At 42.4% G+C, this 45,811-nt stretch carries 43 protein-coding genes, 1 pseudogene and 1 riboswitch (1 of these 45 only partly in view); of the genes and pseudogenes, 12 read left to right on the forward strand and 32 right to left on the reverse strand.

The features are described from left to right. Nucleotides 1-731 carry the start of a PglL family O-oligosaccharyltransferase gene (locus tag B3014_RS04385; protein WP_289244709.1) on the reverse strand. Its footprint begins 988 nt before the window's first position, so the window shows 731 of its 1,719 coding nt (coding positions 1-731); it begins with the start codon at nucleotides 729-731; its stop codon lies off the left edge, out of view. 33 nt (nucleotides 732-764) lie between these two features. Further along, a complete protein-coding gene (locus B3014_RS04390) occupies nucleotides 765-2,357 on the reverse strand; it encodes a tetratricopeptide repeat protein (protein WP_289244708.1) in 1,593 nt (530 codons plus the stop codon). A gap of 145 nt (nucleotides 2,358-2,502) precedes the next feature. Between B3014_RS04390 and B3014_RS04395 the strand changes: the two genes are divergently transcribed. From B3014_RS04395 to B3014_RS04420, 6 genes are all read left to right on the forward strand, one after another. Next, nucleotides 2,503-3,522 carry a metal-dependent hydrolase gene (locus B3014_RS04395; RefSeq protein ID WP_289244707.1) on the forward strand — a complete coding sequence of 340 codons (1,020 nt, stop codon included), beginning with the start codon at nucleotides 2,503-2,505 and terminating at the stop codon, nucleotides 3,520-3,522. Nucleotides 3,523-3,588: 66 nt separating this feature from the next. Beyond that, complete coding sequence (locus tag B3014_RS04400) at nucleotides 3,589-5,205, forward strand: protein adenylyltransferase SelO (RefSeq protein ID WP_289244706.1); 1,617 nt, start codon at nucleotides 3,589-3,591, stop codon at nucleotides 5,203-5,205. Nucleotides 5,206-5,226: 21 nt separating this feature from the next. Continuing rightward, complete coding sequence (locus B3014_RS04405; protein ID WP_289244705.1) at nucleotides 5,227-6,351, forward strand: PQQ-dependent sugar dehydrogenase; 1,125 nt, start codon at nucleotides 5,227-5,229, stop codon at nucleotides 6,349-6,351. 83 nt (nucleotides 6,352-6,434) lie between these two features. Next, on the forward strand, nucleotides 6,435-6,953 hold the full coding sequence (locus B3014_RS04410; RefSeq protein WP_289244704.1) for a sigma-70 family RNA polymerase sigma factor: 519 nt from the start codon (nucleotides 6,435-6,437) through the stop codon (nucleotides 6,951-6,953). Between the two features lies 1 nt (nucleotide 6,954). Then, nucleotides 6,955-7,938, forward strand: a complete 984-nt coding sequence (locus B3014_RS04415) for a FecR domain-containing protein (protein WP_289244703.1) — start codon at nucleotides 6,955-6,957, stop codon at nucleotides 7,936-7,938. A 76-nt stretch (nucleotides 7,939-8,014) separates the two neighbouring features. Continuing rightward, nucleotides 8,015-10,456, forward strand: a complete 2,442-nt coding sequence (locus B3014_RS04420) for a TonB-dependent receptor (protein WP_289244702.1) — start codon at nucleotides 8,015-8,017, stop codon at nucleotides 10,454-10,456. A gap of 49 nt (nucleotides 10,457-10,505) precedes the next feature. Here B3014_RS04420 and B3014_RS04425 read toward each other — a convergent pair whose 3' ends face one another. From B3014_RS04425 to B3014_RS04520, 20 genes and pseudogenes are all read right to left on the reverse strand, one after another. Further along, entirely contained in the window at nucleotides 10,506-12,167 is a 1,662-nt protein-coding gene (locus tag B3014_RS04425) for a formylmethanofuran dehydrogenase subunit A (protein WP_289244701.1), read from the reverse strand. Between the two features lie 6 nt (nucleotides 12,168-12,173). Continuing rightward, nucleotides 12,174-13,181 carry a CobW family GTP-binding protein gene (locus B3014_RS04430; protein ID WP_289244700.1) on the reverse strand — a complete coding sequence of 336 codons (1,008 nt, stop codon included), beginning with the start codon at nucleotides 13,179-13,181 and terminating at the stop codon, nucleotides 12,174-12,176. Beyond that, nucleotides 13,171-14,535, reverse strand: coding sequence for a DUF3526 domain-containing protein (locus B3014_RS04435; protein WP_289244699.1), 1,365 nt, complete (start codon nucleotides 14,533-14,535; stop codon nucleotides 13,171-13,173). Before B3014_RS04435 ends, B3014_RS04430 begins: the two co-directional genes overlap by 11 nt. Beyond that, nucleotides 14,532-15,944 (reverse strand): ABC transporter permease, encoded by a 1,413-nt coding sequence (locus B3014_RS04440; RefSeq protein WP_289244698.1) that lies wholly within the window; start codon nucleotides 15,942-15,944, stop codon nucleotides 14,532-14,534. The genes B3014_RS04435 and B3014_RS04440 overlap by 4 nt, the downstream gene beginning before the upstream one ends. Before the next feature lie 11 nt (nucleotides 15,945-15,955). After that, on the reverse strand, nucleotides 15,956-17,926 hold the full coding sequence (locus B3014_RS04445; protein ID WP_289244697.1) for a TonB-dependent receptor: 1,971 nt from the start codon (nucleotides 17,924-17,926) through the stop codon (nucleotides 15,956-15,958). A gap of 10 nt (nucleotides 17,927-17,936) precedes the next feature. Then, on the reverse strand, nucleotides 17,937-18,638 hold the full coding sequence (locus B3014_RS04450; RefSeq protein ID WP_289244696.1) for an ABC transporter ATP-binding protein: 702 nt from the start codon (nucleotides 18,636-18,638) through the stop codon (nucleotides 17,937-17,939). Nucleotides 18,639-18,741: 103 nt separating this feature from the next. Continuing rightward, a complete protein-coding gene (locus B3014_RS04455; protein ID WP_289244695.1) occupies nucleotides 18,742-19,194 on the reverse strand; it encodes a Fur family transcriptional regulator in 453 nt (150 codons plus the stop codon). Nucleotides 19,195-19,321: 127 nt separating this feature from the next. Next, nucleotides 19,322-19,978 (reverse strand): DUF1826 domain-containing protein, encoded by a 657-nt coding sequence (locus tag B3014_RS04460; RefSeq protein WP_289244694.1) that lies wholly within the window; start codon nucleotides 19,976-19,978, stop codon nucleotides 19,322-19,324. Continuing rightward, the gene (gene zigA / locus B3014_RS04465) at nucleotides 19,975-21,183 is read right to left on the reverse strand and encodes a zinc metallochaperone GTPase ZigA (protein WP_289244693.1); all 1,209 of its coding nucleotides are present in this window, start codon (nucleotides 21,181-21,183) and stop codon (nucleotides 19,975-19,977) included. The genes B3014_RS04460 and zigA overlap by 4 nt, the downstream gene beginning before the upstream one ends. Further along, entirely contained in the window at nucleotides 21,167-21,571 is a 405-nt protein-coding gene (locus B3014_RS04470) for a TraR/DksA C4-type zinc finger protein (RefSeq protein ID WP_289244692.1), read from the reverse strand. The genes zigA and B3014_RS04470 overlap by 17 nt, the downstream gene beginning before the upstream one ends. Further along, nucleotides 21,564-21,941: a MerC domain-containing protein gene (locus tag B3014_RS04475; RefSeq protein WP_289244691.1), complete on the reverse strand. Its 378-nt coding sequence runs from the start codon at nucleotides 21,939-21,941 to the stop codon at nucleotides 21,564-21,566. The genes B3014_RS04470 and B3014_RS04475 overlap by 8 nt, the downstream gene beginning before the upstream one ends. 114 nt (nucleotides 21,942-22,055) lie before the next feature. After that, nucleotides 22,056-22,526, reverse strand: coding sequence for a transcription elongation factor GreB (greB, locus tag B3014_RS04480; RefSeq protein ID WP_289244690.1), 471 nt, complete (start codon nucleotides 22,524-22,526; stop codon nucleotides 22,056-22,058). Nucleotides 22,527-22,612: 86 nt separating this feature from the next. Further along, the gene (locus tag B3014_RS04485) at nucleotides 22,613-23,059 is read right to left on the reverse strand and encodes a hypothetical protein (RefSeq protein ID WP_349675868.1); all 447 of its coding nucleotides are present in this window, start codon (nucleotides 23,057-23,059) and stop codon (nucleotides 22,613-22,615) included. Then, nucleotides 22,954-23,553, reverse strand: a complete 600-nt coding sequence (locus tag B3014_RS04490) for a lactate/malate family dehydrogenase (protein WP_289244689.1) — start codon at nucleotides 23,551-23,553, stop codon at nucleotides 22,954-22,956. The genes B3014_RS04485 and B3014_RS04490 overlap by 106 nt, the downstream gene beginning before the upstream one ends. Nucleotides 23,554-23,586: 33 nt before the next feature. Further along, nucleotides 23,587-23,898: a tautomerase family protein gene (locus tag B3014_RS04495; protein ID WP_289244688.1), complete on the reverse strand. Its 312-nt coding sequence runs from the start codon at nucleotides 23,896-23,898 to the stop codon at nucleotides 23,587-23,589. Between the two features lie 191 nt (nucleotides 23,899-24,089). Continuing rightward, nucleotides 24,090-24,877 (reverse strand): annotated as a pseudogene (locus tag B3014_RS15080) (SDR family NAD(P)-dependent oxidoreductase). Nucleotides 24,878-24,983: 106 nt separating this feature from the next. Beyond that, nucleotides 24,984-26,414, reverse strand: coding sequence for a sensor domain-containing diguanylate cyclase (locus B3014_RS04505; protein WP_289244687.1), 1,431 nt, complete (start codon nucleotides 26,412-26,414; stop codon nucleotides 24,984-24,986). 207 nt (nucleotides 26,415-26,621) lie between these two features. Next, nucleotides 26,622-27,137 carry a superoxide dismutase [Cu-Zn] SodC gene (gene sodC, locus B3014_RS04510; RefSeq protein ID WP_289244686.1) on the reverse strand — a complete coding sequence of 172 codons (516 nt, stop codon included), beginning with the start codon at nucleotides 27,135-27,137 and terminating at the stop codon, nucleotides 26,622-26,624. A gap of 86 nt (nucleotides 27,138-27,223) precedes the next feature. Further along, nucleotides 27,224-29,935: an autotransporter outer membrane beta-barrel domain-containing protein gene (locus B3014_RS04515; RefSeq protein WP_289244685.1), complete on the reverse strand. Its 2,712-nt coding sequence runs from the start codon at nucleotides 29,933-29,935 to the stop codon at nucleotides 27,224-27,226. A gap of 627 nt (nucleotides 29,936-30,562) precedes the next feature. Further along, on the reverse strand, nucleotides 30,563-31,147 hold the full coding sequence (locus B3014_RS04520) for a CGNR zinc finger domain-containing protein (protein ID WP_289244684.1): 585 nt from the start codon (nucleotides 31,145-31,147) through the stop codon (nucleotides 30,563-30,565). A gap of 139 nt (nucleotides 31,148-31,286) precedes the next feature. Here B3014_RS04520 and B3014_RS04525 point away from each other — a divergent pair, with 139 nt between their 5' ends. Continuing rightward, nucleotides 31,287-31,424 carry an alpha/beta fold hydrolase gene (locus B3014_RS04525; RefSeq protein WP_289244683.1) on the forward strand — a complete coding sequence of 46 codons (138 nt, stop codon included), beginning with the start codon at nucleotides 31,287-31,289 and terminating at the stop codon, nucleotides 31,422-31,424. A gap of 12 nt (nucleotides 31,425-31,436) precedes the next feature. Then, nucleotides 31,437-32,162, forward strand: coding sequence for an alpha/beta fold hydrolase (locus B3014_RS04530; RefSeq protein ID WP_289244789.1), 726 nt, complete (start codon nucleotides 31,437-31,439; stop codon nucleotides 32,160-32,162). Between the two features lie 65 nt (nucleotides 32,163-32,227). On the opposite strand, the gene cysC is transcribed toward B3014_RS04530, so the two are convergent. Then, a complete protein-coding gene (gene cysC / locus B3014_RS04535) occupies nucleotides 32,228-32,953 on the reverse strand; it encodes an adenylyl-sulfate kinase (RefSeq protein ID WP_289244682.1) in 726 nt (241 codons plus the stop codon). Between the two features lie 355 nt (nucleotides 32,954-33,308). Here cysC and B3014_RS04540 point away from each other — a divergent pair, with 355 nt between their 5' ends. Beyond that, nucleotides 33,309-33,866 (forward strand): type 1 glutamine amidotransferase domain-containing protein, encoded by a 558-nt coding sequence (locus B3014_RS04540; protein WP_289244681.1) that lies wholly within the window; start codon nucleotides 33,309-33,311, stop codon nucleotides 33,864-33,866. 74 nt (nucleotides 33,867-33,940) lie between these two features. On the opposite strand, the gene B3014_RS04545 is transcribed toward B3014_RS04540, so the two are convergent. The 4 genes from B3014_RS04545 to B3014_RS04560 form a co-directional block, all read right to left on the reverse strand. Beyond that, entirely contained in the window at nucleotides 33,941-34,603 is a 663-nt protein-coding gene (locus B3014_RS04545; RefSeq protein WP_289286912.1) for a VPLPA-CTERM sorting domain-containing protein, read from the reverse strand. Nucleotides 34,604-34,620: 17 nt separating this feature from the next. Further along, a riboswitch (cyclic di-GMP riboswitch) is annotated at nucleotides 34,621-34,703 on the reverse strand. A gap of 204 nt (nucleotides 34,704-34,907) precedes the next feature. Further along, on the reverse strand, nucleotides 34,908-36,755 hold the full coding sequence (locus B3014_RS04550; RefSeq protein ID WP_289244679.1) for a lytic transglycosylase domain-containing protein: 1,848 nt from the start codon (nucleotides 36,753-36,755) through the stop codon (nucleotides 34,908-34,910). Nucleotides 36,756-36,975: 220 nt separating this feature from the next. After that, nucleotides 36,976-38,196, reverse strand: coding sequence for a peptide antibiotic transporter SbmA (gene sbmA, locus B3014_RS04555; RefSeq protein ID WP_289244678.1), 1,221 nt, complete (start codon nucleotides 38,194-38,196; stop codon nucleotides 36,976-36,978). 162 nt (nucleotides 38,197-38,358) lie between these two features. After that, a complete protein-coding gene (locus B3014_RS04560; RefSeq protein ID WP_289244677.1) occupies nucleotides 38,359-39,114 on the reverse strand; it encodes a hypothetical protein in 756 nt (251 codons plus the stop codon). Nucleotides 39,115-39,514: 400 nt separating this feature from the next. Here B3014_RS04560 and B3014_RS04565 point away from each other — a divergent pair, with 400 nt between their 5' ends. The 3 genes from B3014_RS04565 to B3014_RS04575 all read left to right on the forward strand — a co-directional run bounded on the left by B3014_RS04565 (nucleotide 39,515) and on the right by B3014_RS04575 (nucleotide 42,200). Continuing rightward, complete coding sequence (locus B3014_RS04565; protein WP_289244676.1) at nucleotides 39,515-40,471, forward strand: hypothetical protein; 957 nt, start codon at nucleotides 39,515-39,517, stop codon at nucleotides 40,469-40,471. Between the two features lie 45 nt (nucleotides 40,472-40,516). After that, a complete protein-coding gene (locus B3014_RS04570) occupies nucleotides 40,517-41,386 on the forward strand; it encodes an HD domain-containing protein (protein WP_289244675.1) in 870 nt (289 codons plus the stop codon). A gap of 64 nt (nucleotides 41,387-41,450) precedes the next feature. Continuing rightward, complete coding sequence (locus B3014_RS04575; RefSeq protein WP_289244674.1) at nucleotides 41,451-42,200, forward strand: hypothetical protein; 750 nt, start codon at nucleotides 41,451-41,453, stop codon at nucleotides 42,198-42,200. 48 nt (nucleotides 42,201-42,248) lie between these two features. Here B3014_RS04575 and B3014_RS04580 read toward each other — a convergent pair whose 3' ends face one another. From B3014_RS04580 to B3014_RS04600, 5 genes are all read right to left on the reverse strand, one after another. Then, nucleotides 42,249-42,686: a hypothetical protein gene (locus B3014_RS04580; RefSeq protein ID WP_289286913.1), complete on the reverse strand. Its 438-nt coding sequence runs from the start codon at nucleotides 42,684-42,686 to the stop codon at nucleotides 42,249-42,251. 116 nt (nucleotides 42,687-42,802) lie between these two features. Further along, entirely contained in the window at nucleotides 42,803-43,828 is a 1,026-nt protein-coding gene (locus B3014_RS04585) for a sodium:calcium antiporter (RefSeq protein WP_289244672.1), read from the reverse strand. A 277-nt stretch (nucleotides 43,829-44,105) separates the two neighbouring features. Further along, on the reverse strand, nucleotides 44,106-44,666 hold the full coding sequence (locus tag B3014_RS04590) for a WG repeat-containing protein (protein ID WP_289244671.1): 561 nt from the start codon (nucleotides 44,664-44,666) through the stop codon (nucleotides 44,106-44,108). Between the two features lie 112 nt (nucleotides 44,667-44,778). After that, nucleotides 44,779-45,276, reverse strand: coding sequence for a hypothetical protein (locus tag B3014_RS04595; protein ID WP_289244670.1), 498 nt, complete (start codon nucleotides 45,274-45,276; stop codon nucleotides 44,779-44,781). 129 nt (nucleotides 45,277-45,405) lie between these two features. After that, the gene (locus B3014_RS04600; protein WP_289244669.1) at nucleotides 45,406-45,678 is read right to left on the reverse strand and encodes a hypothetical protein; all 273 of its coding nucleotides are present in this window, start codon (nucleotides 45,676-45,678) and stop codon (nucleotides 45,406-45,408) included. Between the last annotated feature and the right edge of the window lie 133 nt (nucleotides 45,679-45,811).

The raw sequence follows: 45,811 nt of genomic DNA on the forward strand, positions 1-45,811 counted from the left end.
TTATTTTTCCTTAGTGTTTTTGCCAATCCTATAGTGAGGAAAATCAGCCCCAATGCTAAAGAAAGTAACCCAAGTCTAGAGCCCGATGATACTAAGACATAGGTACTCAATGTCATAGATACATAGAGAAATGCTTGGATTGTTTTTTTTGTATTTTCTAGTGATATAAACAGTAGATAAATAGCAATTAATAATGTTGTAGCTAGATAGCTAGCTGTAACATTCACCTGCTGGAAAATCGTCGTAGGCAATAAAGTTTTGGTACTTGTTATCGAGTTTTCGTCACTAGCTTGCAAGGGGTGCATTTGAACTATCCCATACAGAGAAATGAACAAACCCGATAGAACAATAAAAAACAGCACACGCTCAATAGACAAGCTTTTGAACTGAAACAAACCAAACAGAAAAATAACGCCTGCAAGGATGTATAAAATTCTGAATAACCAAGTCACAGGCTCAACCACACCCGCTATGACAGCCGATAATAAAATGCCGGCTGGCAACATCAATAGATAAAGGTAATTTTTGGGTAGAGTAATCGTGTCACTACTGGCGATATGCCAGAGCATATAACCAATAACCAATGTTGCAGCAAACCAAACCGAAATATTAAACGGTAAATCAAAACCCGTACCACCAATACTCGATGTAATGTAAAACGGCGAAATAACAAATAATAAAAACAGCAGACCTTCAAGAATTCTGCTGGGCGATAAAGATTGGTTTTGCATTGTGCAATATCCTTTTGGCTTTATTTATTCAATTCACATTGGCTTCAAATCAAACGCAATACAAATACGTTCCTCATCTGAGCTGAATGGAATGGTGCGATGGAAGCAGGATGAGGGAAACATCACCAAGTCACCTACTTCTGGAGCAATAGTCTTTGTGGGAAAGTTGTCGTGTTTTTTTGGGTAATCGTCACCATGCGTGCTTAGCTCAATACTACCTTCATGTTCGTGCTGCTTATTTTTTGGTAATGACAAATATAGCGAACCACTGACCCAACCTTCCTCATGAATATGGGAAGTCAGGTGACCGCCACTTTTCATTTTCACATACCAGGAGCTGGCGAACTCGGTAGTTTTAGGGAACCCTTTCACAAACTGGCAGTTTTCACCTGCAAATGTTTGACGATACCGTTCCACTGCCTGAGCGACATATTCAGCCAGTTGTCGGAAGGAGGCTTCAGGGCGTTTAAATAAATTCCCAGAAGATTGCACACCGTTGTAGAGTCTTCCCTGCGACTTTTCATCCACATCGCAGGTATGAATATCTTGTAAAAGCTGATTTAAAAACACAGTATTGTTTTTTATCTCAGGTATTTCAGTATGAAACACAAAGTCCAGTGGATTTTTACAGAAGTTGTAATCATTCTCGGTGCCAAAGTTTTCAGCATAATGACCAGCCAGCGTGGCTAAAAATGGCGAGTTATCTTTACTGCGTTTTAATGCATCAAGGCCGTTTTTAAACTCCTCAAACTGCCCTGTTTTATATAGACAGTATAAAGAACGCTCCTGCCAGTCAGCATATTGTGAGCGTTGAAAATGTTCCAAGGCACCCTGCAAATCACCACTATCATAAAGGTAAACCGCCAAACTATAGTTTGCCATCGGTAAATCAGGATTGAGTTCTAAAGCCCGTTTATAGGCAGCAACGGATTCTTCATAGCGGCCTTGATCGCGTAACACTTCACCCACACTACGATGCACATCTGCATAATTCGGGTTGAGTTCTAATGCTTTGTTATACGCAGTAATGGCTTCACCTAATTTGCCTTGGTTTTTGTAGGCTGTGCCTAGGTTGAAGTAAATCTGAGCATCCGAATGAATGGCCAGTGCCCGCTTGTATGTGTCGATAGCTTCAACCAACATGCCCTGCTCTTGTAAAACAACCCCCAAGTTCACTATGGCTTCATAAAAGCCTGGTTCCAGATCGATGGCTTTTTGATAATTCTGACTTGCTTGGGGATATTGTTTTAAGGCTTGATGAGCAATGCCCATATTATAATAAGCGTCGACCAAACCAGGTTTGATACTAACGGCTTTTTTATAACTTTGAATGGCTTCTTCATGACGATTCATATTGGTCAGCAGCGCTGCCACATTAAAATGCATCTCAGCAATACTTGGATCAATTTTTATCGCTTTGCGAAAAGCGTCGACAGCCTCTTTAGTTTTACTTTGTCCCGCAAGCGCATTGCCATAGAGGTTATGTAAAACAAACGCATTGGGATACTGCTTTAACAATTTCTTCGACATGGATTCTGCTGTGGCTAGCTGACCAGCGTTTAATGCATTCACAATGGGTTGAATTTCTGCTTGAGAGACTGGTCTTAAGGGGGCGTTTTTTTTCATGTTGAGCTCAGGGTCTTGAATTCAGCGGTTAGAGATATCATTTAAAGCAGTTGAATGTAGCGTAGGGAATTTCTTCCCGCAACACTTGATTATGCATCAAATCACACAGTCATTGACTCATTTACTTTAAGGTTAAAGAAATCAGATGGATACAGTAACACAAGCTTTACTCGGTGGCGCCGTAGGATATATGGTCGCGGGTAAAAAAGCCCCACGAAAAGCGGTGTTATGGGGAGCAGCGATAGCTGTATTACCTGATTTAGATATTTTCATTCCTCATGAAACCGATTTAGCGTCCATGACTTTACACCGTAGCTGGACACATTCCTGGTTTGTACAGACAGCTATTGCCCCTTTACTAGCCATGTTATTCCATCGTTTCGACCGGAATAAAACGTTTAGCTACCTTACATGGTTTCTCCTTACCTGGTTAGCTTTGACAACTCATTCCGCTCTTGATGGCCTCACCGTCTATGGCACACAGTTATTCTGGCCGCTCATGCCAAGCCCGGTCTCTGGCGGCAGCGTGTTTATTATCGATCCAGCCTATTCTATCCCCCTACTAACAGGTATTTTGGCGGTGTTACTCTCCCCTGATAAAACATTTAGTCAAAAACTGATGCATTATGCCTTTGGCTTTAGTTGCTTATATCTGACGTGGGGAGTATTTGCTCAGCAGTGGGTGGAACACGAAGCTGAAACGGCTTTCAAAGAACAAGGTATCGAGATTGACCACATGCAAGTTTCAGCGACGGCGTTTAACACGCTTTTGTGGCGAGTGGTTGCCGTCAATGATGCTCATTACTACGAAGGGTTTCATTCTTTATTAGAAGGGAATCAGCCCATCATTTTAAAGACATACCCACGTGGTGCCGAACTCATCGATAAGGTAGATCATTATCCAAGCTATAAACGCATAAACTGGTTCACTCGTGGTTTATTCAAGCTTGAGTTGCAAGATAATCATGTAATTGCTTCCGATCTACGTATGGGTATGGAGCCAAGTTATTTTTTCCGCTTTCAAATTGCAGAAAAAAAAGAGCAACGGTTTATACCGGTTACACCAGAACGATTTCCAAGCCAAAGTCATCGACGGGATAGCGTACGTTGGGTGTGGCAACGTATCTGGAATCCGGCTGTAGAATTTAATCCACAACTGAATTAGGTAAACACCTATTAACAATATTTTTAACAGGTTTTCTGTATCGGTTAATTTTGATGTAATGGTGTCATGACACAGACAACTGAAACCAACTTTACTAATGGTCTGCTGAACTGGCAGTTTGATAATCAATTTGTTCAGCGTTTACCCGCCGATCCAGAAACAAAAAATTTCCGGCGACAAGTGTTAGGTGCCTGTTATTCCTATGTCACACCAAGGACAGCCACATCCCCTACGCTGCTGGCTTATTCAACTGAGATGGCTCAGGAACTTGGCTTGACTGATGAGGATTGTCAAAGTGGGTTATTTACAAACGTCTTTGTAGGCAATCTGAAACTCAGAGGCATGCAGCCTCATGCCCAGTGTTATGGTGGTCACCAATTTGGTAATTGGGCTGGTCAACTGGGTGATGGTCGAGCTATCAATCTTGGTGAAATCATCGGTGAGTCGGGTCAACGTTGGAGCTTACAACTTAAAGGCTCTGGTGAAACCCCTTACTCACGCTCTGCTGATGGTCTTGCTGTGTTACGTTCTTCGGTGCGAGAGTTTTTATGTAGTGAAACCATGTACCATCTTGGCGTGCCGACCACTCGTGCATTAAGTCTGATAACGACTGGTGACGAAGTCATTCGGGATATGTTTTACGATGGACGTCCACAAAGCGAACCCGGTGCCGTTGTGTGCCGGGTTGCCCCATCGTTTCTACGTCTCGGCAGTTACGAAATCTTCAGTGCCCAAGGCGATATTAAAACATTAAAAACATTGGTTGATTACACCATTGAGTCTTTTTTCCCTCACTTAGCTGCACCAGGTAAGCAAACCTATTTAGACTGGTTCCAAGAAGTGTGTGAACGTACAGCCGATATGGTGGTGGACTGGATGCGAGTCGGTTTTGTGCATGGTGTGTTTAATACCGATAATACCTCTGTTCTTGGTCTCACCATTGACTATGGTCCATATGGTTGGATTGATGACTACGATCCTAACTGGACCCCAAACACCACTGATGCTACCGGCAAACGTTATCGCTTTGGTGCTCAGCCACAAATTGCTCAGTGGAACCTATTACAAATGGCCAACGCTATCTATCCTTTAATAGAGGATGCTGAAGCCTTGAGAAACATTCTCAACGACTATGTCACGCTCTACACGGATAAATGGCAACAAATGCGGGCAGATAAATTGGGCTTAGCTGCGTTTAACGCAGCTGATGAAGAGTTACATCAGGAACTGAATCGTATCATGCAGCTCACCGAAACCGATATGACCCTATTCTATCGGCATTTAGCTGATGTCCGCATCGAAGATAAAGACAAAACAGATGATGAGATTCTTTCGCCCATCATGGTGTCTTTTTACTCTCCTGATGTACTGACTCAAGCAGATAAAAAAGATATCGCACAGTGGCTACGAACTTATCTCAGCCGTGTTGATGAAGACGGTATCAGCGATGACAAGCGACAGAGCAAAATGAATGCGATCAACCCGAAATATGTGTTGCGTAATTATTTGTCACAGCTGGCCATTGATAAGGCTGAGCAAGGCGATCCCAGTCTCATAAACGAACTATTAGATGTGATGCGCCATCCCTATGATGAGCAACCTCAATATGAACAGTACGCTGCTAAACGCCCTGACTGGGCCAGGAACAAACCCGGCTGTTCAATGCTCTCATGTAGTTCATAGTCCATTAATAAGGAAATGACCGTGAAACTCGCCAAGACACTCTCCGCGTTTGCCCTTGTTTTCAGTAGCCAGTTTATTGCTGCAGATATCACTCGGGATAAAGACCTGACCATCGAAAAGTTAACAACAGATATTTCTCTTGGTTGGGGAATGGATTATCTGAATAACAAAACCCTACTTATTACCAGTCGCGAGGGTCAGTTATTTCAATACGATTTTGAGACACACCAAAAAACGGAAATCCAAGGCTTACCTGAGGATATTTTGGTAGAGGGTCAGGGCGGTCTGTTTGATGTTAAACACGCGCCAGACTACGATAAAACAGGCTGGATTTATTTCAGTTATGCCAAAGACATTGATGGTGAGGGAGCAACTACACTTGCCAGAGCTAAATTGGATAATAACAAGCTGATCGACTGGCAAGAATTATTGGTGACTCAATCTCGTACAGGTAACGACGTCCATTATGGTGGTCGTATTACTTTTGATGGCCAAGGTCATATTTTCCTGTCTGTGGGTGATCGTGGTGAGCGTCCAAACGGGCAAAATTTAATGACTCATGCCGGCAGCATTTTACGACTGAATATGGATGGCACTGCAGCATCCGATAATCCATTTATTAATCAAGACAAGGCTCTGCCTGAAATTTGGAGCTATGGTCACCGTAACCCTCAAGGTTTGTTTTATAACCAACAAACTCAACAACTGTGGGAAATTGAACATGGACCACGCGGTGGTGATGAGATCAATTTAATCGAAGCCGGTAAAAACTACGGATGGCCAGAAATTTCTTACGGCAAAGAATACTGGGCCCCGCTTTCCGTCGGTCATGGCACACATCAGGATGGTATGGAACAACCAGTGAAAACCTATTTTCCATCTATCGCCCCAAGTAGCCTTATTCAATATCAGGGCACGTTGTTTCCTGAATGGCAAGGTAAACTTATTTCAGGCGCACTCAGTTTACAACATTTAAATATTGTCAGCCTTAATGAGAACAACGAAGCCGTTGACGAGCAACGTTTATTAGACACGCTCTCCAGCAGAGTTCGTAACGTCATTGAAGCACCCGATGGCGCTTTAATCATTAGTACTGATGCTGGCGCTGTATATCGAATTTCACCTGCAGTATCCACAAAACACTAAAACGCATGAAAACATTTCCTGTTTGACAGTCATCGCGCCTTATTAAATAATGATAATAATTCACATTTACATTAAGGCTAATTTTGAGCAATCTCACCTATCAACAAGATAAGGATGTCACCGCTTTATACACAGAACATAAAAGCTGGTTACATCGTTGGTTAAAAAACAAGCTGCAATGTGATGATCTGGCTCTTGATTTAGTGCAATCCACTTTTGTCAGGTTGATTCTCAAACCTGAGAAAATGACAGATTTGAAACAACCTCGTGCATATTTAACTACCATCGCACATGGTCTGCTGAATGATTACTGGCGCCGACAGCGAGTCGAACAAACTTATCTTGAAGCACTGGCTTTATATCCGGAAGAGTTCAGTCCGTCAGAAGAACATCGGGCCATTACAATAGATACATTACTGGAATTAATCGCCTTACTGGATAGTATGAAAAAGCCAGTCCGCGATACTTTTATTTTGTCTCAGTTAGAAGGTTGCACTTACCGACAAATCGCTGAAAAACTGGCCGTGTCTGAACGAACAATCAAAACCTATATGGCAGAGGCCATGTTCCAGTGCTTACGCCTTAAAAGCGCCAAACCGTAAAATGCGCCCAGAAAGTCAGCTCTTGCTTGAAGATAAGGTATTACAGCAAGCCTCTCAGTGGTTTGCGATTTTACAGGGTGAAAATGTCAGTGCCGAAGAACAACAAAACTGGCGTGATTGGTTATCCCTCGATCCTGCCCATCAACTTGCTTGGGAACAGATAGAAGCGATTCAGACCGGTTTTAATCAGGCAGCAAACTCATCCACATCTCATTACGTTCTAAGGCGGACAACTGCCAAGTCAGGAACCTCTAGAACAACGTCTATTTTTAGTATCGCTATTCTTGTCATCGTCTCATTGATCACGCTGTCTGTTTTTACACTTTATCCTGTAACAAGCGATAAAACACAGTACGCAACAGCCATTGGGGAAACACGTCAGATTACACTTGCCGATGGCACTCAACTTTGGCTTAACACCAATAGTAAAGTGGAAACACAGTTCAGTGTTGATTTACGTCAAATCAATTTGCTGCAAGGTGAAGTATTCATTAGTAGTGGCCCCGATACGGCCTACCAACACCGGCCCCTGGTGGTTGATACAGAAGATGGTCGGCTCACTGCATTGGGAACGCGCTTTAACGTGCAATATGACAATCAAAAAACCACTTTGAGTGTCTTTGAAGGTGCTGTAAAAACAGAGCCCAACCATCAAACGACATCGACCATTACGCCCGCAGGCAAACAAACCCTATTTAATCAACAAACCATACTCAAAGATACATTACCTGTGGATCCAATCAAGGAAGCTTGGACCAAAGGCATTTTACTAGCCAATGACATGCCTTTATGTGAATTTATTGCTGAAATAAATCGTTATCAAGAGCCGGTGATTATCTGTCCAGACGAACTCAGTAGCTTCCGACTCATGGGCAGTTATCCCGTCGACAATATACCTAGAGTATTAACAGCGGTTGAAACGTCTCTGCCCGTTCATATCTGGCAGGTCAACAAAAAAGTATGGCGTATCGATAAAAGACATTAACTTTTTACGATTTACTTCCCTTTTCCTTCTGCTATCCGGCATAGCTAGTAAAGACACTAAAGCAGATGAGGAAAAAATGAGAAATCAACAAAGAACTAAAGCACTATTGAACAAACGGCGTAAAACTCGCCAACTATTATTAAGTTCTATTGTACTGAGTAGTAGTTTGCTCTATCAGCCCCTTACCGTTTATGCCAACAATATCCAACAGCATTATGAAATTCAACAAGGAAATTTAGCCACTGTATTAACCCAGTTTGCCAGCCGTTCAGGCATTTTACTCTCAGCAGATGCCACCCTGACGACTGGAAAATATAGCTCAGGCTTATCTGGTGATTTCAATACAGAACAAGGCTTAGAAATGATTCTGGCCGGCACGGGATTAACGTATATCAAATCTGCCGATAATAGCTATTATTTACAAAAAATCCCGTCGCCAAAGCAACAACAAAATGTCACGCTAGAGAATCATTCTCAATCAGTGGAGTTAGATGCCTTAATGGTCATGGGCACACCACAATTTCGTTATGACAGTCGTGAAGTAAAAACAGGAGTTCGCACAGCTAAAGATATCACCGAAGTGGCTCGCAGTGTCGATATTATTCCAGAACAATTACTTTTGGATTCACAAGCACGTGAAATGGAAGATGTCTATAAGCTGGCACCTAATGTGGTCAACTCCGATGGTTATGGTGGCACACGAGAAGACTATCTGATTAGAGGCTTCAGACGGCCTGCTGATATTTATCGTAATGGTGTTCGACTAAAAACAGGCCGTCGTATTGATCCTGCTACAGTCGATAATATTCAAATTATCAAGGGCCCAGTCGCTGATATCGGCCAAATGATGCCCGGTGGCCTCGTTAACATTATCACTAAAAAACCCCAGTTAGAGAATGAACATCATCTTTCTACCAGCTTTGATGAGCATGGTCAGCGCCGTGCAGTGTTTGACTCTACAGGGGCAATTGCTAACAGCGATAACCTGGCATACCGCGTCACCGGTTCATGGGAAGACAGTGAGACTTTTCGTGACAACTCAGATATCGACAGACGATTTTTATCCACCTCGCTTTCCTGGTTTGGTGATCAAGGCCAATATATCAATGTAAATTATGAATACAGCAAAGAAAAACGATCATTTGACCGTGGCGTTATTACGGTTCCGCTGGCCAATGGCAAACGAACCATTGCGGATGTGTCAAGTGATACCAGTTATGATGCCGGCTTCAGCTTTAATGAAGTGGAATCCAATCTCATAGAAATTGATACCGTTTTTCCTATCAAACAAAGCGGCTGGAATATCGAATCCAAACTGTTTTATAACAGTGAAAAGGCCGATGACACCCATGTTGAAGTCAGAGGTGCAGCAACGGATGGAACGATAACTCGCCGTGTTCAGGGTAATGAAGATCGTGAATTGAATACCTTATTTGCTCGCTTACAAGCTCGTGGCGAGTTTGACTTAGTTTTGCCAATGACACTGGTGACTGGTGTTGAATATCACGAACAGGATGAGGAATGGATCAACTTTGTCGGTAGCGATCAAACTGGTGGCACCGTCACCAATCCAAACAGTTATAGCTTAATCAATGATATTACGACAGCAAGTCGAGATGATCGTGATGTGAATATGAAGTCATATGGCCCCTTTGCTCAACTTGATATGAAACCATCTGATGACATCACCATCACCCTAGGCTTACGCGAAGAATTTTATTCGGCAGACTTTGAACGTCGCATACTCAGTTCCGGTGCCGTCATCACAGCGGATACCCCCCGTGATAGCAAATTCACCAAAAGTGCCGGAATTGTCTGGAATGTTATTCCAGAAGTCTCTTTATATACCTCTTATGCTGATACGTTCATGGCGCAAAATATTTATACCGGTCAACAGCAACAAACTGAGTTGTCACCACAGCAAGGCCGCCAATATGAAGCCGGAGTGAAATGGTCAACGTTTGATGACAGACTACTACTGACGATGGCATATTTTGATATAAAACAAGACAATGTCTATGAAAGTGTCAATGGTGAAGCCGAATTAACCGGAGGCATTGAGACCAATGGTGTCGAATTAAGCCTTGCTGGTAGCCCCGTCCGTGGCTGGAATATCCGGGCATCACTTGGCTTACTGGATGCTGAGATCGTCAGTGAAGACACTGACACCAATGGTAACCGCCCTAGAAATGTACCAGAGCATACCGCCAATCTATGGACGAGTTATGAGTTCCAGGGAGCCGATCATCCTCTGAGTGGTTTTGGCATGGGGGGTGGTATTACTCATGTGGGTAATCGCTATGGTGATAGTGAGCACAGCTTCGACTTGGGCGACTACACATTGGTTGATGCAGGGATTTGGTATTACTTCCCAGCTATTGGCAATTCAACGCTCAGAGTGGATTTAGGTGTGAAGAATATCACCGATGAAGAGTATTACACCGCTTCTGGTGGTGATTACCGCATCTCTGTCGGTGCACCAAGAACGGTATTTGCTGGCTTGCGTTTAGACTTCTAAAGACAAAAATCAAAGGGCATGGCATCACACCATGCCCTTTTTATTCAGCTTAGACTGAATATTGGCCTGATAACTGAGTCGCTAAATAATCTCTGTGCTGCTCTTCCATAAAGGCATCAGTGATACCGTAATGACTGAGTTTCATCGTGTAAAAACGATCAAAATAATCTTGCACCGTCTGTTCAATTTCCTGATTAAAACCAACAGAAGCGGTGACAGTACTGCCATTAGTGCGTTGTGTTACACGACCATCATTCAGTACAAGCTCACCATTTTTAAATACTTTTTCAGCATGGCGGAACATAATCGATTTGTCGTCTTGTTCACGATAAACAGCAATGTCAGCTCTTGACCCTGATTGTAACGTCCCTCTGTCATTCTGCCCAAGTAAACGGGCAGGCGCCGCTCGGGTCATAATCGCTATCTCATACAAACTGAATTCTTTTTTCAGATCTTTTAATAAGGTCATTTCAGTAATTTCAGGATGCAGATTTTCCAAACAAGCCATGCGATACTCATAACTCATTAATAAATGTAATAAGTCTGGATAACGGGTAAATGGCGCACCATTTGGATGATCAGTAGTAAAAAATAATCGCCAAGGATCTTCTGATAGTAAAAATATCTCCAGGCCAATCGCCCACTGCAAGCCATTCACAAAGCTGGTTTGTTTGTATTGATAAGGCACGATACCACCACTGCCCTCATTCTCTGCATGCCAGACGTGCCATTTATTGGGACTGGCATCGCCACGACGAGCAAACTGTGCCATGACGTCACCTGATAAGGTCACCGTTTGACCAAATAGCACCTGCCCGACATCCATCGTAATATTCGGATAACGATTAAATGCTGCCATCAACTGAGCTGCAGCGGAAGAAAAACCAAACTTACCTTCATTGCCATAGCCATAAAACTGCACATGCGCTAAATGCATTGGCAATCCCTGCGCCGCTTCCATCGTATCGACAATCGTCTGGATATTGCCCGGCGTTCCCAAGTTATTACAATGAACATGAACGGGATGAGGTACGCCAGTCTGTACAGCAGCTGTCTGCAAGGTTTGTAATAACTGACGTGACGAAATGCCGTAATCACTTAAAACATCATCTAAATCAAAGGTTTCTGCACCCTCTTTAAATGCTTGTGATCCACCAGCGTTAATCACTTTTAAGCCTAGGGCTTTTGTTTTATGAAGCGTCCAGGCCACATAATCATTAATTTGTGACTGGCCCGCACCAGCACGGATTAAATTCACCAATAAATCATCACTACCGAGGATGGCCAAAGCCGCCGTATCAATAATAGGAATATCAGCAAATTCGGCATGCACTTGTGGTGCATTAACAGGCAACATCGCTGGTTCAACAACCATGCTATAGCCCATTTCAGTGTATTTATAACCAGTTTCGAACGAAGACCAGCGCGCATTAGAGAAGGGGGTGACAGCTTGTCGCATCAAATGATTACGATGCTGCTCTGGCAGCAATAATCGAGCGGTGTTGACGTTACCTCCAGCAATATGACTGTGTATATCAATGCCACCGGCCATCACAATGTCACCCTTCACATCATAGATGCTGGCTTTCTGCTGTTGATCTAAGTCTGGTGTGTCACAAATTCTGTCCTCTTTGAACCAGATATCACGAATCTCGCCATTCCAATTCTGAACAGGGTCAAAGGCACGGGCGTTTTTGATACAAGAATACATAAAACCTCACTGACGCTTGATAACACAGTCTGATAAAGCAGCTTGGACGGCCACTGGTGACAATGGTGTCGTACTAATAAATTCGATCAGGCTTTCCTTCACTGGCACGGGGTTCTGGCTAAAATTAAGTTCGGTGTCAACCTGATTGATAAAAAGTGTGCCCATCTCGGTACTGACAACCGCTTTGAGTCGTTCAACTTCCGATTCACGGCATAACTGTAATAAAGCCGACTCATCAAATTGATACGTATTATCGAAACGAAAACCAAGGCTTTGCCAACCATCGTCTTGATGTTCATAAACATCAAGGCCACTTTCAGCCTGTTTTTGACTACTTTTCTGGTCCTGTCTGGGCTCAGGCACCTTTTGCCAAACAGCACGTTTGAATGAAGAAGGCCTATCCAGAAATGAGAGTGATAGCTCGCCCCACTCTGTATGATGCGTAGGTGTGCTATGAGACTCGAACTGATGGAGAAAATTCTGCATCGATACTAAGTCTGCTTGTTGCTGATCATCATACTTATTCACGACAATCAGATCGGCCACTTCTAATTGCTGCAAAAATATCTCATGAGTGATGTAACGCTCATCACTAAAATGACGAGCATCGACTAAGGTAATGGTCGCCGCTAAATCAATCCAGTCTCGATATTGCCTGCTTGTGAGGATATCCAATACTTCTTTAGGATGACCGAGGCCACTAGGTTCAATCAATAACCTATCTGGCTGCACTTCCCGTAGGATCTGATTTAACGCTACGGTGACAGGTAAGCCTGCCGTGCAGCACATGCATCCGCCCGGTACTTCTTTGATGATTAAGCCATCAGATTCGGAAGAATCTGACGATAGCAACGCTTTATCCAGCCCCACCTCGCCAAACTCATTCACCAGAACGGCCCACCTCTCAGTTTCTGGCTTTTTCTTGAGTAAGGACATAATCGCCGTTGTTTTCCCTACTCCCAAAAAACCGGTGATGATATTTGTCGGAATTGGCTGCACGGTGTCAGCGTTCATGAAAAGCGCTTACCTTGCGCCACAGTAACACCCCAAACACCAAACTCAGTAACAACAGTTTCAAAGAGCCCTGCCAGATAAATGCAGCATTATCAGGCTGGTAATTAAAACTGGGGATATCAGCAAAATCTGTTTTTTCAAAAGCGGTATCGAAGAAATAAAATGACCAGAAGAAATCACGTAATGACTGTTGATACTCTGCAACTTGCTGATTGAAATCAACATTCGCCAACATATCGCTATTCGCCAAGCGATTAAAACTGTATTGCATTGTCATTACTGGGGAAAACCATGAAAAAGCCTGGCCTTGCTGGTGACTGGCTAACTGACTCTGGTAACGTTTTTCGACTAGATCACTAACCACGACATCACTCATCTGCTGCTGGCCGTAATACCAACGCCAGTCAAATTCATCACCCAACGGGGCGGTAGGCGTCCATTGTGGAAACTTCGCGAGATAAGCCTCAAAGTCAGCTTTCTTATCTTTATCCCAGCTATCATTCATATATTGACGCTGCTCAAACACGATCGCTGCATCTTTCCCAGCTTCTTGTTGTTGAATTTGATAGAGATAAGCCACGCCCGGCACAATAAATGTAAACACCAGCCAAATACTAATGAGTGACAGATAATTGAAACTGGCTTCTTTATTCAAAAATACAATCCAGCCACAAATCAGCCACCAACACAGTTGATACAAAACAACTTGTAGTAAGACTGCCAACCAACTGCTATCTATTGTGACCGATGTCATCCATGTGGCTAACACCAATAAAGTCATATTGACGGTCAATACCATCAAAGCGGGTACAGCCATCTTTCTGAAAATTAACTGTGTACCCTTCGATACCTGAGCCACTAACATTGGCCAGCGACCGCTACTTTTTTCATCGGCCAATAGATTAATAGTCATTGCACCAATCAATAGTGGCATCAGGTATAACCATAAAAAGGATAAATCAAATTGACCAAAACGCTGAGCGTCAGTATTGCCAAGCGCGTTAGCATTCACCTGACTCTGTAGACCTAACAATCTGACACGTAAATGATTGGCAGACTCATCACGTTCCCCCCGAAACAAGGCTGACCATGCCTGCGGTAGCTGAGCAACAGGATGAAATAAGTAATAGCCCATATAGCCAAGCTGTAATTGTTGTTTATCAAACTGCTCTTGATAGTGCTCAATCTCATTCTGATAAAAAGTTTCAGCCAACTGATAATGCTCTAATTCACGCTCATAGGTGACCTGACTTAGACTAATGGCAACAACGCCTGCAACAAGATAGGTCAACAGCAACCATTTATTTAGCCTGTTCGCCCAAAACAGTTTCATTTCAATAGCAAACAGATTCATAGACTCACCTTCGGTCTGGTAAGAGTAATGGCCGCCAACAAACACAGGAACCAAACCATAATAACGGCAACAGAAGCGGCCATGGTTGGCCATTCTTGTTTTAACTTCGTCGCTTGATAATCAAACTTGGCCAGTTCAGACCAATGTGACTGAGATATACGTGTCTCACGGTCCTTAGCCAGATCGACTTCATGGATATGGATATCATTCAAAGACTGAATTAATTGATAACGGTAGGCTTCAGCTGCTTGTTCGAACTCTCTGATATGCTCATAACTGGTACCACTGAGTTGGTTGGATAGTCGACTCGTTACCAGGTAAGGCGATATTAGGGACAAACCAGAAACCCAGGCATTTTGTTTGGCTATCTGAGCTAAAAGCTGCTCATATTGCTGCTCAAAGACTTCACTGGTTATTCTCTCACCTTCCTGCATCAACAATCCCTTCCAATTCACAGGCAAGTCTTCAACACGATCAACGCCATACACTTGTAGTGTTTTCTCTCGGAAATCATTGAAATACGGATCATCAGGATCGTGAGAGTCCCCGACTTTGGCAACAGCTTGTGTTGTTTGAATATCAAACACTGCTTTATCCGGTAAAGGATAACGCCACTCTGCTACCGCATAAGCCAGCTTTGGTAACACCACTACCATCACCAGCCACAGTAATAGAGATGAGGATAGGCTCTGATTATTCCCTTGTGCTAAGGTCGATACCAATAAAATCAGACCGATCCATATCATGCAATACAGAAAATACAGTGCAAATAACATGGAAAAGCGTGCATAAACATCGCCACTTGCCTCGCCCAGCACCAAAAACAATGCGGCCACAGAAAAGACCAGTGCCAGAAAAAGTAGTGAAATAAATAAGAACGCTAATGCTTTGCCGACAATCAGTTGACGAAAACTGACGCCAAGCGCAATTACCTGTCGTAATGTGCCCTGCTGACGCTCACCACTGATACTTTTATAAGCTAACGCAATCAGCACTAAAGGCCAGACGACCAATATCAGTGTTGCGCCGGATAAATAACCCAACTGCATATAGCTATGGCTACTTAAATATTGCTTAAACTGACTGCTGTTTTGTCGATGTGCTTCTAAAAACAACATATTACCCACAAATGGGTTTACACCAGCATCAATGAAACTTAATGGTGAGATAACACGAAACACCATGGCACCATAATGTGCAGCTCGGTGCGGGTGACGGTCCGGCTGAGCTTCCCACTTGGCATCATTGGTTTCCTGCCACTGTTTTTGTACGGCAATAAAATCTTGCTGCTGTTGCCAGTGGCTAAAAGCCACTAGCACAGTCAACATAAGCATCAGGGGTAATAAAATTTTCAGCGTTTTATGACGCCATTGCTCCACTAATTCGTGACGCGCTATCGTAAAAAGCATGTCCACACCCATTAAAAGCGATACAGGACAGAAACAGAGGCATTGATACCGTCACCAGGAGAATAAATAATGTCTGAACCATTCTGAGAATTATCATAGACATATTCATAATATTCGTTGAACAAATTATTCACTTGCAGATTAATCGTTCCCCAGCCAGCGTCGTAGTCAACACTGGTATTAACCAGGTTAAACTTACCGTACTTGCCCCCATCATTGGCTTCATTTACATAAGCACTAGCCTGAGCATCATAATGCACTCGCCAAGTAACGGCTGGGGTCACTTGATAACTCACTCCCATTGAGGCAGTGTAAGAAGGAATACTACGTAATTCATTCCCCTTATTCTCACCTTCTGTACGAATCTCAGAATCCGCAGTAGTAAAATTACCCCAAAGCGTGACGAGGTCAGTTACTCCCCAATTAAAGCCAAAGTCCAGACCTTTTCGCATGGTTTCACCAACATTTTGTGAGGTATTGTCAATGGTGACATATTCATCACTGGCTTTCTGCTGCCAATACGATAAACGTAATTCCAGACTATCGAGTGCCAACCACTTAGTGCCCACTTCCCAGCCATCATTCAACGAAACATCACGCTCCGAGCGATCACCTGCGGTATAGGCTGCTGCACTCGTTGGCGTTTGGAAACTTCTGCCATAGTTTGCAAATACGGTAACGCTGTCTGATGGGTAAAAGAACAAGTTTAATTTTGGCTGCATTATGTTGCCAAAATCATAAATATCTCTCTTCGTACCGGCAAATTTACCATCACCAGTAAATCTGTCTGCTCGAATCGCCACATTCCAGGCAAACCAATCTAATGGTGTATTGGCTAGCTCTAAATAACTACCATAGTTGATAAAATCGAACTCATAATCTCTGAGTACATTTGAGTTATCACGTTGCCGAGCGTTATTAACTGTGCCAAATCGTTGCTCGATGACCTTCTGTTTCTCTACATTCACACCCCAGTTCAATGTCCAATCAGGGTTTAACTGCCAATTAAGCGAAGAGATAACGCCATAATGATCTTGATCATCATAACGATTTTGTAAGGAGTTACCTGCAGTAAATCTGACCCAACGCTCTCTTTCATAATGATTAAAGTAGGACTTTAAGGACCAGTCCACACTATCGGAAAAAGCATGGTCAAAGTGCAAACTATAGGATTGTGTGTTTTTATCACCACCATCTTGTCTGGCATAGCTTGCTGAGCGAGTTGGGTGTTTTCTAGCCTCTTCTTGCGTTAAGTAGCCTGGGGCATCGGCATCATAGTCTGAGGCACGAACAATCAAGCCTAAGGAGGTATCATCTGAAAAATCATAAAACCAGCGACCTGAGACAGAATATTTATCCAGCTCAAAATTATCACGATAACCATCAGATTGACGGTAACCAAAGAAATAATTATGTCTCAACTTACCGGTTTGTTCTCCCGCATAGGCTTGTACTTCACGCGCGTTATAACTGCCTGCAGTAACTTGTACTTCACGCCCTAAATCTGAACGTGTTTCGATGTTGTAATTACCAGCAACATTCAACAAACCATAACGTGGATCACTGGTGCCTTTGAAGACGGTGATATTACTGATATCTCCAGGAAATAACTGATCCATTTCACTGTAACCATTATGTAAATTGGTAGGGATACCATCAATCAGTAACTTAGCGTGTGGTGATGAACCTTCAGCAGCAAATCCACGTATACCGATATCGGTATTAATAATGCCTTGGTTATAACGAGCAAAATAAACGCCGGGGACTTTGGTGAATAATTCCATCGTGTTATTGATATGACTTTGAGCCAACTCCTCACGTGAAATACTATCGACAGATCCTGCTAAATTCGTATCGCTATAATCTGGCGCATCCCCAACCACAATCATGGGAGAAATTGTTGCCGATGAGCTCTCATCAGCCAAGACTCCGACAGGAAATAATGCTGATAAGACAAGGCTGGTTATAAGGTTTTTTTTCACATTAAGACCTTTAAGCTGAAAATTGGTTGAAATAGTGTTCTGTTAGATCGGGTAACGTCAGTTGTTCGTTTTTTATGAATTGTTTTAACTGCCCCTGACTCATAATGCCGATGTGATCAGATAGCTGATGTGCACAGAGCAAGTCATGCGTCACAATCAATACCGCTGTGCCACGTTCTTTAATGGTGTTAACCACATCGATAAACTCTTGTGTCGCGACAGGATCAAGGCCTGAAGTAGGTTCATCCATCAACACCAGTTTGGCGTGCTTGAGTAAAGCAAAGGCAATAGCCACTTTTTGACGCATGCCCTTAGAGAAGCTGCCAACTTTGCGATCAAGTTGATGTTCTGTGATGCCAGTTCTGATTAAAACATCTTTAATCTCACCATCACTGACACGCATTTTGGCGAGTTCAGCAAGATAGGCGATATTTTCTATTGCAGTAAAACTAGGATAGAGATGCACATTTTCTGGGATATACATCATCTGTTCGCGGCAAGCCGATCGCTGGTGATACATATCCAGTCCATCTAAAACAGCACTACCAGAATCAGGTTTAATAAAACCCAGTAACATATTGATTGTAGTTGTTTTTCCTGCGCCATTTGCTCCAAGAAGACATAGAATTTCACCTGAAACGACAGTAAAATTTAAATCATTAACCGCATGATTTTTTCCATAAAACTTGTTTAAATTACTGACTTCTAGCATGTCTAATTCGGTTCCTCGAGGCAGTTTTTAATGAGAATCAATCGTAAAATAGTGATGTATCATATCATTATGTACACCAAATAAAACCCAGTCTTGCTGGGTTTTATTTGGTTTGGCAGTTTTCACACAAGCCGTGAAGTTCTAACTGTGGGCTATTAAGCTGAAAATGATTCTGTTGAATGCTTTTTTCCAAGGCTTCTATCAGCTTGGTATCAATACCCACTTCACTCACGGATTGGCAATTGTCACAAATCAAAAACTGCGGTGTTTCGTGTTTGTGATTACACGTGATATGTGAGCAGGCCAAAAACTTATTCGTTGAAGCCAACTTATGCACTAAGCCTTGCTCAATAAGAAATTCCAGCATTCTGTACACTGACATAGCTGGTATTTTTTCACCCATTTTGCGTTGATACAAATCAGCAAGTTCATAGGCTGACTGTGGCTGAGCGTTTTCAAGTAAAAGCTCCAGTACCAACTTGCGCTTAGGAGTCAGCTTGCCTCCATGCTCAATACAACTTTTTTCGGCTTGATTAATTGCTTTTTTTGTATCCATATCGTCACTTTGGAGAGTAGGCTCATCACTCACTATTATCATTAAAGAACGACTAATGATAACGGAATTTTAACAGTTAACCCATTCACTCAATAATGCACCATATAAAATCAGCCGTATTCCTAGCTCAGGCAAAGTCTATACCGAGCAGTAAGCGAGGTGATAATGCCGTAGCCGATGGCGATCGATGCACCAGTGCTGGCAATGATGAGTTCGGCCATGCCTGACCTTTCATCAATAAAACATCACCAGGAGAAGCCTGTTGAATCGCATCTTCATTCATATATATGCCTGACGTTTCATCTGGCTGACCATTGGCACCAGCACCCAGCTTGGTTCTGTCAACATTATCTTCAGTTAACCACTGCGTGGTATTTCCTGCATAAGTGGATACCAAACGACACATCAATTTATCAACATGAAAGCGTGGACACATTGTTTTATTCAATAACTCCAGTCGCAAGCCTACATGACTCAAATCAAATAAGTCTGCAAAGATTTCCGCTATGGAGGCGATATCATTTTCTAAGGCCGTGTATGTCTGCTGCTTTAAAGAGCCTCTCAGCCATTCATGAACTTCAGAGGGTTTAAGTACTGCTCGGAATGCAAAGCTGGTGTGGGTGTTGAGTAAAGCGGACACATCTTCTGTTATGGCCGCATTCAGTTGTCTCTGCCAAACAATCAGATTCACGAATTGATCATAAATATCTGCTAAATCAACAGCATCTGATGCATACTTGATGTGATTAATTGATTCAGTTTTTTTGATAGCTAATGCTGTCATTGTGATTGCCATGAAGGAAAAGGATCAGCTAATGTCTGCCATAGAGCTTTGCCTGCGAGCAGTTCCTCATCTGTTAATAAACAGGCATCAAGCTGCTCTTTAACTTGTGACTCATTCAGGTTCTGGCCAATAAAAACTAGTTCCTGACGCATGTCACCAAATGGTTCTTGCCAATGTTCCATGATGACTTCTCTAGACTCTTCATCTTCAGGCCAGCGATCTTCTGGCACGGCTTTCCAAAACATGCCCGCGAAACCATGATGAGCGATACCACCAGCCTGACTCCAATGACCAGCAAATTGTGGTCGGCTGGCTAACCAGAAATAGCCTTTAGAGCGAATTAACTTACCGTCTGGCCAATCCTGATGTAGAAAATCATAAAACTTCTCAGGATGAAATGGCTTACGTGCGACATATGAAAAACTACTGATGCCATATTCTTCGGTTTCAGGCACGTGCTCACCCCTGGCTTCTTTTAACCAGCCAGGTGCTTGTGAGGCTTTCTCAAAATCAAACTTATGCGTAGCCAAGACTTTGTCCAGCGACACTTTTCCTTGCTCTAAGGGAATGATGTCTGCTTGCGTATTCAGACTTCTCAATATGGAAGTCAACTCTTCCAGATCCTCTTTTTTGCATAAGTCAGTCTTGCTAACAAGAATGACATCACAAAACTCCACCTGCTCAATCAGCAGATCGGCCACACTTCGCATGTCTTCCTCACCGAGGTGTTCACCTTTATCTTGGAGAAGTTCAGCTTCACGAAAATCTTTCAAAAAGTTGATAGCATCAACCACCGTGACCATGGTATCCAGACGAGCTATGGTAGAAAGACTCTCACCCTCTTCATCCGCAAACGTGAATGTTTCTGCGACAGGTAAGGGCTCTGAGATACCAGTTGATTCAATCACGAGATAATCAAAACGGCCTTCATCTGCCAGACGTTTGACTTCAATTAACAAATCTTCACGTAAAGTGCAGCAAATGCAGCCGTTACTCATCTCCACCAGCTTTTCTTCAGCACGATTGAAATCAACTTCATTGTTAAGCTGTTGTGCATCAATATTGATTTCACTCATATCATTCACAATAACCGCCACTTTTCTACCTTCACGATTATTCAGAATGTGGTTGAGTACGGTCGTTTTACCTGCCCCTAAAAAACCCGATAAAACAGTGACCGGCAGTCGATTATCGTTTGTCTTCATAACGTCGTTCTCTTTTTTCATTTATGTTCTTAATATCCGTGCTGTATTCCGCTGTGGGTCTAATCAGTAAGCGTTCTATACCAATAGGATCACCGCTTTCCAGACAATAGCCATACTCTCCTTGACGTATTCGCTGCCGGGCTTTATCAATTTTAGGAATAAGCTGACGTTTACGGTCTGCCAGTCTTAATGCTATCTGCGCCTCTTCTTCGAGTGTGGCTCTATCAGACACATCGCTGACTCTGCCATAGTTGATGTCTTGCTTTGACGCTTCAATTTCGTCTAGTGTCTCTTGTCGTAATTGAAGCAATCTGGCATCAAAGAAAGCTAATTGTTCTTCATTCATATAGTCATCTTCTGACATGGCCATTAATGCTTTCTCATCCATTGCTAGGCTCCATCATCTGCACGTTTTTTGTAGTTAATTGGCGATTCCAGAAGTGCCCACTCATAATGAAAAGTGCTGCCGGAACGGTGATCCAAAACTCATAATGTTCTGGTAAGAAAAATGTTGAAACTAAGGCGCTAATGCCCAAGCTCACTAAGATCATGGGTAAATAACTACCGTGTTGTATGTATGAAAAAGGCAAACTCAACAGCGCTAAAATGATGACGGGGATCAACAACAATAAATGCACCCACGGTGATTCAAATGAGCTGCTTGCAGCGCCAAAGAAAGCCAAACTGATGATTATCGGTGTCGCTAAGCAGTGCACCAGACAAAGCCCTGAACAGGCGATAGCGATATTATCTTTCATCTCAACCTCACAATTAATGATATATCGTATCATATTGCCAATGATTGAATGATGCAAGAAAAAACAAAAACCTGAAATAACGGATACTAGATGCAGATAAAAAAACAGCAGATATTAGGAATAACGGATAGCCAAGACAAAGTAGACTTTTTTCTGACCTGCGACCTCTATCACGACTTCATCATCCAGCGTTTTACCCAATAACTGACGAGCTAATGGCGAGTCGATACTGATATAACCTTTTGAGGCATCAATCTCATCGGGCCCGACAATGCGATATTCTTTTTCATCACCGGCCTCTGTCTCGACCGTTACCCAGGCGGCAAAAAAAATCTGTGACTGATTATCCGGTGCTTCATCCACGACTTTTAAATCAGGCAGCCTTTTTTGCAGGTAACGAATACGGCGATCGATCTCACGTAATTCTTTTTTACGATAGATATATTCTGCATTTTCAGAGCGGTCCCCTTCTGCTGCTGCGGCAGACAATGCCTTAACCACATCACGACGCCGAGCCCAACGTTCCGTGAGTTCTTGATTAAGCAAAGCATAACCTTCTGCAGTGACATAGGGAGAGGAAGCCATATTTGGTCTCGAATTAAAAACAGCGGATTCTATCAATATTTAGCATGCTCAATCAGCCTAGAGTGACTCGCTTGTAATATCCAGCATCAATAACCTAAAAGGTTAACCACGTCTTTTACACTTTCGACTGAGTGCTGCAGTTTCATTTTTTCTTTATCAGCCAAATTGAGTTCAACAATGGACTCTACTCCATTTTTACCTAAGATAGCAGGTAGCCCGATAAATAAATCGTTATAGCCATACTCCCCATGGGTTAACACTGCACTGGGAATCAATCTTCGCTGATCACGAAGTATTGATTCCACTGTTAATGCTGTCGCTGCGGCCGGCGCGTAATAACTGCTATAACCGAGTAAACTCACAATCTCACCTCCACCATGGGCAGTTCTGTGAATGATCTGCTCCAGCCGGTCTTCATGAATTAATTCTAAAACGGGTATACCTGAAATCGTGTGTGAGTGGGTAATGGCACCATTGCATCCCCATGCCCGCCGATAACCATGCCATTGACATCTTTCACACTGACACCTAATTCCATTGCGATAAAGGTTTTGTAGCGTGTGGTATCTAAAGCACCAGCCTGTCCAATAATTCGGTCACTAGGAAATCCGGTGATCTGTTTCACGACATGACACATCGCTTCAATCGGATTGGTCACCATAATCACAATAGCGTCAGGAGCGAGGTTTTTAATATGTGCTGAAGCCTGCTCAATGACAGCTTGATTAATTTTGATGAGTTCGTCACGACCTGGATATTTGCCCGTCTGCGGATTTTTGCGACGGGGCACACCTGCTGACACCACAACAACATCGGCATCAGCAATAATGTCAGGATTATCACTCCCTAAGATAGAGCAATCAAACCCCGCTGCAGGCCCTGCTTGCATTAAATCTAAAGCTTTTCCTTCTGCCAGACTCTCATTGATATCAAATAAAACAATATCGCCTAATTCTTTCTGAGCCAACCATTGCGCCGTGGTCGATCCCACATTGCCGGCACCATACAGTGCAATTTTATGTTTCACAGTAATACCTTATTAAATATGGATATGTTCCATTTACACATTAAGCTTATACTTCAGATCCTTGGCTTCATCGCCTGTCATTCCTCTGAATCCCCACTGATAAGGCGCCTGCTCATGAATGGTAATTTCGATATCATTAGGCGAAATGGCCAGTTGTCCTTCTATTTCACAAAATAAAGACTTGATGAGTTGTTTCTGCGTGTCTGGTTTCCGTCCTGACATCATATGTATTTCGATGACGGTATAGTCATCACTCCTGCCGCCGGGATAAAAGAAATCCTCTTTATCCATCGGAATAAAGCGATGTGCTCGTTTATCCTCAGGCAAACCAAGTACCGATTGCATACAAGAATGGATAACATCCGACAGCTACATCTTGATTGGATTCAGCTTTTCTTTGATACCATAAATCACAATCACTTAATCTCTCCTTAATTGATAACCTAGCTATTCAATCATGCATTGGCGGGCTTGAGAATCAGTTCAGTTTGATGCATTTTTATACTGGTTTATGTGCTTGTTGCATCCAAAACAAGCTAAGTCAGATTCAAACCACCATCACATAACACGATTTCGCCGGTCAGGTAGGTGCTGCAAATAATCATAGCCGCTATATGCGCAATATCTTCTGGGCTGGCACCTCGCTGCATAGGCGACTTCTCTTTCCATAATGACTGTGCATCCAGCCAAGACGCTGTCATGGGTGTATCGACTAAACCAGGGGCAATAGCATTCACTCGAATAGCCGGAGATAAATTTAGCGCGAGCAGTTTTGTCATGTGATTTAATGCCGCTTTTGACGCAGCATACGGAATCGACGCCCCTTTTGGTCTGACGCCTGCGTGAGAACTAATATTAACAATACAGCTAGGACAAGCTTCAGAAGCTGAAGCCCTCAAGGCAGACTCTGCTTCGGCGATTAACACCAAGGTACAATAACATTCACTTCGTATAAATCACGCCAAATATCGGCATCCGCTTGTTTCAGATCTTTATGCGGAATCATGGCATTGATACCGGCATTATTGACCAAGATATCTAAACGACCGAATTCGGCAAGCACTGCCTCAACTAGGCCTTTTGTTTGGTGCTGGTCAGCCAGATCAGCTTGAAAATAAGAGGCTTTCTTTAGCTGACTGGCGAATAATTTCCCCTCGTCAACTGAATTTTTAGAGTGTATAGCCACGGTGTAACCTTCATCAGCCAAACGTTGAGCAATCGCTCTGCCTATACCGGATGTTGAACCAGTCACTAATGCCACGCGAGCACTATTTTTATTCGTCATTACTTTCCCATGAGCAGGTGCTGTGAACAGCAGAGTCATTAAAAATGATGACTATCACATAATAAGACAGTCTTTAAAACGTGACTGAAAAGGCCTCTTTTCAATTGTGTTTTTTAGTTTATTGAATTAAGACTCTATCACTGTTTCAACTGTGATTATTCTCTTCAAACACGACAAATTGATTTTTTCCAGCCAATTTAGCCTTATACATCGCGATATCAGCAGTTTTAATCATTTGTTTGGCATCAAGACTATTCCCCTGGCTGATAACCACACCAATGCTGGCTGAGATGGCAAGGGTCACATCACCAATAAATAACTCTTTCTGAATTAACGCCAGAATATCCTCAGCCACATTGATGGCATCTGATTTACTTTGTAACTGTGTGAGGGTCACGATAAATTCATCACCACCCAAACGAGAAACAGTATCAATCCCTTCTCTTACACAAGACAACAAGCGTTTACCGATTTCATATAACAATTGATCCCCGACATCATGTCCCTGTGTATCATTAACCTCTTTAAACCCATCAAGATCAATAAACAATAATGCTGTGTAGCTGTCATAGCGTGATGAAGCCAGAATCGCCTGTTCAAGCCGGTCCATACCTAACAACCGATTAGGTAAGTTAGTGACTGAATCATAATGAGCCAATTTCCGTAACTCATCCCGGTTATTTTCAAGCTGCTGGGCAGCCAGCCTGGTGTGCCTGATGTATTTATTCATGAAGGTAGAAAATACAATCAGGATAATAATCACACACAAAACGATGACACCCGTAATAGGCAATATCTCAGTGATATACTGCTTTCCTGGCTGGTGAGGCTTCCATGTAGCATGGCCAATAACATTCCCATCGATATCTTTAATATCTTTAGCGATATAGTTTTTTTTCAATGAGCTATTGGTGGCTTGGATAGTGAGGTCATGTAGATGAAACTGTTTATCCCATTTTGTCAGGAGAGCCTGATCTAACTTGCGAGTCATCATTAAGACACCATAAAGCTCACCTGTTTTGAGTTGGTCTGTTTGTTTATCTGCCACAATGACTGATGCAGCGATAACATGAATTTGACCAGAAATACTGATATACGACGTGATAGGCTCAGGCGATTCGTAATCGGTTTGTATGGCTTGATCAAACATCCGTGCAAAAGCAGGCTCAGTATAAACCGAGCTACTAAGCTCCTCTCTTACGCCGTTTACGATACTGTCTTTTAGATTGCCGTCGTGTTCATAGATGATGACTTGGTTAATAGTAAAGGTATTGAATAAATAATCACTATCAAAGTTATCTTCGTAATATGATGCATCATCAACACCAGAAAGCGCCTCAGCCGCATCATTCCAGAAGCTGTAGTCATAAACCACTTTTCCTAAACTTTCACGCTCATTGTAAAAAACACTGTCGGAAACAGTTCGGGATGATGAAATCGCATTGTCATTTAAGTGATGAAATGACTGCACCATCAAATAGAGAAAGTAACTACCCAGAAAAAATAATAGTATGAATAAGCTATACATACTGGCTCTCATGTATTTCAACATAATATTGATTTGATGATTACTCATGAAAACCTCGTTAATGTCTTATTTATTTACTATATCAACTACATACATTACTTGCTCACAACTTGGTGTTGAGTGGCATAGTAAAATTGCTATGTTAAAAGTGAAAGAGACAACGAGAGTTATACCAAACGACATCACCATCGAGCGGTAAACTATGTTTTATATGGATAAAAAGAACCCGCTTAATTGCGGGTTCCTATTAGATGTTTAGTGGATAACACCACATACCAGACGAGCGCCACCGCCGCCTAAAGGCTTGGGATTATCGGAGTAATTATCACCGTTTTCATGAATCATCAATGAACGATTATGTAATTCTTTTAGTTTAAGTTTTGGCGATAATACCGGTAATGTCGCATTGCCATTTTCATCAGCATATAAAACCGGTAAATCGCCTTTGTGACCTGCAAAACTCCATGGTTCAGCATGCTTGCCAGTGTTAGATGGATCATAATGACTACCTGCAGCACCGCCAGGGACTAACTCACCGTCTTTTTTCTTGGCATCACAAGAAGCTATCTCGTGCACATGGAAACCATGAATACCTGTAGGTATATTTTTTAAATTGGGTGTAAACACAGTTCCGTAAGGATGACTGCTGATAGTCACTGTGCCGACACTTTCACCAGTTTTCAGGTTAGTCATATCAACCGTAATATCATCTGCAGCAAAAGCCGTTGATGTCAGTAACAATGACGTCAGAAAAGCCGTTTTAAGTTTCATACCATCTCCTTTTGTGGTTATAACAACTCACTATTCTGGACTGTCATTGTCAGGAGATGTTCCAATAGCATTGAGTCAACATAACATTAGAAGGCAATATCCAACGTGGCTGATAAGGCGTTATTCTGATGAGAGTCTGCAAACTCGCCTGTGTAACCGACATTCAAAGACGTGCTTCCCGTCAGTTGCCCGGTAACCCCGAGAGCTAACTGTAAGCGATTATTATCTAGCTCCGGACCATCGATAGAAAAGTTTGATCCAGATATATTTTTAAAATTAGCATTCAGTGTTGAAACATTATCCATATGTTCATGTACATAGGCGATACTGGCAAAAGGGGTAAGAATCCGTTTATCCGCCATGTGGATATCGTGGCTTAAACGCACACCAATAGAGGTCAACAAGCTCTCGCCGGTTTCTTTATCTACACTCAGGTTGGCTGCACCTGCCCCCTTCTCATTAAAACTATCTCGTGTGCTGTGCAGATAAGAAACACCGGCAAATGGTGTGAAAGCGGTGTCTGCGTTGAGTGCAAAGTCCTTACCCGCCTCAATCGTGGCATTGACGTCAAAACTATCGTAGTCGGCTTTAGCCGTACTGACCGAAGAGCCCATGGTAACCGTGCGTGAAGCATCCATTTTATGCAACCCAAAGCCAAGGCTAGCATTAACGTAACGCTGATCCTGTTGCCAACTACCATAAGTGGCGGCTTGGTATGAGTCGATACTGCTGTTACCTGAATAAGGATCAACATCCGTGCGGGCATAACTGCCTGCAACACCTATCACAAAATCATTCCAATCGACATCGAACCCCATTGCCAAGCCAGTGGTTTGATAATCAGCACCGCGTGCATTATGGGTATCATCAATGTCGTTAAAGCTGCCAAAGCCCTGTGCCCACCACCCTCGTTGTTGTGGCAGGCCGGACGCTGAACCAGAATTCATCCCACTAACGTTGAACTGATTATTAAAGGCCAGTGAGCCAGACCCACTTTGACTGCCATGATTGAGTAATAATTGATTAAATTGTGAAGTTACGGAACGGGTGATCAGTTGGTTATTGCTGTGCTGAACACCACTCAAACTATCAAAGGCTTGTCTTGCAGCTAAACTGGATAAGGGCGTGATCTGACTTACTAAATCACTTAACTGGCTAGTGTTATTATCAATAGCCATTGCCACTGCTCGTTGGTTACGCGTGCTGGCCACATCACTAAAGTTAGTACTATTGCGAGTCAACTTAAGAAACACATTATTGGCATCATAACTCAAGGTCGGCGTTAAAAAGGCCAGATTGGCATTCACACTATCAAAGGTTGTACCACCCAGTCCGCCGCTGGCGGTGAAAATAGTATAGTCTGTGGCATACGCATAGGTACCTGGTGCCGCTTTCACATTGACGACACCGCCGGTTAACGTCGCACTGCCTGTTGCAACGATTTTATCGCTATTCCCTGCTGCATCCACTTCTACATCGTAGTTACCGCCACCACTAAAATCCACATTGCCCGACACATTGATGGTGCCGATGGAATTACCGGGAGCAAACGTACCGCCATTGATAAAGACATCACCCACAGTACCTGTACCACCTAACGTTCCGCCGCTATTCACGGTAGTCGTGGAATTACTGATTGAGCCATTCACTGACAGGATACCTGCGTTGACTGTAGTCGCGCCGGTGTAGGTATTGGTTCCGGTGAGGTTAAAGTTGCCGGTGCCGTTTTGAGTCACAGCACCGGTACCACTGATCACACCGACATAACTCGAATCATCGGAGCGGTTAAAGATCAGAGCGCTGTTGTTGGTCACATCCCCACTACCTAGCGAGCCTGATGTACCGCCATTACCGACCTGTAATGTCCCATCAGAAATAGTGGTGCCGCCGCTGTAGGTGTTGTTGCCAGATAAGGTGAACGTGCCAGTCCCATCTTTTGTTACTCCGCCTGTACCTGATAGCACGCCTGAGTAGATTGTTGAACTGTTGTCTTCACCGGTCGTCAGCGTGTTGGTATTTAGGTCTGTGTTGCCTGTGCCAGCAAGGGATCCAATATTTAAATTGCTGCTTAGTCTAAGTTTCCCACCTGCTACTGTAACAGCACTGCTGTTGCCCAGCGCTGATGCGTTTGCTGCATTTATGACGCCATTGTTGATGGTGGTGGTGCCGGTATAAGTGTTGGCATTCATTAAAACTAGAGTTCCGTTGCCTGTTTTAACCAAAGCGCCACTACCACTCATAACGTCGGTATAGTTTGAGGTGGCACCTGCCCCCAAATTTGATATATATATGCTGTTGTTAATGATATTGCCACGGTGTGTAGAACCGCGTAGTTCTAGTATTCCCGCTGAAATGGTAGTAATACCCGAGTAGTTTTGAGGCCCCGCCATTATTAGCTTGCCATCGCCAAGTTTGGTTAATGCGTTTGGAGATATACCGCCAGACATACCCACGACGGCCTCAATGGTCGCAGTATCCCCAGCGTTGGTAACAGTGTATGAATTGACAGCATTAGCAAATGAAACCGGAGTATTCGGAGCACGAGTTAATCTGTAGCCATCCGTAGAAAATGTAATGTCTCCAACAGACTGAGCGGAATCCAACGTTACTGTACCGCCTGTGCCACCAAACACCGCATTATCACCATCCCCCCAAGCTTGGTTAGTTGTGCCCGAAGCATCACTAGTCCAGTTGGTAGACGTATTCCAATTTCCCGAACCTCCGATGGGTGAACCATTGCCACTAGTGGTGTCTGTTCCATCCCAATAAAGCGTGTCTGCGATGGCATACTGGCTCATTCCAAAATATATCAACGGCAATATAGTTTTGGTCAGTGATTTTAGTTTTCTACGAGGCGATTTTGTGAATATTTGGTTCGGTGATTTCATCTTATTTCTTAATTTATTTTTAAACGTGGTTTGTAATTATAAGGTGTCTTCATGTGCTGGTAAGGTCACACTCAATATTTTTTGGCTTCCAGTTTATTTATTATCTTTATTAATCAATTAACTACAGATAAAAATAACTTTCTTTTGTCACATGCATACCCTCTATTTGGCAAAACTAGACTGATTGATTTTGTATGTTGGGCCGGGAAGAGCTAGTAACGATCGCCTTAAGAACCTAGTAAATAGGGATAAAGTAGAAAGTGTCTATGCATTTCTCATATCCGATTTACCTGTGTAATCCAGCTCATGTGGGCATTGCTCCTGAAGATTTCCGCTTTGATTCACATGATGTTTGGCAATCTTTAATTAACAAACTCATTAGCAGATGGAGCATAAAGAAATTTGGCATTAAAAACTATCAGCCAAAAGTATGATTTTTGAAAAAAGTGGAATTTTGAAATATTGGAGAGAATAACTGACAAAAGTCTCTTGTAACCATTTGAGTTACGTGGACTCTGCCAGCCATGATTGTAAGATTTATTGGACTTTTTGCTTTCTGTATTTAGCCACTTTATGTCTGTTGCCACAAAGCGCCATACTGCACCAGCGTCTTTTATGTGTTTTGGTGCGATCTAAAAACCACAGTATGCACTCCTCGTGTTCACAGACTCTGACCAGATTAAAATCTACCTCTGCTAATAGTGCAGCGGCTGCTTCTGTTATCGGAGCAAAAACTTGTTCGACCGTATCCTGCTTATAACAACGGTGTTGCTGCCATTGCCCTTCCGCATTTTTTTGCAGACGGACCCAGCTCAGCGATGCATCAAGAAAAGGTTCTAAAGACTTAATACTGTCTAGCGAATCCCCTTTCTTTTTTACCACCAGCTTACGAATGACTTCTCTTAATAATCTTGCAGTCTTGAGTAACTCGCCTTGCTTAAACGTTTTATGTGAAGTGAGCTTAATATTCGCTACAGTTTCCAACCAATAAATAACATCTTCATCCGTTTGCCAAAAATCGTCCTGCTGTTTATTCACGATAGCCACTGTATTCAACATATCCAATACAGGATGATCAGCAATAACAATAGGCTTTCTGGTTATATTTCTAGCGTTGGTCATACCTTCTCACTCAGTTTATTCACATAATATTGTAACCATTAAAACCACGATTTACTAGTTACATGAAAACTCACATACTGCACTGCACATGTAACCTGAAAAGTTACATTTTAGAAGTCACATAATAAAGGAGAGAAGAATGACTAAAAACAGACATCATCCTATTCGTTATAAATTTGTAGAGACTGATGGTGTGAGGTTGTTTTACCGTGAAGCCGGTGATGACAAATTACCCACACTGTTATTGCTACATGGTTTTCCAAGTTCATCACATTAATTCCGTGAACTCATTCCCTTGTTAGCTGATAAGTTCCATATTATTGCGCCTGATTTACCTGGCTTTGGCTTTACTGAGGTGCCTGCTACTCGCCACTACACTTATAACTTTGATAGCTTGGGCGACACATTGGTGAAATTTGTTGATACGCTGAAGCTGGATAAATACGCCATCTACGTATTTGACTATGGTGCCCCTGCTGGTCTGCGTCTGGCATTAGCTTATCCGGAACGTGTAACCGGCTTTATCTCACAAAATGGTAATGCTTATATGGAAGGTCTAGGTGATGCCTGGGCACCTGTTCAAGCATATTGGGATGAACCAAATGCAGAAAATCGTCAGGTGATTCATGATGCTATTCTTAATCTGGAAGGTACGCGCTGGCAGTATGCTCATGGAGTAGAAAATGAGGAGTTGTTAGCACCGGAAGCTTATTATCTGGATACATTTTTATTTGAACGTGCAGGCAATAAAGAGATTCAGTTAGACCTGTTTCTTGACTATCAAAATAACCTGAAAATCTATCCCAAGTTTCAGCAGTTCTTTCGAGACACTCAAATTCCATCACTGATTATCTGGGGTAAACACGATCCTTTCTATATCCCACCCGGTGCAGAGGCTTATAAGCGAGATAATCCAAATGCCGTGGTCGAGTTACTAGAGACCGGCCATTTTGCTCTGGAAACCCATGTTAGCTACATCGCTCAACGTATTCGTGAAGTTATCGGTGACGAATAGTTCTGATATACAAAAGCCGCTAGTTTTTTCTAGCGGCTTTTTTTGTAGCTTTATTTGTGCATAAGTTATTTCATATAGTGCTTTTTAATATAGTTAGTAATGACTTGTGCTGATTCTTCTATACTCAGCTTCTCTGTCTCAATCACAATTTCAGCATGTTCCGGTTCTTCGTACACATCACTGATGCCCGTAAAATTTTTCAACTCACCTTGAAGTGCTCTTTCATAACTTCCGGTTGTATCTCTTTTTTTACAGGTTTCAATATCCGTTTTCACATAAACAACAATGTTATTTTTCACCATATTTCTTAATGCTTTACGTGATTCTTTATAGGGACTAATAAAAGAAGCGACAGTGGAGATGGAATTATTTTGTAACGTTTTGATTAAGTGCCCCACTCTACTTAGATGTCTGTTACGTTCTTCTCTTGAAAAGCCGATGTTAGGAATCAGATCACGAATATCTTTGGAGTCTATTCGTTCGATGGGTATTTGCATTTTTTCTAATTCAGCGTAAACAGCATCTGCGATAACTGTTTTCCCTGAGGCGGGTAAACCTGTAAACCAAAGATTAAATGGTTCAATACGCTTTTTCCCCCATTTGACTTTGTGCCATACTCGTTCATGGCCCCAGTAAAGTGCAATTTTCAATACACTTTCGAGCAACCCAGCCACAATAGCCAGATCGAGCCGACCAAAAAATACATAAACGATAATCACTGTCGTCGTCGTTGCCACAAGGCGCCAAGTTACACCTTTAATAATTGATCGAGTGTTGGTCTCTTTGAACATTCTGATTGCTTCCCTACTTTAATTTTATGTCTAATATCTGAAGTTAGTTTTCACCTGATTATTTCATCACTTCGTTATAGAGAAACACAGCATTATCATCTCAATTTTATAAATGATTTGAATACTTAAATTTGACTTCATATTGAAGATCCATGCTCTGTCGCGATTAATTAAAACTCAAACAAAGCATGATAACCATACATCATGGATAAATAATCGTTCTATCGAATATGTCAGTCAACACGCCAAGAAAATTACTTGGTTTTAAATCGTTCACATTTTTAATCTGAAAAATTCGATTCTATGCATGAACTTTAAACACATTTAGTACCCAACTAGATAAGGAGGATAAGTTATGCAAAATACAACCACCACTCTGCAAGGCAAAAAAATTGCGTTTCTCGTGACCGATGGTTTTGAACAGATCGAATTGACTACGCCTTGGGAGCAAATCAAACTCGCAGGCGCTGACTCGGAACTCATTGCACTCAAAGCAGGGAAAGTTCAGGGCTACAATCATCTCGACAAAGCGGATGCTTTTGGTGTCGACAAAGCTATCTCTGAGGTATCAGCCAGTGATTATGATGGACTGGTATTACCTGGAGGTGTCGCCAACCCGGATGCACTTCGAACTGACTCAAATGTTGTCAATTTTATCCGTGATTTTTTCAGTCTACACAAACCAGTTGCTGCCATATGCCATGCGCCTTGGACATTGGTAGAAGCCGATATTCTTAAAGGTAAGACGCTTACCTCTTGGCCAAGTTTAAAAACGGATATTCAAAATGCTGGAGGCACTTGGCTAGATGAAGAAGTGGTAGTCGATAATGGTCTTGTGACTAGTAGAAAACCCGATGACCTGGATGCATTCTGTAGCAAAGCTATTGAAGAGTTTGCTGAAGGTAAGCATTAGTATGGCTAAATGCTGATCTCGTTGAAAATAGAAAAAAGCCCTGCTGATTTCAGCGGGGCTTTTTTGTGTATAGCTTAGGCTTGTTTACTCTTACGACGTAAACCGACCATGCCTAATATTGCTGGGCCAAACAAGAAAGCTGCTGCAGGGATAGGTACTTCAGAAACGCCAGGCGCTCCACTTTCTAAATTTGAAAAAGCCACTTCACCCAGAGATGTCATGAAGACTGAATTACCGGTTACATCAAACTTAAAAAATTGAGCCGTAACAAAGTTAAACGACAAAACATCGGCAAGATAGTCTTGATTGAGCAGATTTTTTGTCAAAGAAAAAGTCCCCAACGAGACTTCATCTGAAAAAAGTGAATCAGTGGCATATGAAATGGAGACGGTTTTCGTACCAATCGATTCTTCATTCCAAATTGCAATTTTATCTACAGAATAAAGTGCACCAAGATCGTAGATGAGCGTGTCTGTCTTGTTGCCACTTTTTGAAAACCATTCTTTCTGATGAGCTAGGTATGAGTGTTTTGTTGTCGCTGTAAACGAATCAAAATCTGTCGTGCCGCTTGTGTATGTGGCATGAAGTCCAGATTGGTTAATCGTTGTGTAAGGATTATTATTCACAGAAGACTGTGTTTTTGATGTAACTGATTTTGCACCGATGATTGTGCCAGCTGAAACGGCATGAGAGAGGCCCAGTGCAAGAAGGCCGGATAAGAGATGCTTTGCTTTCATGGTAAACACATTCCTGATAGTGCAACCCAGCCCTGATACATTTTTTGCACAGCTGTAGGCTTTCCGTCCCTGACTCACATCAAGTTTGGCCGTTATTTAAATGTTATATTTGCCCAAACGGTAGGCAAAATAAAAATATCAGGAGATTTAATTGTGCACTATTGTACTTAAGTACAATTTACAACTGCACCTGAGATAAAAGTGCATACCTTCAAGAATAGAATCTATTTATTCTGATTTTATTTAATAGAGACAGTTATTATTTCTGAGACAAAGTATAGAAAAACCTGAAGTTATCTTGCCGTTAGTTACCGACCACATAACAGCTTGAAATATCAGGTAGTTGGCCCGAACTGAAGCTGGTGTAGTAACTCCAGAATGTATTATCGATAGAACGTAATCTGGCGGGGGTGTTTTCACTTCGGTAGCGTGCCAACTGACTTGGACCACCGTTGTAGGCGGCATAACTTGCTTTTATCAAATTATCATCACCACCGGGTTGTTCGTGCTCGCCACGGCGGATGGCGTAATCAATCATGTAGTGTGTCAAAATATCAATACCGGCATTCACGTTGTAGTCCACTTCATCAACCAGGCGGTCGAGATCGTAAACCTTACGCCACACCCGACCATTGATCTGCATCATACCCACCGCCCCCACTGCCGAACGCAATACTTGGGGATTTTTAGTCGAACCAGAAAACTGACGCCAACAGGACTCTTTCCATGCTGTCGCCCGAACAAGCGGGTCGAGTCGCTCTGTCAGTCTGGCAGGCATCTTTTTATTATTCGCCAACCATGACTTAGATTGTTCTTGCAATAAGCTGGCAACCAAATCGAGATAATCATCAAGGTTGTCGCGCTGTGGCACCATGCCTTTTAAGGCTTCAGCAGGTGAGATGGTTGCAGCATGGGCGACTGGCATTAACCAGCTACCTAATAAACTCACCGTCTCAACGAGACTTTGTGTCACTTCTATGGTGGTGGCTGCAGACTTCTTTCCAGTATCAAAACCGAACAGGTCACGAAAATCTTCATCCACTTCCAACGGCAATGGCGTAAATCGCGGTGGTGCAGTTCCAGCCAGTAACAAGCGAGCAAGTCTACGTAGGCCATCCCGAGTAATTTCCAGACCATATTCAGGTCCAAGTGCATCTAGTGCACGAAGCGCGTCACCACCAGCAATAAACGCAGCTAGTTTGTAATCGACTTCCAAGCCTGGCGTATCCATTCCTTCAAGCTCACTCATCAGTGGGCGTAAGCGTTCCCACGTGGTTAAAAATAACTCACGAACAGGATCAGACTCGGGGTTATCGGTTGTCAGCGCCTCAGCAATCGCATACCTTGCATCCAGCAAAATGGCGAGCAATTCCATTCTTAACACATGAGAGTCGGTTGACTCAGCCAGTACTGAAATAATTGTAGTCAAGAAGCCATCGAATTCATCTTCAAGCGTTTGCCATTGTGCGGCTTCATCGGCATTCAAAACAGACTCAGAATGTTTAAGGCTCGGGTCAGATGCTCGAACCTGAAAAGCGATCCATGCTTTTAAACCTGTTTCTTCTGTCTGGAGACGTGAAATATGCGTGCGTTGCACCAAGGATTGCTCAACGCTTTGTGTGCTATTTGGCCCTAGTAACTGTTCTATTAAACCATCCAACTCATTAAGCGGCCCACCCAGATCAATTTTCACTGTTTTCATTCGTGGCAGCACCAAGGCATCCGTAATCACCTGTACAGGTTTGCTTAGAATACCGGGGCTATTATTGGGACGAGACAATTCAATCGATGTGGGAATAAACTCTATTGCAAGGCCAGACTCGGTCACTTGAGGCATCAATTTTAATGCCAGACGCCCTTGCCATGGTGTTAACCCTCGGCAGGAACCAAATACTCGGACTCCGGTGGTTGCTACTACAGCCATGTCAACCGACAGGTTGTCATCCTCTGTAGCCACCTTGATATCGGATAAATCAATGCGATTGCATGGATCTTGCCCGAGTGTCGCTTTGCCATTCTCATCAAATTCAAGGACGCGACTTATCGCCGTTTGAAGGTGACTGGTTTCAGCCAGGAGCGGGATTTCAACTTCGCCCGCAGCCAATGCGCTCGAACTGTATAAAATGCAAAGCAACCACCCAATGCGTATCATCTGATATTCCAATGATTAAATGCGTCATGACTTGTCAGTCAATGCCTGAACCAGAATTTGGTTTGCCATATTATGCCGTTCTTTTTTCATAACGGATATGAATTTTATCGTTTAAATTCAATATAAAAATCGCATATCAAAAGCTAGGCATCAGAGCTATCTCGTTAACCGTTACAGATCAAACGCAAAACGTCTCTTAACCGCATTCTCCAGTAATGAATCACGCTAATTCTGGCATCTTCCGTCCCTCAAATGTCGCCTCAAATCCAGCCAGACGTTTATGGATGGATTGCAGCTCAACGATCGTCGCCCAAGAATTGACTAAGTATTGAAATGAGCTTGAGACCTGCCCGAATGCCGTCAGGATTTGTTGCAAGAGACCAAATGTGATGGCTCCGGCGGCAATGGTTGGTATCAAGATCACATAGACAAAAATATTATCGGCCTGCAGATAGCTGTAGCGGAAAATATCGAAATAGCAATAGTGAAAGTAAAGACGGAAATAGTTTTTCCTGACGTTACCGAATAACTCTCTCAGTGTCGGTGGTTGAGCACGATCAGCATTGTCTTCACCATAAACCAGCTCCTTACGATAGGCCGCCTCCACACGCTGGTTTTTGAAATAAAGACCAGGCAACTTAGCACCAGCAATAGCCACTACCAAAGTACCGAAAATTGACCAGGCTAGCGCCGCATTAAATAAAGGGGCCGGTATTTGACCAATCAATGGAAACTCAGTGACATATTTCGACAAGGCAAATAATACGGGTAAGAAAGCAAACAATGTCATCACTGATTCAATGATTTTGACACCCAAGTCCTCAACAATGGAGGCAAAGCGCATGGTGTCTTCCTGGATACGTTGCGAAGCACCTTCGATATTTCTCACTTCTTCCCAACGAGACACATAATAATTATTCATCGCTGTGCGCCAACGAAACACATAATGTTTGACGAAGAAGTTTGTCATCACCAGCACAATAATGGCGACAAAAGCGATTGAAGCGAAATCTATAATCAGTCCATATAAAAGGTCTGAGGTGACACTCCCCTCCTTACTCAGTGCATTTTGCACGGCATCAAAAAACGGACGTCGCCACTCATTAATGGCAACCATGACCTGAACTGAAAAGTAAGTTGTAAACAGAATCAGCTGGGAACCGACAACTGACCACCACTGCCAGCGATGCGGTGAATAAGTGAACCAGAACAAAGCAAAGACAGCAGAGACAAACAGGTAATAACAGTAAAACCAAAGGAACTGGGGTGTCACAAAAAAACCGACGCCGATAACGGGCTCGGTCTCACCATCCGGCAAATTAAATCCTAACCAACGCCCGATATCGTCACCTAATAAATACCAAAAGGCCACCACAATGGCTGTCCAGATAAGTGCTGATAGAAAGAACAGTTTAGGCTGAGGGAAAAAGGAACGAAACACAGAGGTAAATCCTTAAATAAAATTAACAGTTAATTATATCGGGCTTGAACCCAGCAAAAGACATTTTCGACCGAGATGTTATCGAATAATATCCCTATTTGTGCTTATCACTGCATCCATACAAGAACAGCGGTAGCAGAAAAACGTCATTTTGTGTTCGTACTAGCCTACAGGAACAACCTCTTCCACCGTGCATTTCCCACTCGAAATTTTTAGCTTATTTAGCTTTGCCTTACCACCAGATTGTTTCAGGCCCTGTCTAATCTCAAGCAATTGCTCTTTTTTCATGGCTTGTGTGTAGGGAATGGTATTACCGCAATAATGATGTAGTGTTTCAGTTGTTATTTCGCCATCTAGAACACGAGGCGTGTTGACCCCTTTAAATCTGAGCGTAAGATAAGGCACTTGCACGTCCAAATCACCTTCAAAGCTAAAGCCCTCTCTTTCCTGAATGACTTTTTGCTTCTCTTTTTCTCGTTGCTCAGCCAGTTCCTGTCGCGTCGCCAGCACGTCAAAATCAGTAAAGGTACAGTGCAACCGTTTATTGTTTAAATAGACTTGATGGACATTAAGCAGCCTGACCTTTGATCTCGAATACTGTTCAGCAAACGCCTTCATTTCATCATACGAATAGTCCTTGTCGAGAAAATAAGTAGAGCATAAAGTATTTTTTTTCCCTGACATATTCACTTGCAATGGCATATCCGCGTCAAAGGCCCCGGTGTTGGTATAAGCTGAAAGCATTATTTTGTATAAACTTTCGTCGTGCCTGAAGAAGATTTGATCACCTTTCCAATACCCGTGAGCGGTAGCCATCACACCTTCAACATTGCCAAGATTTTCTTTTCGTATATCGCTAGCATGAGTATTCACCGAACTTAAAGAAAAAAGCACGACCGGTAATAACAGTTTCAACATCACATATTCCTCTATTATTTATTCGCAGTTAACATCATAAGAATGGTGTCATCCTTCCATATCCATTAGATTAAACGTATTTGATTAACTGAGTGTTGAGGGCAGTTGAGCGAGCAGATTAGGTGAGCAATCTGCCTCATTCATATTGAATCTTACAAATAAGTAACAGCCTATTTGCCATCAATCTATAACACTTTTGCTTACAGTGTCATTACTGATAAACATAATGGTTCAGGCCTACACCTAACAGTACTGTCAGTGCCGGGCCAGCCAGAAATATGCACTAAACCGTAACCTTATGATTTATATGAATTTGCACATTTCTCACTTACCATTAAAATGAATGCATTGACTTAATCTTGTCACCACACCATTAGCTAAAATAAAAAAGGATTCTTTTATGAAGCAAAATCGATCAGATGTACCTATCTTGGTATTGCTAGCTCTTTTAATGTGTTGTGGTCAGGTGAGCGCACAGGATAAAAGTGAGCGTTACTATAACGATTTGAATGACTTCATTTTGCATGAAGGCAAAGGATTCACCACCATGTCTTCCTTTTACTCATCAGGCAGTCAATGGTGCTCCCATCCTTATGTCAGAGTAGTCGTTGAGTACGACAATAAAGCAGTCAGACAGTCGGTTCTGACTTCTAACCCTGCTACTTACTTACAGCAAACCATCATTCCTGAAATCAAAAAAATATGTCCGAAGTTTCCTCATGCTGCCTTGTATAACAAACAGGTGATAGATTTTAGATTTAGGCCTAAGCAAGGTGGCATTGCTGATGAGCGTATCAACCCTGACAGATTAGGTTTCAATATAGATGATCAAGGCCAAGTAAAACTGACTAAAGATCTGGCCTATAGAAATTGGAAGGACGCCAATAAAGGATCATATGCTTTTGAACAAGAAAACCACAACAATACTAATCGGTCATTGATAACGGGCGTCGAAACGCTTATGAAAGCAGTAAAAGTTGCTATTCAAAAAATCGAAAAGCCACTGCAAACTGCATTGCAACGACGTGAAGATTACAGACAGTTCTTTGCCAACACAGCAAACCCAATATTTTTTGAAGCACTCAACTTGAATGAAGACGCGATAGCTTATTTCAATTCCGCATTAACTGAGTATAAACAAGCCTTTACATCTCTAAAAAATGCGCACTCGCAGTACAGTGATCCCTCAGGCTCCAAATCGAGCTTAGCAAAAGCTGCTCAATGCATGGAAGACTTCAAACAATTTAGAAAACAAGCTAAATCTTTTGAAGAAATGGCCTGGGAGAAAGCCTTACAAGGCGATAAAAAAGTGAAGGAAGGCTACCAGGAAGTCATGAAACAAAAAGAACAACAATAAGATGACTCAAGCTTATAAAACAGATTACTCAGTTGCAAAACAGCTATGATTTCCATCACCCGAACAGAATATGCGTTCGCCACCATTGATGCGTCTACCCGTGAATGGGAGGCAATCAAAGCGATTGTTCGATACTGTGCTAACAATTATCGAAACACCGAATTACTATATCGTATCCCTGGCCCGGAAGAACAGCGGCTTGATAAGCTTCAGTCATTAAGTGAAATGATGGATCATGTCTGGGGGGCTCCTCCGCATGAGGATATCTATAGAGATCAGCTTTTCCTGATCACTAATTGTATTACAGATACAGACGGTAAGGCCCTTCCTGATGTTGACGATGAATTGCATGCAAATTTAGCTGAGCAAATGTACAGCTTGGGCGTTTACGATATTTTCAATGACGACAATGTCAGCGATGAACAATGGGCATCATGGCAGATTGAGCGGTCAATCCATAATATAAAAACATGGATTATCAAGCTCCATTCCAAACAAACAGATAAAGCTGGGCAGCCCTATGTACAACATCCTCTACGTGTACATATGCGATTACAAAAACTGTTTCCAGATGCAGATGAAGATGTGCGTCATGCCGCCCTGCTACATGATGTGATAGAGGACTGTGGCATCACTTCTCAGGAACTACGAGAGCGAGGTTATTCGGACAAGACAATCCACATTGTCGAGGCTGTTACCAAACAAGCTGACGATGGGCTAACGTATAAACAACGCATTCAACTGCTGGCCAAGACGGGCCCATTAGGTGCAATCCAAGTCAAACTGTGTGACCTGCTCGACAACACAGATCCTGAAAGACTTAAATCCCTCCCCCCTGAAAAAGCAGCCTCACTTTCCAAGCGCTATTCAAAAGCCATTGAAATACTTCAGTCACACCTAGACAACTCAGATTAAGAAGATTCAGTGAAAAAGGAACGGATAAATGAATGTATCCTCAAGCTTAATTAAAGGAAACTAAATGAAAAAATCAGCCCATGTGATGTACTCATTAATAGCGGTCTTTGTTGTCAGTTTCGGTCCGAAGGTGCTAGCTGAACCAAAAGAACTGACATTTGAAGTTGAACCTGAAGAGATTAAAGCAAAGGCACGTGAGGGACAATTTCTACCAATCCCCGTGCTAAAAAAACCGCTGGATTACCAGACTTTCTGGAGAATGTACGATGAACATCTCAAAAAGCAAAAGGCGGGTATTCATATCGCCGTCATTGTTGACGCTAAAAACGAAAGTTGGCCGGACAAAAACACCACGATGCATATTAAACAGGTTCACAACTTTGCTAAAAAGGCCATGACTGGTAGCAAAAATCCACAACAACCAGGCTACGCAGAATTATATGGTGCCAGAATCAACAAAATCATACCCGTTATCTATGATCCCAAGAACCAAAAGCCAGCTTCAATAAAAATCGCTGATGGTCAATTCAAGAAAATCAATGTCCCCGTTTCAGTGAATGACATTATCTTGTTAGTCAATGATCATAACCCTGCTGAGAAAAACAATGGGGCATTCATTAATACCGTTGAAGAATTACAAAACCATCTGGACACCTATCTGAAAGAAGGTCGTCACACGATGTCTAAATCACAATATTTAGAACAACTACTAGTACAGATTAAGCAATTAGACTCAGAGCTTGACGATTTATATGAACACAGAAAAGAATTAAAGGAACTACAAGAGCAGTTGCCTTATATCAATGAACCATAAAGTCTGGAGCTAGTCAGTAAATCCTAAGTCAGTTGATAGGTTTCTAACCTACTCCCTAGACTCATAATTTCTATCACTTAGTTTACAAGAAATCACCAAAATATCGTCTTTTTTGATATGGTCAAAGGCAGCCTCTTTTAAGTCCTTTGTCATGAAAGACTGCTCAAAAGGTATCACTTTGCAATGGTTTTCCTTAGCAAACGACGCTAACGCAGTTGTGTCATCCCTATCCTTCTGCACCTGCAGAACCAAAGCCATGCCAGGATTGACACAGCACCCTATCCAATCTTCAAGATACTCATGATCTAAAGCCAACAACACCCCACCCAATACCGGCAGCGGCTTGTTGGTGATGTAGATATGATTGTAATCGGCAACAATATCAGGTTCATTATTGATGATGCCTTGTTGTTTAAGCGTCTCTAATGCATTTTGAGTTTCTGATGATGCTTGAAGGTTTTCCGGTGAGGCTTCAAGTATAGACATTAAGGCTTCCTCTGGTGCCGCCAATGAGATGACCGGACACAGTAACAGCGCTAATACAATCATCCTTTTCATAGACTCACCTCATCATTCAACTGCATAGTATTTTTCATATGCGCTTAGCTGGTCACCACAACAACGGCCAATGCATACAGTATTAGCACCATAAAGCCTTCAAAGCCAATATTGCCAATACCATTTCGCTTCCTACGCAATAAACCTAGCAGCAAAACCGTACTCATCAATAAATTAATGGTCAGAATGAATGCCGTGTCTTGTGTTGTGGCGTGATAGATTGAGCCATCTTGATAAGCAAAGTCAGAAAAGGCTAAAAACAACACATCGAAACTGTTTCCGCCAATAATATCGCCAACAGCTAATGTAAGCGCCCCCATCCGCACAGCAAACAAAACCGTCACTAATTCAGGTAGTGACGTCGCAACAGAAGTGAATAGCGTCCCAACCACTGTCTCGGAAAGCCCTGTGATTTTGGCGATGGCAATACCGGTCTCACCTATGCCATAACCAGCAAAAGCAATAGCCACAGCATAGCCACTAAATTTCCACCATAAAGTAGATAACTTACCTTCTGGGATGGATATCTCACTTTCTGGCTTGGTTTCTTTGGTGTTCGAAGCAAACCAAAGTGGTTGATGTTGAGTATCGGAAATTAGGCGTAAACCAAAACCGTAAGCCAACAATAAAATGATAGACACAGGATGAATGGCAAACAAAGTGACTTCAGGGCCGGTTAGCCCCACCAAGGCAATCGACAGCAGAGCAATCAACAAAGTGCATTGAACTAAATTTTCAAGTGAGGCCGCTGCGTGCTCCAAGTTAGCACGGCGGTAAATCATATCAGCGAATATTAAAAAGGTCGTTTGTGCAGCAATGCCGCCCACCGCATTACTGACAGCAAGATCCGCATAACCTTGCCAAGCTGTGCTCACTGACGTGATGATGCCCGGTAGTGAAGTGGTACCGCCCAAAAGCACGGCACCAAATAAGGCAGATCCTATCCCAGTACGTTTTCCCAAGGCATCAGCTAACCGAGTGATACGCACACCAGCAAATAAAATAATAACGGTACAAATAGCGAAGCTAATGTAGGTAGCGGCAGGCCATCCCACGAACAAATCAATCATGAGAGAAAAAGCCTGTTAATGTGATTGCTTTATTTCGCACTTTTCGCACCTCATATGAGCATTAGCTTATTGTGTGAAATGATGAATACTTGATTAAGCGATTAGTTTACTTATTGATTTTTAAGGATCAGTCAGCATCTTTGATATATACCGTTTCTATTAGTATGCAGGCTAAACGCCTTTTTTGTTAGCCCTACCAATGAAGAGGTTGAATATATGGCTGGACGGCGCTCCCTATCCACATAATAAATGACCAACAGGATTTTTCTTAAAAATTTTACTGGCGAGGAAGATCAGAAGACTTGTATTTGACCGGTACCACTTCCTCTCCCTTCTTGTTTATGTAGCCCCATAAGCCACCTTCGAGTGCTTTGTGGCCATGTTCCATTGGAGTCAGAACACAACCCTTACAGACAAGAGCCAAACCGTCATGAAACGGCCACGCCCAATCATAGCCAGTCGAAAGTACCAACTCAAAATGCTTGTCATAGAATTCGATTTTCCCGTTTTTCCGGGAGCGAGTTAATCCTTCTCGAAAATAGTCAGCGCCGTTATCATAAAACATGACAGGAAGAAATCTACCATCCGATTTCACGTAGAAATACTGACCAGAAGTAAAAAATACAGCCAAGTCGTCAGTTCCAAAATGAAGTCTCTTTCTATGCTCTTGTGATATTCGCAGCACCCCAAAGTCATATGAAGCACAGCGATCAAACACTTTCCATTCTGGATAATGATATTGCTCAGTCTTCTTTGGAACATAACCACAAGTTCCAAAATCTTCGGCCTGCACTGAGCCAATAAAAATCATGATGAATATTGAGATGACTCTTTTCATAAACCTTGTAACGCCTCAATTTCTGGGTACGTCAATGTTCTGCTGCATGGCTTGGGCTTGATTATGAATAAATAGTTAACCCGCCTTTTATCACCAGCAATATCATCCTAAATCAAGTTCGCAGCCACCTTGATTCTTCTTTTTTAGATTTCCAAACTTGGACTAACTTTTTATAGAAAGCCTCATCGAGATTGCCCTTATTCGATACTACTAAAAAAAAACTTAAATCTCCGTTTTCATATACTTCGATTACCGAATCATCCAATAGACTGTCTGACTTGTTGAATTTAATATCAGAGATATCACCATAATGTGCGTAATACACATAGCGCGAGTCGGACTCTTGATCTACCTCATATGATATAACCCTAATATCAGTGAATAGATTTCCATAATCTACAAACGATAAAATACCTTCAGAATAATAGTATTCAATTTTCTCATCTTCAGAAATAATTCCTGATTCGATAAGCGCTAGCTTTGCTGAATCTGGTAACTCATCACCCGTGACTGCCTTTTCATCCGGAATTTGGCCTATGAATATCAAAAAGTTGTTTACTGCACCCAGTAGTAACATAAAGAAAAATAGAGATTTAATAAATTTGAACATTTCAACATCCTTATTGTTGACTATTTGATATATAAAGCCCAGTTCACGGGCTCGTTGGAGCGCTTAGATCAAGTTGAGTGTCCTCTTGATTTCACGCTTTTTGTGGTCGGAGTTTTCTTGAGCGCCTTGTTATGTTTTTTGGCATAGATTATAGATACTTAATAAAAACCAAGGTAAGGCAAGAACAACGCTAGTATAAGTAAGAGTTCTTGCCCATTTACTACTAACAGGATAGTTGGTTTTCATTTCATCGTAGAATGGCCAGAACTGAAAAAAGCCTTTAAAAGCCTCTCTATTTAATTCAGAAAAGTGCAAAACGTGCATAGTAATCAACAGCCATAACAGGCTAGGGATAATTGAAATTATTGCAAGAGTTTTGATTGTCGCTTCCATTCCAACCATCTTCTTTCTTTAATTAAAAATAACACTTTGTATGCGAGTCATGAGCGATCCTGCTTGAATAACTATCGAATTAATTTAATCTCTTTATTTAAAATCAAACACTCTGACCCTGTACGATCCCCACAAAAATTAT

It is taken from the genome of Methylophaga sp. UBA678, assembly GCF_002299105.1.
Lineage (GTDB): Bacteria > Pseudomonadota > Gammaproteobacteria > Nitrosococcales > Methylophagaceae > Methylophaga > Methylophaga marina.

Excerpts from the sequence above, each read along its gene's own strand:
- B3014_RS04390 (WP_289244708.1), bottom strand. The coding sequence starts at position 2,357 with ATGAAAAAAAACGCCCCCTTAAGACCAGTCTCTCAAGCAGAAATTCAA.
- B3014_RS04395 (WP_289244707.1), top strand. The coding sequence starts at position 2,503 with ATGGATACAGTAACACAAGCTTTACTCGGTGGCGCCGTAGGATATATG.
- B3014_RS04400 (WP_289244706.1), top strand. The coding sequence starts at position 3,589 with ATGACACAGACAACTGAAACCAACTTTACTAATGGTCTGCTGAACTGG.
- B3014_RS04415 (WP_289244703.1), top strand. The coding sequence starts at position 6,955 with ATGCGCCCAGAAAGTCAGCTCTTGCTTGAAGATAAGGTATTACAGCAA.
- B3014_RS04420 (WP_289244702.1), top strand. The coding sequence starts at position 8,015 with ATGAGAAATCAACAAAGAACTAAAGCACTATTGAACAAACGGCGTAAA.
- B3014_RS04425 (WP_289244701.1), bottom strand. The coding sequence starts at position 12,167 with ATGTATTCTTGTATCAAAAACGCCCGTGCCTTTGACCCTGTTCAGAAT.
- B3014_RS04430 (WP_289244700.1), bottom strand. The coding sequence starts at position 13,181 with ATGAACGCTGACACCGTGCAGCCAATTCCGACAAATATCATCACCGGT.
- B3014_RS04435 (WP_289244699.1), bottom strand. The coding sequence starts at position 14,535 with ATGAATCTGTTTGCTATTGAAATGAAACTGTTTTGGGCGAACAGGCTA.
- B3014_RS04440 (WP_289244698.1), bottom strand. The coding sequence starts at position 15,944 with ATGCTTTTTACGATAGCGCGTCACGAATTAGTGGAGCAATGGCGTCAT.
- B3014_RS04450 (WP_289244696.1), bottom strand. The coding sequence starts at position 18,638 with ATGCTAGAAGTCAGTAATTTAAACAAGTTTTATGGAAAAAATCATGCG.
- B3014_RS04455 (WP_289244695.1), bottom strand. The coding sequence starts at position 19,194 with ATGGATACAAAAAAAGCAATTAATCAAGCCGAAAAAAGTTGTATTGAG.
- B3014_RS04460 (WP_289244694.1), bottom strand. The coding sequence starts at position 19,978 with ATGACAGCATTAGCTATCAAAAAAACTGAATCAATTAATCACATCAAG.
- zigA (WP_289244693.1), bottom strand. The coding sequence starts at position 21,183 with ATGAAGACAAACGATAATCGACTGCCGGTCACTGTTTTATCGGGTTTT.
- B3014_RS04470 (WP_289244692.1), bottom strand. The coding sequence starts at position 21,571 with ATGGATGAGAAAGCATTAATGGCCATGTCAGAAGATGACTATATGAAT.
- B3014_RS04475 (WP_289244691.1), bottom strand. The coding sequence starts at position 21,941 with ATGAAAGATAATATCGCTATCGCCTGTTCAGGGCTTTGTCTGGTGCAC.
- greB (WP_289244690.1), bottom strand. The coding sequence starts at position 22,526 with ATGGCTTCCTCTCCCTATGTCACTGCAGAAGGTTATGCTTTGCTTAAT.
- B3014_RS04495 (WP_289244688.1), bottom strand. The coding sequence starts at position 23,898 with ATGCAATCGGTACTTGGTTTGCCTGAGGATAAACGAGCACATCGCTTT.
- B3014_RS04505 (WP_289244687.1), bottom strand. The coding sequence starts at position 26,414 with ATGAGTAATCATCAAATCAATATTATGTTGAAATACATGAGAGCCAGT.
- sodC (WP_289244686.1), bottom strand. The coding sequence starts at position 27,137 with ATGAAACTTAAAACGGCTTTTCTGACGTCATTGTTACTGACATCAACG.
- B3014_RS04515 (WP_289244685.1), bottom strand. The coding sequence starts at position 29,935 with ATGAGCCAGTATGCCATCGCAGACACGCTTTATTGGGATGGAACAGAC.
- B3014_RS04520 (WP_289244684.1), bottom strand. The coding sequence starts at position 31,147 with ATGACCAACGCTAGAAATATAACCAGAAAGCCTATTGTTATTGCTGAT.
- B3014_RS04525 (WP_289244683.1), top strand. The coding sequence starts at position 31,287 with ATGACTAAAAACAGACATCATCCTATTCGTTATAAATTTGTAGAGACT.
- cysC (WP_289244682.1), bottom strand. The coding sequence starts at position 32,953 with ATGTTCAAAGAGACCAACACTCGATCAATTATTAAAGGTGTAACTTGG.
- B3014_RS04540 (WP_289244681.1), top strand. The coding sequence starts at position 33,309 with ATGCAAAATACAACCACCACTCTGCAAGGCAAAAAAATTGCGTTTCTC.
- B3014_RS04545 (WP_289286912.1), bottom strand. The coding sequence starts at position 34,603 with ATGAAAGCAAAGCATCTCTTATCCGGCCTTCTTGCACTGGGCCTCTCT.
- B3014_RS04550 (WP_289244679.1), bottom strand. The coding sequence starts at position 36,755 with ATGATACGCATTGGGTGGTTGCTTTGCATTTTATACAGTTCGAGCGCA.
- B3014_RS04560 (WP_289244677.1), bottom strand. The coding sequence starts at position 39,114 with ATGTTGAAACTGTTATTACCGGTCGTGCTTTTTTCTTTAAGTTCGGTG.
- B3014_RS04565 (WP_289244676.1), top strand. The coding sequence starts at position 39,515 with ATGAAGCAAAATCGATCAGATGTACCTATCTTGGTATTGCTAGCTCTT.
- B3014_RS04570 (WP_289244675.1), top strand. The coding sequence starts at position 40,517 with ATGATTTCCATCACCCGAACAGAATATGCGTTCGCCACCATTGATGCG.
- B3014_RS04575 (WP_289244674.1), top strand. The coding sequence starts at position 41,451 with ATGAAAAAATCAGCCCATGTGATGTACTCATTAATAGCGGTCTTTGTT.
- B3014_RS04580 (WP_289286913.1), bottom strand. The coding sequence starts at position 42,686 with ATGTCTATACTTGAAGCCTCACCGGAAAACCTTCAAGCATCATCAGAA.
- B3014_RS04585 (WP_289244672.1), bottom strand. The coding sequence starts at position 43,828 with ATGATTGATTTGTTCGTGGGATGGCCTGCCGCTACCTACATTAGCTTC.
- B3014_RS04590 (WP_289244671.1), bottom strand. The coding sequence starts at position 44,666 with ATGAAAAGAGTCATCTCAATATTCATCATGATTTTTATTGGCTCAGTG.
- B3014_RS04595 (WP_289244670.1), bottom strand. The coding sequence starts at position 45,276 with ATGTTCAAATTTATTAAATCTCTATTTTTCTTTATGTTACTACTGGGT.
- B3014_RS04600 (WP_289244669.1), bottom strand. The coding sequence starts at position 45,678 with ATGGTTGGAATGGAAGCGACAATCAAAACTCTTGCAATAATTTCAATT.